General features: G+C 63.9%; 54 protein-coding genes and 1 pseudogene (2 of these 55 only partly in view). 30 read left to right on the top strand and 25 right to left on the bottom strand.

Annotation, left to right across the window (positions count from 1 at the left end; translation table 11 throughout):
• Both BXA07_RS24590 and BXA07_RS24585 read left to right on the top strand, forming a co-directional pair.
• Positions 1-336, top strand: the final stretch of a protein-coding gene (locus BXA07_RS24590; RefSeq protein ID WP_076571766.1) for a phytanoyl-CoA dioxygenase family protein. 624 nt of this gene lie to the left of the window's left edge; 336 of the gene's 960 nt are visible here — the last part of the coding sequence; its start codon lies off the left edge, out of view; it ends in the stop codon at positions 334-336.
• A 92-nt stretch (positions 337-428) separates the two neighbouring features.
• Positions 429-1574: an alpha-hydroxy acid oxidase gene (locus tag BXA07_RS24585; RefSeq protein ID WP_076571765.1), complete on the top strand. Its 1146-nt coding sequence runs from the start codon at positions 429-431 to the stop codon at positions 1572-1574.
• Here BXA07_RS24585 and BXA07_RS24580 read toward each other — a convergent pair.
• From BXA07_RS24580 to BXA07_RS24565, 4 genes are all read right to left on the bottom strand, one after another.
• A complete protein-coding gene (locus BXA07_RS24580; protein WP_076571763.1) occupies positions 1571-2077 on the bottom strand; it encodes a P-loop nucleotide/nucleoside kinase family protein in 507 nt (168 codons plus the stop codon). The genes BXA07_RS24585 and BXA07_RS24580 overlap by 4 nt on opposite strands.
• A 195-nt stretch (positions 2078-2272) precedes the next feature.
• A complete protein-coding gene (locus BXA07_RS29830; RefSeq protein WP_083708511.1) occupies positions 2273-3079 on the bottom strand; it encodes a DUF6624 domain-containing protein in 807 nt (268 codons plus the stop codon).
• Positions 3080-3089: 10 nt separating this feature from the next.
• Positions 3090-3755, bottom strand: a complete 666-nt coding sequence (locus BXA07_RS29825; RefSeq protein WP_139335739.1) for a hypothetical protein — start codon at positions 3753-3755, stop codon at positions 3090-3092.
• Between the two features lie 8 nt (positions 3756-3763).
• On the bottom strand, positions 3764-4531 hold the full coding sequence (locus tag BXA07_RS24565) for a CPBP family intramembrane glutamic endopeptidase (RefSeq protein ID WP_083708509.1): 768 nt from the start codon (positions 4529-4531) through the stop codon (positions 3764-3766).
• Positions 4532-4710: 179 nt separating this feature from the next.
• On the opposite strand from BXA07_RS24565, the gene BXA07_RS24560 reads away from it, so the two are divergent.
• The 7 genes from BXA07_RS24560 (at position 4711) to BXA07_RS24530 (ending at position 9626) form a co-directional block, all read left to right on the top strand.
• Complete coding sequence (locus tag BXA07_RS24560) at positions 4711-5274, top strand: GNAT family N-acetyltransferase (protein ID WP_076571760.1); 564 nt, start codon at positions 4711-4713, stop codon at positions 5272-5274.
• Positions 5271-5618, top strand: a complete 348-nt coding sequence (locus BXA07_RS24555; protein ID WP_076571758.1) for an SMI1/KNR4 family protein — start codon at positions 5271-5273, stop codon at positions 5616-5618. The genes BXA07_RS24560 and BXA07_RS24555 overlap by 4 nt, the downstream gene beginning before the upstream one ends.
• A gap of 18 nt (positions 5619-5636) precedes the next feature.
• Positions 5637-6176 (top strand): GNAT family N-acetyltransferase, encoded by a 540-nt coding sequence (locus BXA07_RS24550; protein ID WP_076571757.1) that lies wholly within the window; start codon positions 5637-5639, stop codon positions 6174-6176.
• A complete protein-coding gene (locus BXA07_RS24545; RefSeq protein ID WP_076571755.1) occupies positions 6173-6886 on the top strand; it encodes a response regulator transcription factor in 714 nt (237 codons plus the stop codon). The genes BXA07_RS24550 and BXA07_RS24545 overlap by 4 nt, the downstream gene beginning before the upstream one ends.
• On the top strand, positions 6879-8102 hold the full coding sequence (locus BXA07_RS24540) for a sensor histidine kinase (RefSeq protein ID WP_076571753.1): 1224 nt from the start codon (positions 6879-6881) through the stop codon (positions 8100-8102). Before BXA07_RS24545 ends, BXA07_RS24540 begins: the two co-directional genes overlap by 8 nt.
• A 75-nt stretch (positions 8103-8177) precedes the next feature.
• Positions 8178-9059 carry an extracellular catalytic domain type 1 short-chain-length polyhydroxyalkanoate depolymerase gene (locus tag BXA07_RS24535; RefSeq protein WP_076571752.1) on the top strand — a complete coding sequence of 294 codons (882 nt, stop codon included), beginning with the start codon at positions 8178-8180 and terminating at the stop codon, positions 9057-9059.
• Positions 9060-9119: 60 nt separating this feature from the next.
• Positions 9120-9626 (top strand): DUF1993 family protein, encoded by a 507-nt coding sequence (locus tag BXA07_RS24530; protein ID WP_244556395.1) that lies wholly within the window; start codon positions 9120-9122, stop codon positions 9624-9626.
• 48 nt (positions 9627-9674) lie between these two features.
• Here BXA07_RS24530 and BXA07_RS24525 read toward each other — a convergent pair whose 3' ends face one another.
• The 4 genes from BXA07_RS24525 to BXA07_RS24510 form a co-directional block, all read right to left on the bottom strand.
• Entirely contained in the window at positions 9675-10577 is a 903-nt protein-coding gene (locus BXA07_RS24525) for a hypothetical protein (protein ID WP_076571749.1), read from the bottom strand.
• Between the two features lie 108 nt (positions 10578-10685).
• On the bottom strand, positions 10686-11141 hold the full coding sequence (locus tag BXA07_RS24520; protein ID WP_076571747.1) for a hypothetical protein: 456 nt from the start codon (positions 11139-11141) through the stop codon (positions 10686-10688).
• On the bottom strand, positions 11138-12109 hold the full coding sequence (locus BXA07_RS24515; protein ID WP_076571746.1) for a D-2-hydroxyacid dehydrogenase: 972 nt from the start codon (positions 12107-12109) through the stop codon (positions 11138-11140). The genes BXA07_RS24520 and BXA07_RS24515 overlap by 4 nt, the downstream gene beginning before the upstream one ends.
• Positions 12106-13065, bottom strand: a complete 960-nt coding sequence (locus BXA07_RS24510) for a LysR family transcriptional regulator (protein ID WP_076571744.1) — start codon at positions 13063-13065, stop codon at positions 12106-12108. The genes BXA07_RS24515 and BXA07_RS24510 overlap by 4 nt, the downstream gene beginning before the upstream one ends.
• A 190-nt stretch (positions 13066-13255) precedes the next feature.
• Here BXA07_RS24510 and BXA07_RS30925 point away from each other — a divergent pair, with 190 nt between their 5' ends.
• The 7 genes and pseudogenes from BXA07_RS30925 (at position 13256) to BXA07_RS24480 (ending at position 21917) form a co-directional block, all read left to right on the top strand.
• The gene (locus BXA07_RS30925) at positions 13256-13426 is read left to right on the top strand and encodes a hypothetical protein (protein ID WP_157792285.1); all 171 of its coding nucleotides are present in this window, start codon (positions 13256-13258) and stop codon (positions 13424-13426) included.
• Positions 13423-14283 (top strand): alpha/beta hydrolase, encoded by an 861-nt coding sequence (locus BXA07_RS24500; protein WP_076571741.1) that lies wholly within the window; start codon positions 13423-13425, stop codon positions 14281-14283. The genes BXA07_RS30925 and BXA07_RS24500 overlap by 4 nt, the downstream gene beginning before the upstream one ends.
• 271 nt (positions 14284-14554) lie before the next feature.
• Positions 14555-15808 carry an efflux RND transporter periplasmic adaptor subunit gene (locus tag BXA07_RS24495; RefSeq protein WP_076571740.1) on the top strand — a complete coding sequence of 418 codons (1254 nt, stop codon included), beginning with the start codon at positions 14555-14557 and terminating at the stop codon, positions 15806-15808.
• 2 nt (positions 15809-15810) lie between these two features.
• The gene (locus tag BXA07_RS24490) at positions 15811-19011 is read left to right on the top strand and encodes an efflux RND transporter permease subunit (protein ID WP_076571738.1); all 3201 of its coding nucleotides are present in this window, start codon (positions 15811-15813) and stop codon (positions 19009-19011) included.
• A gap of 44 nt (positions 19012-19055) precedes the next feature.
• A complete protein-coding gene (locus tag BXA07_RS24485) occupies positions 19056-20498 on the top strand; it encodes an efflux transporter outer membrane subunit (RefSeq protein ID WP_076571806.1) in 1443 nt (480 codons plus the stop codon).
• Between the two features lie 281 nt (positions 20499-20779).
• A pseudogene (locus BXA07_RS31735) lies at positions 20780-20857 on the top strand (fasciclin domain-containing protein); the annotation flags it as partial.
• A gap of 91 nt (positions 20858-20948) precedes the next feature.
• Positions 20949-21917: an IS1595 family transposase gene (locus BXA07_RS24480; protein WP_076571736.1), complete on the top strand. Its 969-nt coding sequence runs from the start codon at positions 20949-20951 to the stop codon at positions 21915-21917.
• Positions 21918-21992: 75 nt separating this feature from the next.
• Here the strand turns inward: BXA07_RS24480 and BXA07_RS24475 are convergent, their stop codons facing one another.
• The 7 genes from BXA07_RS24475 to BXA07_RS24445 form a co-directional block, all read right to left on the bottom strand.
• On the bottom strand, positions 21993-22259 hold the full coding sequence (locus BXA07_RS24475; protein ID WP_076571733.1) for a hypothetical protein: 267 nt from the start codon (positions 22257-22259) through the stop codon (positions 21993-21995).
• Positions 22260-22313: 54 nt separating this feature from the next.
• Positions 22314-22655: a hypothetical protein gene (locus BXA07_RS24470; protein ID WP_076571731.1), complete on the bottom strand. Its 342-nt coding sequence runs from the start codon at positions 22653-22655 to the stop codon at positions 22314-22316.
• A gap of 377 nt (positions 22656-23032) precedes the next feature.
• Positions 23033-23371 (bottom strand): hypothetical protein, encoded by a 339-nt coding sequence (locus BXA07_RS24465; protein WP_076571728.1) that lies wholly within the window; start codon positions 23369-23371, stop codon positions 23033-23035.
• Between the two features lie 41 nt (positions 23372-23412).
• Positions 23413-23751, bottom strand: coding sequence for a hypothetical protein (locus BXA07_RS24460; RefSeq protein ID WP_076571724.1), 339 nt, complete (start codon positions 23749-23751; stop codon positions 23413-23415).
• A 224-nt stretch (positions 23752-23975) separates the two neighbouring features.
• On the bottom strand, positions 23976-24302 hold the full coding sequence (locus tag BXA07_RS24455; protein WP_076571726.1) for a hypothetical protein: 327 nt from the start codon (positions 24300-24302) through the stop codon (positions 23976-23978).
• Between the two features lie 41 nt (positions 24303-24343).
• Positions 24344-24682 carry a hypothetical protein gene (locus BXA07_RS24450; protein WP_076571724.1) on the bottom strand — a complete coding sequence of 113 codons (339 nt, stop codon included), beginning with the start codon at positions 24680-24682 and terminating at the stop codon, positions 24344-24346.
• Positions 24683-24907: 225 nt separating this feature from the next.
• On the bottom strand, positions 24908-25225 hold the full coding sequence (locus BXA07_RS24445; RefSeq protein ID WP_076571722.1) for a hypothetical protein: 318 nt from the start codon (positions 25223-25225) through the stop codon (positions 24908-24910).
• Between the two features lie 229 nt (positions 25226-25454).
• On the opposite strand from BXA07_RS24445, the gene ligD reads away from it, so the two are divergent.
• Positions 25455-27953: a DNA ligase D gene (gene ligD, locus BXA07_RS24440; protein WP_076571721.1), complete on the top strand. Its 2499-nt coding sequence runs from the start codon at positions 25455-25457 to the stop codon at positions 27951-27953.
• Here the strand turns inward: ligD and BXA07_RS24435 are convergent.
• The 3 genes from BXA07_RS24435 to BXA07_RS24425 all read right to left on the bottom strand — a co-directional run bounded on the left by BXA07_RS24435 (position 27937) and on the right by BXA07_RS24425 (position 32206).
• The gene (locus BXA07_RS24435; protein ID WP_076571719.1) at positions 27937-30249 is read right to left on the bottom strand and encodes a PAS domain S-box protein; all 2313 of its coding nucleotides are present in this window, start codon (positions 30247-30249) and stop codon (positions 27937-27939) included. The two genes, ligD and BXA07_RS24435, sit on opposite strands and share 17 nt — an antisense overlap.
• A gap of 115 nt (positions 30250-30364) precedes the next feature.
• Positions 30365-31222 (bottom strand): non-homologous end joining protein Ku, encoded by an 858-nt coding sequence (locus BXA07_RS24430; RefSeq protein ID WP_076571717.1) that lies wholly within the window; start codon positions 31220-31222, stop codon positions 30365-30367.
• A 3-nt stretch (positions 31223-31225) separates the two neighbouring features.
• Complete coding sequence (locus BXA07_RS24425; protein ID WP_076571803.1) at positions 31226-32206, bottom strand: SDR family oxidoreductase; 981 nt, start codon at positions 32204-32206, stop codon at positions 31226-31228.
• Between the two features lie 224 nt (positions 32207-32430).
• Between BXA07_RS24425 and sulP the strand changes: the two genes are divergently transcribed.
• Genes sulP through BXA07_RS30400 form a run of 5 tightly spaced genes read left to right on the top strand, consistent with a single transcriptional unit; the run spans position 32431 to position 35276 of the window.
• Entirely contained in the window at positions 32431-34071 is a 1641-nt protein-coding gene (gene sulP / locus BXA07_RS24420; RefSeq protein ID WP_076571715.1) for a SulP family inorganic anion transporter, read from the top strand.
• The gene (locus tag BXA07_RS24415) at positions 34068-34457 is read left to right on the top strand and encodes an Imm1 family immunity protein (RefSeq protein WP_083708507.1); all 390 of its coding nucleotides are present in this window, start codon (positions 34068-34070) and stop codon (positions 34455-34457) included. Before sulP ends, BXA07_RS24415 begins: the two co-directional genes overlap by 4 nt.
• 1 nt (position 34458) lies before the next feature.
• Positions 34459-34743: a hypothetical protein gene (locus tag BXA07_RS24410; RefSeq protein WP_076571711.1), complete on the top strand. Its 285-nt coding sequence runs from the start codon at positions 34459-34461 to the stop codon at positions 34741-34743.
• Positions 34733-35110: a DUF2750 domain-containing protein gene (locus BXA07_RS24405; RefSeq protein ID WP_212592363.1), complete on the top strand. Its 378-nt coding sequence runs from the start codon at positions 34733-34735 to the stop codon at positions 35108-35110. The genes BXA07_RS24410 and BXA07_RS24405 overlap by 11 nt, the downstream gene beginning before the upstream one ends.
• Entirely contained in the window at positions 35088-35276 is a 189-nt protein-coding gene (locus BXA07_RS30400; RefSeq protein WP_139335737.1) for a hypothetical protein, read from the top strand. The genes BXA07_RS24405 and BXA07_RS30400 overlap by 23 nt, the downstream gene beginning before the upstream one ends.
• A 4-nt stretch (positions 35277-35280) precedes the next feature.
• On the opposite strand, the gene BXA07_RS24400 is transcribed toward BXA07_RS30400, so the two are convergent.
• The 7 genes from BXA07_RS24400 to tssF all read right to left on the bottom strand — a co-directional run bounded on the left by BXA07_RS24400 (position 35281) and on the right by tssF (position 44491).
• Positions 35281-35760, bottom strand: a complete 480-nt coding sequence (locus tag BXA07_RS24400; RefSeq protein WP_076571709.1) for a GNAT family N-acetyltransferase — start codon at positions 35758-35760, stop codon at positions 35281-35283.
• A 71-nt stretch (positions 35761-35831) separates the two neighbouring features.
• Positions 35832-36947 (bottom strand): T6SS immunity protein Tli4 family protein, encoded by a 1116-nt coding sequence (locus BXA07_RS31445; RefSeq protein WP_244556394.1) that lies wholly within the window; start codon positions 36945-36947, stop codon positions 35832-35834.
• Positions 36948-36949: 2 nt separating this feature from the next.
• On the bottom strand, positions 36950-38809 hold the full coding sequence (locus BXA07_RS24390) for an esterase/lipase family protein (protein WP_244556393.1): 1860 nt from the start codon (positions 38807-38809) through the stop codon (positions 36950-36952).
• Positions 38806-41400, bottom strand: coding sequence for a type VI secretion system Vgr family protein (locus BXA07_RS24385; protein WP_076571706.1), 2595 nt, complete (start codon positions 41398-41400; stop codon positions 38806-38808). The genes BXA07_RS24390 and BXA07_RS24385 overlap by 4 nt, the downstream gene beginning before the upstream one ends.
• Before the next feature lie 12 nt (positions 41401-41412).
• Entirely contained in the window at positions 41413-41667 is a 255-nt protein-coding gene (locus tag BXA07_RS24380; RefSeq protein WP_070289305.1) for a PAAR domain-containing protein, read from the bottom strand.
• A gap of 29 nt (positions 41668-41696) precedes the next feature.
• Positions 41697-42677, bottom strand: coding sequence for a type VI secretion system baseplate subunit TssG (gene tssG / locus BXA07_RS24375; RefSeq protein WP_170909734.1), 981 nt, complete (start codon positions 42675-42677; stop codon positions 41697-41699).
• A gap of 8 nt (positions 42678-42685) precedes the next feature.
• A complete protein-coding gene (gene tssF / locus BXA07_RS24370) occupies positions 42686-44491 on the bottom strand; it encodes a type VI secretion system baseplate subunit TssF (RefSeq protein ID WP_076571702.1) in 1806 nt (601 codons plus the stop codon).
• Positions 44492-44666: 175 nt separating this feature from the next.
• On the opposite strand from tssF, the gene tssK reads away from it, so the two are divergent.
• The 8 genes from tssK to ureC form a co-directional block, all read left to right on the top strand.
• Complete coding sequence (gene tssK / locus BXA07_RS24365; RefSeq protein ID WP_076571797.1) at positions 44667-46013, top strand: type VI secretion system baseplate subunit TssK; 1347 nt, start codon at positions 44667-44669, stop codon at positions 46011-46013.
• A gap of 162 nt (positions 46014-46175) precedes the next feature.
• On the top strand, positions 46176-49250 hold the full coding sequence (locus tag BXA07_RS24360; protein ID WP_083708506.1) for a sensor histidine kinase: 3075 nt from the start codon (positions 46176-46178) through the stop codon (positions 49248-49250).
• Entirely contained in the window at positions 49247-51409 is a 2163-nt protein-coding gene (locus tag BXA07_RS24355) for a sensor histidine kinase (RefSeq protein WP_076571698.1), read from the top strand. Before BXA07_RS24360 ends, BXA07_RS24355 begins: the two co-directional genes overlap by 4 nt.
• A gap of 174 nt (positions 51410-51583) precedes the next feature.
• Complete coding sequence (locus BXA07_RS24350; RefSeq protein ID WP_076571696.1) at positions 51584-53803, top strand: EAL domain-containing response regulator; 2220 nt, start codon at positions 51584-51586, stop codon at positions 53801-53803.
• 168 nt (positions 53804-53971) lie between these two features.
• Positions 53972-54814, top strand: coding sequence for an urease accessory protein UreD (locus BXA07_RS24345; protein ID WP_244556392.1), 843 nt, complete (start codon positions 53972-53974; stop codon positions 54812-54814).
• Between the two features lie 25 nt (positions 54815-54839).
• The gene (locus BXA07_RS24340; protein WP_034751936.1) at positions 54840-55142 is read left to right on the top strand and encodes an urease subunit gamma; all 303 of its coding nucleotides are present in this window, start codon (positions 54840-54842) and stop codon (positions 55140-55142) included.
• A 30-nt stretch (positions 55143-55172) separates the two neighbouring features.
• The gene (locus BXA07_RS24335; RefSeq protein ID WP_076571695.1) at positions 55173-55502 is read left to right on the top strand and encodes an urease subunit beta; all 330 of its coding nucleotides are present in this window, start codon (positions 55173-55175) and stop codon (positions 55500-55502) included.
• 1 nt (position 55503) lies between these two features.
• Positions 55504-56489, top strand: the 5' portion of a protein-coding gene (ureC, locus tag BXA07_RS24330; RefSeq protein ID WP_076571693.1) for an urease subunit alpha. It continues 715 nt past the right edge of the window; the window shows 986 of its 1701 coding nt (coding positions 1-986); the start codon lies at positions 55504-55506; its stop codon lies off the right edge, out of view.

Below are 56489 nucleotides of genomic sequence, written 5' to 3'. Positions count from 1 at the left end.
AACCCCTGGCAGCCGGACCTGGCGACGGTGCCCTACCCGATGGAATTCATTGCCATGAAGAAGGGCGAGCTGTTGATCTTCAACAGCCTGCTGGCGCACGGCATCCGCCCGAACACGTCCACGGACCAGGTGCGCCTGGCGCAATACATTTCCTTTACGCCCGCCCAGCAAGACAACCAGGCCTTGCGCGACTGGCGCGTGCAAAGCTGGCGCGAGCGCAGCGCGCCGCAGGGCTACGCCTTTCCCGGCGACCCCGAGGACAAGGAAAAGCTGCGCTACCCGCAGGCGCGCCTGAGCGCGCTGGGCGAGCGGATCCTCGGCGCGCGCGACTGGTAAGCCACGCGCTGTCCGTCAGGCTTGCCTGCCAGATAGACAATTGCCCCCAAATGCACGATCATGGCCTGACTAGCCATCGACCGAGGAAACGCATGAGTATCATCACCTGCATCGAAGACTTGCGCGTGCTGGCCCAGAAACGGGTGCCGCGCATGTTTTACGACTACGCCGATTCCGGCTCCTGGACGGAATCGACGTACCGCGCCAACAACAGCGATTTTGCGAAAATCAAATTCCGCCAGCGCGTGGCCGTCAACCTGGAAAATCGCAGCCTGGCCTCGACCATGGTCGGACAGGCCGTTTCCATGCCGGTGGCCCTGTCGCCCACGGGCTTGACGGGCATGCAGCATGCGGATGGCGAAATCCTCGCGGCCCAGGCGGCCGAGCGCTTCGGCGTGCCGTTCACGCTGTCGACCATGAGCATCTGCTCGATCGAGGACGTGGCGGCGAACACGACAAAACCGTTCTGGTTCCAGCTGTATGTGATGAAGGACCGCGAATTCATCAACCGCCTGATCGACCGCGCCAAGGCGGCGAAATGCGGCGCGCTCGTGCTGACCTTGGACTTGCAGGTGCTGGGCCAGCGCCACAAGGACTTGCGCAACGGCCTGTCGGCGCCGCCCAAACTCACCATCCCGAACATCCTCAACATGGCCACCAAGCCGCGCTGGGTGGCGGGCATGCTGGGCACGAAACGCCGCGGTTTCGGCAACATCGTCGGCCACGCCACGTCCGTGTCCGACATGTCGTCGCTGTCGGCCTGGACGCAGCAGCAGTTCGACCTGAGCCTGTCGTGGGCGGACGTGGAATGGATCAAGCAGCGCTGGGGCGGCAAACTGATCATCAAGGGCATCATGGACCCGGAAGATGCGCGCCTGGCCGTGGAAAGCGGCGCCGACGCGCTGATCGTCTCGAACCACGGCGGGCGCCAGCTTGACGGCGCGCAATCGTCGATCGAAGCCTTGCCCGCCATCGTCGACGCCGTCGGCAGCGCCATCGAAGTGCACATGGACGGCGGCATCCGCTCGGGCCAGGACGTGATCAAGGCCGTGGCGCTTGGCGCAAGGGGCGTCTACATCGGCCGCCCGTTTTTATACGGCCTGGGCGCCATGGGCGGGCCGGGCGTGACCAAGTGCCTGGACATCATCCGCAACGAACTCGATTTGACGATGGCGTTTTGCGGCTTGCGCGACCTGCAGCAGGTAGATAAAAAAATCCTGCTGCCGGGGACGTTTTAAGCCGTCACGCGCACGACGTGAAAACCTTCCGCTGTGGCGGGCGGCACGAAGTGGCGCGTGATTTCATCAAATTGCGCGTCGCTGGTGGAAAACGGGTGCAAGCCGCTGGCATTGCGCTGGCGTAAGCGCGCCTTGCATTCCTCATCCGGCACGTCCAGGTAGTGCAGCACGTGCGGCACGCTTGCCTGCTGGAACAGTTCGCGCATCCAGGCCCGGCTGGCGGGTGTATTCGCGGGGAAATCGAGCACGACGGACACGCCCGCCCGCAGCATCTGCAGGGCCAGAGGCGCGACGGCCGCGCGCAGCCGCGCCGTACACGCCACGTAGTCGGCCAGGCTGGCGATCTGGCCCGGATACAGCTGCGCCAGCAGGCTGTCTTCGCTGATGCGCACGGTATGTGGCGCGCTGGCCAGACTGGCCGTCAGGGTGGACTTGCCCGAGGCAATCTTGCCGCAGACGAGGTGCAGGGTGGGGGTAAGCAGGGGGCTGGAAGTGGTGTGCATGGTCGCTCGCTGAAAGTGAAAAATAAAACCTGCGAGACGATTTGCTTGTTTGTTGCCGATCCAAGCCGCCTTGCAGGCGGCTTGGTCAATGTCATTCCTGTCCAGCCACCATGCTTGAAATGGCGGCAATAATGGAGGGCAGGGGCGGGAATGGCGATGGCATGGGGTAACGATGCCATGCGACGGGTGGCGTTGTCAATTGTCCTGTTCGAATAACTGCCGGTATTGCGCATACGGTTCGAGCCCCATGCTGGCGCGGCGCTGATCCAAGTGCAGTGGATCCGCGATGGGAAAGGCGACGCTCTTGCCGTCGCTGCCAGTCTGGAACTGGCTGCCGTACAGCTGCGGCAGCTTGTCATTGCTCAAGTCGCGGTCGATCGCCAGTGCCAGCTTCGAGGGCGTGATTTCCTCCCTTGCCGCTGCCGCGCGCATCAGCGGCAGGCTGCTCTTGAGGAAGGCATTGGACCCATGCTGGGCGATCAGCCAGGCGCTGCCTGCCGCCTTGTGGCCGACCATCGTTTGCGTGGGCCAGCCTTTGCTGGCGATGATGTGGCGCAGCCGCGCTTCGTTTTTGTCGTCCGTCTCGCGCATGCGCCGGCGTGCCTGCGCATCGGATCCCGTTGCCGGCCACGCCGTGCGCGCGGCCTGGTCTTCCTTTTCCATGGCCAGCAATTCCTGCGCCAGCGCCGGTTCCGGCACCGCCGCCGGATACAGCAGGATGTCCAGTGCGCCCGCCGTGGTGGCGTCGTGGATGATCTTCGCTTCCGCTTCCCATTGCGGCGCCCGCGCGACCAGCGCCAGCAAGGTGCCTTCCGGTACATCGATGCGGTAGCGGCCATGCTCGACCTGGCCGATGCTGTACGTCTGGCCAGGGCTGAGTTCCGCAACGATGCTGATGACAGGCGGCAGCGGCGTGCCATTGCTGCGGATAATGCCGCTCAGCTCAAAGGCGCCCGCATGGACGCTCCAGCACAGCAGGATGGCGCAGGTCAGGCGTGGCATGGGCGTCCGTTCATGCATGGTGGATGTCGAGTTTGCTCCACGCATCCTGGAACGCGGCCTCATCGAGCGGCCGCGCATGCGGGTCGTCGGGCTGGAACAGGCCGCCGATCAGCATGTCCTGGATGGCACCCGTGAAGCCGCCGTACGACGAGGCGCGGCCCCACTGGCGGCGCGTGTGGGCGAAGACGACGGCGTCTTGCTGCGCGGCCAGTTGCGCCAGCGCTTGCCGCAAGGTCGCGGCCGCTTCCGGGCCCATGTCCGTGGCGATGGCGCACACGAGGCGCTGGCCAAATTGCAGGGATTTGCCGGCCAGTCCCAGCAGCGATTCATTGGCCAGGGCGAGGAAAACGTCGGGCGCCAGGTCGTCCTTTTCGCAGACGGTCCAGGTGGGCGCCCACGCTTCCAGGCTCATGAAGCGCGCATCCGTCGTGGCCGCCGTGTGCGTCCACCTGGCGTGCGATTTGTCGTTCCAGCCCAGGCGGCCGAAGGGAATCGGCTTGCCCTTGGGATTGTATTGATGGCTGCGCACGCCGGCCTTGCCCCGCGCGCCAGCCTGCGCCATCAGGCCGTCGAGGCTGGCGGCAAACGGCGTCCATTGCGCCGCGTCCCACAGCGGCGGCGCATCGGGCGCGGCCAGCAGCAGGAATACTTCGTACTCGCGTGAAAAAAACGTCATGCGCATTCCTATAGTTGCAGTTGCGCCATGGCGGCCCGCTGGCTGGGGCGCAGCAGGTAGACCCCGTACAGGCACAGGGGCAGCACGGCCAGCAGGGCGACATACGGCAGGATGGAGGCGCCATCCTCGGCCGGGTGCGGCAAGGTGGCCGTCACGAGCGCGTAGTCCCACAGTCCATGCACGAGCACCATGGGCCAGATGGAGCGCGTGCGCAGGCGGATGGCCGCATAGCCGATGCCTTGCAGGGTGGCGGCCACGGCTTGCCACAGGGCGCCGCTGACGTCGCCCGAGGCCAGGCCGTTGGCCGTGTGGGCCAGGCCGAACAGCGCCGAGGACATCAGCACGGCGGGCCAGACGGCATAGCGGTCCAGCATGCCTTGCAGCAAGATGGCGCGGAACATCAGCTCTTCCGAGATGGCCACCAGCGCCGCGTTGCAGGCGACGATCAGCAGCACGCGCGGCTGCGGCCAGCCGCCGGCCCAGGCCAGCAACAGCATCAGCAGCGCATACAGCAGGGGCGGCGAGACGAGCCACGCTGTTTTCCATGGCTGCGGCGCGCACAGGCCTGCTTCGCGGGGCCGGCTGGAGGCCAGCAGCAGCGCCAGCGCGAACACGGCGGCCAGCGCCCACGACAGGCCGATACGGCCGGTGACGGCGGCGCCCGGCAAGGCGTAGCCGGCCGATTCCAGCCAGCGGCCACCCATGCTCAGGGCCAGCCAGACGGCCAGCGCACCCAGGGCAAGTGGCATGGTGAGGTGGATTTTAGGGATGGACATGGTCGGCTTCGGTGTTGGCTGCGTGTTTTACTGCGTGCATGAGCGGATCATGAAGTTGCATCAATGATATGGTCGAAATATTGCCATATTACATTAAAAGCACCGTCACAAAATTGCCACTTCGTTATAGTTGCATGGAATAATAAGCATTGCCCGTTTCAACCTTCGATTGGAGTTGCATGGCCTACACGAAAATCCTCACCACCGAACGCCTGATCCTGCGCAAGCCGCAGCCATCCGATGAGGCGGCACTGTTCGCCATGCACTCCGATCCCGAAGTGATGCGCTATTTCAGCGAGCCGCCATGGGAAGAGGCCGGCCGCGCCGCGCGCCAGATTGCCGAAGACAGCGCCGCTTTCGAGAAAGAGGAATTCTTCCGCTTTGCCGTCGAGTTGAAGGCGACGGGCGAGTACCTGGGCAGCTGCAGCCTGTTTTCCGAGCACCGCCAGAACCGCCGCGCCGAGATCGGCTACGCGCTGGGCCGCCCGTACTGGGGGCGTGGCTATATGCATGAAGCCTTGTCCGCGCTGCTCGAATTCGCCTTCATCGAGCGCGACCTGAACCGCCTGGAAGCCGACATCGACCCGCTCAACGCCGGTTCGGCCAGCGCCCTCGAGCGCCAGGGTTTTAACAGGGAAGGCTTTTTGCCCGAACGCTGGATCGTCGGTGGCCACGTCAGCGATTCGGCCCTGTACGGCTTGCTGCGGCGCGAGTGGGAAGCGCGGCGCAAGGGCGCCGCTTGAGCGGGCAAGACAGCGACGCCGTCCAGCGCTGGCTGGGCCATGCCTTGCCGGCGCATTACCTGCGCTTTATCAAGGACTGGCAGGAAGGCCTGCGCGGCGAACAGGTACTGCTGTACGGCCTGGAAAGCTTGCGCGAGCGCAACGAAACATATGACACGCAGCAATCCTGCCCCGGCTACCTCACCATCGGCGACGACAGCGGCGGACGCGCCGTCATGCTGGCCCTCGATGGCGTTGACCGCGCCGTGTACCTGGTGGGGCATGGCTCGATGCAGCGCGACGATTTCGAGCGGGTCGCCGATGATTTCGCCGCCTGGCTGGCCGCCGATTGCCCCGTCGATTGACTATTCCAGGAGCCAACGATGAAGCCGGCCGGCTTGCCCCGTTCCACCCATCCCCTCGTGACCCTGCGCCACCTGGAACGCAGCGACGCGCCCGCCTGGTATGCCTGCCTGGCCGACCCTGTCGTCATCGAGCACACGAGCTGGGACTTGCGCAGCATTGACGACCTGCAAGCCAATTTCGATGACTATGCATCGGCAGACGCGTCTTCGTCCATGCGCCTGGCCGTGGTGCTGCGCGACGGCGGCCAGCTGGTGGGCACCATCGGCTTGAATGCCATTTCCCCGCAGCACCGCACGGCCGAAATCGCCTACGACCTTGCTCCCGCCGTGTGGGGGCAGGGCGTGGCCACGTCCATCGTGGACGCCGTCGCGGACTGGGCCTTCCTGCGCCTGGGCTTGCTGCGTATCCAGGCGACCGTGCTGGAAAGCAACGAGCGTTCGCTGCGCGTGCTGCAGCGTTGCGCTTTCGAGCGGGAAGGCTACCTGCGCTGCTACCGGCAAATCCGTGGAAGATCGGGTAACTTCTGGCTGTATGCACGCCTTGCCGGCGTGCCATGAGCAAAGCGCCCCTGAGCATCCTGCTGGTGGAAGACCACCTGGCCATCGCGCGCCAGGTGCTCGATTTCCTCGACGGCCTGGGCTGGCAGACGGACCATGCGGGCACGGGCGCGCTGGCGGTGCAATTGGCCACGCGCAACGCCTATGAGGTGGTGCTGCTGGACCTGAACCTGCCCGACATCGATGGCTTGCAGGTGTGCCGCGCCATCAAGGCGGGGGCGCCCAGCAATGTGCCGGTCCTGATGCTGACGGCACGCGACTCTTACGAAGACAAGGCGCGCGGTTTTCGCGACGGTGCCGACGACTATCTGACCAAACCGTTTGACTTGCGCGAAGTGGCCTTGCGCTGCGAAGCGCTGGCGCGCCGGCGGCAGCTGCACGTGCACCAGGAAATGCGCGTGGGGCCATTCACCCTGCAGACGCGCGCGGGATGCGCCCTGTACCGTGACGCACCGCTGCCGCTGACGCAGACGGGCTTTAAAATTTTGCTGCTGCTGTGCCGTGAGCATCCGCACGCCGTGTCGCGCTCGGCCTTGCTGCAAGCCCTGTGGGGCAGCCAGCCGCCCCACAGCGACGCCCTCAAATCGCACATCTACGCGCTGCGCAAGCAGCTGGAACTGCTTGGCGGGTCTGGCGCGGCGGGCATGCTGGTGACCATACCGCAGCTGGGCTACCGCCTGGCCTTCGACGGGGCGGCCAGCGATGGCTGAGTCGATCCGCCGCCGGCTGTTCGCGGCCCTGGCCGGCTTCACCGTCGTGCTGTGCCTGTGCTACACGGGCCTGGCGCTCGTGATCGCCTACGTGACGGAAGACATGCTGGTGCAGCGCCTGCTCGAACGCGAAGCGGCGGTGGTCAGCCAGCGCTTGCGCCAGCACGGCGAGCTGACGCCGCCTGGCAGCGACCTCATCACGGTTTATGGCAGTTACATTGATTTGCCGCAAGCCGTGCGCGCGCAAGTGCCAGCATCTGCCCCGCGCGGCGAAGTGTTCACGACGACGGGCCAGCATTATCACGTGCTGGCGCTGGACCTCGTTGCCGCGGGCCAGCCGCGGCGCGCCTATCTGCTGGCCGACGTGGCGCCCGTGCTGGTGGTGTCGCGCCTGGTGCCGGAAGTGGGCGGTGTCGTGCTGGGCGTGGCGCTGGCGCTGATCGGCCTGGCGCTGCTGCTGGCGTACTGGCTGGCGCGGCGCCTCGTGCGGCCCTTGCAGCGATTGGCGCAGGAAGCGCGCCAGCTGGCGCCCGGCGGCACCGTGCATTTCAGCGACCGCGACCGCCCCGACGAGATCGGTTTCCTGGCGCGCCGCCTGGAAACCACGTTTACCGAACTGCAGGCAGTGTTGCAGCGCGAACAGGCATTCGCCCGCGACGTCAGCCACGAACTGCGCACGCCGCTCACCTTGATGCACAATAGCCTGGCGCTGGCTGGCGCGCTGCCCCTGGCGGCAGACGGGCAGGCGCAGCTGCGCCAGGGTGTCGACGACATGCGCGCCACCATCGACGTGCTGTTCGCGCTGGCACGCGCCGAGCAGTTGCCCGGCGACGTGGTGGAGATGCGCGGCAGCATCGAGCAATGCCTGCTGCGCCTGCTCAACGAACACGCCTGGGACGCCAGCCTGCTGGCGCTGGACTTGCCCGAGCGGCTGGAGGTCGTCGGCAACCCGCAGCTGACGATGTTGCTCATCAATAACTGCCTGGCGAATGCCCTGTTCCATGGCGGCCCCGCTTGCCGCATCAACATTGCGTTTGCGCAAGGCCGCCTGAGCATCGGCAATACGCTGCCGGCGGGGCAGCCGCGGCGCATCCACGGCTTTGCGCACGGACAAAGTTTGCTCGGGCGCGTGGCGCAAGCCATGCGCTGGGACATCGTTTTCCATCCGGGCGAGGAATACTACCGCGTCGACATTCTTCCGCTCCAGAAACGGTAAAAAGCACGGAGATTTCACCGCGATTTCACCGGCGCCTGCGTAAGCTGCAAGCTCTTGATGAATGGAGAAAACCGCATGAAATGTCTAATCAGCCTGCTGGTGCTGGCGTGCACCGGCATCCCCGCGTTGGCGCAAGTGAGCAGCCTCGTCCACAAGGAGGAAAAACGCCGCTACATCGTCTATACGCCGGCGGCTGATCAAAGCCAGCCCCAACAGACCTTTCCCGTCGTCTTCAATTTCCATGGCGGCGGCATGAGCATGGCGGAACAGATGCTGTACACGCAGATGAACAAGACGGCCGAGCGGCACCGGTTCATCGTTGTGTATCCGCAAGGTATCAAGCAGGACTGGAACGTGGGCTTCGGCATGGATTACCTGGCGGGCACGGACGATGTCGGTTTCACGCAGGCGATATTGAGCAAGCTCAAGCAGGATTACCGCATCGATGACAAGCGCGTGTACGCGACGGGCCTGTCGCGCGGCGGCTTCTTTGCCCTGCGCCTGGCGGCCGAGCTGCCCCAGCAGTTCGCGGCCGTCGCCTCGGTGGGCGCGCCCATGCCGGAACCCGTGCTCCAGCATCACCAGCAGAAGGACAAGGTCGGCATGCTGCTGATGCAAGGCACGGCCGACAAGGTGGTGCTATTCGAGGGCAAGGCCGCCAGCTACCTGTCGGCCGAAGACACGGTTGCCTACTGGCGCAGGCACAACGGCATCGACGGCGCCGTACCTGCGGCGCGCCTGCTACCCACCGCGCCAGGTGACGATACGCAAGTGACGCATGTGGAGCAGGGCAATGGTGCCGGCGGCGCCCGGGTGGCCTTGATCACCGTCAAGGATGGCGGTCACACCTGGCCCGGCGCCGACGCCTTCAATGTTGGCCTGCCCATCGGCAAGACCACGCGCGCCATCGATGCGAACGAGGTGATGTGGGAATTTTTCAGCAGGCACCGGCGATAACGCTGCGGGGGCGCGTATGCCTGTGGCACACTCTTGTCATCTTGAATCTTGCATGAGGAAATGATGAACAGCCACCCCGTCGCCATCTTTTGCCGTTCGCTGGGCCAGTTGTCGGCCATGCTGGACAAGCTCGACGCCCAGCCGCAGTTGCTGGCGGCGCGGCTGCATCCGGACATGCTGCCCTTCGCCCAGCAGGTGCGCGCGGCCGTGAGCTTTTCCCTGCGCGGCTGCTGCCCGCTGGCGGGACTGGAGGTGGCCGATTTCAGCGGCGCCGCCAGCCTGCAGGAACAGATTGCGCAGACCATGCGCTACCTGAAGGCCATTCCCGCAGAACGCTTCGACGGGCCGCTTGAGCGCATCTGCCGCGACCGCGCCGGCTTTGCCGACATCGCGCTGCCGGCCAGCGAGTACTTGAATCTGTACATCCTGCCGAATTTCTACTTTCACTTCAGCATGGCATATGCGATCGCCCGCAGCCAAGGTGCCGCCATCGGCAAGGGCGATTTCGACGGCTATCACGCGTATGCGCCGGGGTTTTCATTCGAGCGGCCGGAAACGGCGGGATAAGGTGGTGCTGAGTGGGCCGGCGGCGATGCGCCGGCACACACTGCAGGCCTAGCGATATTTTTCAGTAAATTCACGCGCCTCCTGCATCAACTTGTCCATTTCTGCCGTGGCCCATTCGGGGTGGGCGCGTTTGGTGGTTTCGTACCATGTGTTCATTTCCGCCAACTCTTTCTTGGATGCCCAGTGATGCCAGACGGGTAGTTGCATGGTCGTGTCACAGCGGTGCAGGGGAACGTTGCCACCGGCGTGCGGCAGGCCCAGCGCCTCAATGTCGTCGACCTCCTTGATGTATTCCGCGGCCATGGCCGCGTAGGGACTGGTGAATTGATGGCCCTTTGGTTTGAGTATCCGATAGCTTGCGATGCGGCCCTGGGCTTTGTCGAGTTTTCCTTCGAGAATCATCAGTTTGCGGCTGTACTGTTCCATTTCCTCGGAACGATACTTGTTCTTCGTTCTATGCCAGGCAAAGTAGGCATCGGCGTCGTTTGATTGTTGGTTGATTCCCACATACACATGCCCCTTGCGCACGGCAATGAATTCGACAGAGGCGGAGCGGGGGAAGGCCCGTACTTCCTTGAAAAAACTGCGCCCCCCATTGGTCGAGAAAATCAGCTGGTCAGCGTATCCGATATTACCCAGGATAACGTCGGGGTCGTCGCTGTCGAACGTGGCCCGTGGCGGAGAGTCTATGCCCACAAAGCTGCTGATGTTGCGCTGCTTGTCGACGAAATAGATGGGGCCCCGGCAGTCACTATTGAATTCTGCTTCGAAGGTACGTCCTTCGTCCCACGGCCATGCCAGCTGGCGCGGGGCGTGGGGGCCAGAGTTGGAATCGATCGGACCTGGTGCTTTGGCTATTTGCAATGTCGGCGCGGGAATGGCGGGCAAGCTAGTGCATGCACTGTTCAGGGTGACGGCGGCGAACAGGACGAGAGGGTAGAGTATTTTCATGGCGCCTCCAGAGTGGTTGAAACAAGCATGGGCTCACTGTATGGCGAATGTGCACAGCGATACTTGTTCCAGCGCAATCTAGAGTGCCGCCTGGCGTGGCGACCGGTTTTACAGCCCCACATCTTTCCAGGCAGACAACCCCAGCCGCTTCAGCAGCCGGCCCGACAGTCCGCAGCTCCAGCAACTGATCTGGATCTGCCGCTGCCGCTGCTGATCCACATGCCAGGCTTGCTCGGCATGATCGAGCAGCGCGTCGCTGAGAGTAGACGTGTCGGCGACGGACGGCAACCTGGGCATCAGTTCGAACACCCCGTGCGTCGTTTCCTTGATCTGCAGCAAACCGGCCAGCAGGGCGCGCAGCGCGGCGCCGTCGATGTTGCCGCTCGCTTGCGTGAACCGTTGCTGCCAGCACAGGCTGCGCTGCGGCCACAGGGCCAGCAGCGCGGGCACGTCGGCCATCCGCAGCTGTCCGATCAGCTCGTCCGCTTCGAGAAACAGGTCGAGGCGGTCGTATTCCTCGTCGTCCCCGCACAGCAGTTCATCGAGCTCGTGCAAGACGCTCATGCCACCACGTTCACGGGAGCGCCGCGTTCGAACGCTTCGATATTGCCGATCAATATGTCGGCCAGTTTTTGCATGGCTTCACCGCTGGCCCAGGCCGTGTGCGGGGTGAGGATGAAGTTGGGCAGTCGTAAATTGAGCAGCGGATTGTCGGGCGGCGGCGGTTCCTGCGACAGCACGTCGAAGCCGGCGCCGGCGATCACGCCGTTCGTCAATGCCTGGGCCAGGGCCGCCTCGTCGACGAGGCCGCCCCGCGCCGTGTTGATCAGCAGCGACGTGGGCTGCATGCGCGCCAGTTCTTGCTCTCCGATGATGTGGCGCGTCTTGTCCGTCAGGGGCAGATGCAGGCTCAGTACGTCGGAGGTGGCCAGCAGTTCGTCAAAACCCACTTCCTGCACGCCATCGTCGGCGATGGGTGAGCGGTTATGCACGATGACGTGCATGCCGAAGGCGCGCCCCAGCTGGGCCACGGACTTGCCCAGCGCGCCGTAGCCGAGCAAGCCCAGGCGGCTGCCGGCCAGGTCGCGGATCGGGTGGCCGAACAGGCAGAAGCGGTCCGACGCCTGCCACAGGCCCGCTTCCACGTCCGCGCGGTAGGCGACGAGCTGGCGGCGCAGGGCCAGCATCAGGGCCAGGGTATGCTCGGGCACGGTGGCGCGCGCATAGTCGCGGATATTGGCGACGATAATGCCCCGCGCGCGGCAGGCGGCCAGGTCGAGGATGTCCGTGCCCGTGGCGGCCACGGCGATCATCTGGAGCTTGGGCAGCTGCGCCAGCTCGGCTGCGCGCAGCGGCACCTTGTTCGTGATGGCAATGGTGGCGCCTTGCAATCGGGCTACCGTCTGCTCGCTGCCCCTGGTGTGCGGATACTCTGCCCAGCCGTGGGCGAAGGCGGGCGGGCGCACGGTGGCGATCAGGCTGTCGCGGTCGAGAAAGACGATGCGGTGGGGCGATGTGCTTGCTGCGGTCATGGTTGGGCCTCGGTCAGGGCGGCACGCGCGGGCAGGGCGCTCTTGCCCTTCAGCTGCGTGGCCGGGTGGTTGGTAAACATGTCGGCGACCCATTCGACGAACACGCGCACCTTGGCGGACAGGTGGCGGTTGGGCGGATAGATCACGTGGATGGGCAGCGGGTCGGATTCCCAATCGCCCAGCAATTCCACCATTTTGCCCTGTTCCAGCAGCGGCGCAAGCATGAAATGCGTCATTTGCACGATGCCCAGGCCCGCCAGGCCGGCGGCCGCGTAGGCGTTCGAGTCGTTCAGGGCGATATGGCTGGGCATGGACATCTGGATGCGTTCGCCCGCGCGCGTGAAATCCCACTCGAACGTCTTGCCCGTCTTGGCGGAGAAGAAATTCACGCCCCGGTGCTGCGCCAGGTCGTTCGGGTGCTGCGGCGTGCCGTACCGCGCCAGGTAGCCGGGCGCGGCGCAGGTAATGAAATGCAGCACGCCGACGCGGCGCGCGATCAGGTTCAAATCGCCCAATTCGCCGCCGCGCACGGCGCAGTCGACGCCTTCCTCGATCAGGTCGACGGGGCGGTCGCTGCAACCGAGTTCCAGCGAGATATCGGGGTAGCGGGCAAAGAAGTCGGGCAGGGCGGGGATGATCAGTTCGCTGGCCAGGGCCGTGGGCGCATCCACGCGCAGCCGTCCGCTGGGACTCAGGCGCGTGCGCGACAGCGATTCCTCGGCCTCGCGCACGTCGGACAGGATGCGCACGCAGCGTTCGTAATACGCGGCGCCGTCCGAGGTGATGCTGACGTGGCGCGTGGTGCGGTTGAGCAACTTGACCGACAGGCTGCTTTCCAGCGACTGGATCAAGGTCGACACGGTGGCTTTCGGCAACTGCATGTTCTCGGCCGCGCGCGTAAAGCCGCCCGCATCGACGACTTGGATGAAGACTTCCATGGCTTGCAGCTTGTTCACTTGATTTCCTATCACTTTCTGCACGATTATTCAGAATCCTGAACAATCAATTCGGCATTGCACTCTTTATCAGATTGTAGATCAAGTCTATAGTTGTTGTACTGCAGCATAAATGTGATTGCCGCAGGAAGTTCACAGGAGAAATATCATGGGTCATCGGAATGGAATCTTTGCAGTGCTTGCTCTCGCTATGAGCTCGCTTGCTCTGGCCGCGATGGTATCGACGGATGCCTACTCGCTGGCGGCGCAAAGCGAAGCCAGCGCTTACAGCGCCCTGACCCATGAAGTGGGCGGCGTCGCCCTGTTGTGCCTGAACGACGCGGTGCGCGATGCTGCAGTGCAGCCGGTGGTGGCGCAATGACGTTGGCCGACGCCGCAGCCGAACTGGCCCCTGGCCAGGCGCTGAAGATACGCGACATCGAGGTGCAGGGCGCGCAGGATGCGCTCGCCGCCCGCGTCTATACGGCCGGCGTGCCGGGCGCCAAGCAGCCGAACCTGATGGTCTTCTTCCATGGCGGCGGCTTTGTGGCCGGCGACCTGGACGATGCGGACGACTTCCTGCGCTGCCTCGTGCTGAGCAACCCCGACCACGTGGTGCTGGCCGCGAACTACACGCTGGCGAAGGTGCGTCCCTTCCCCGCCGCCGTGGAAGACGCGCATGCCGTGCTGCTGTGGGCAAAGAAGAACAAGTCCAAGCTGGGCTGGACGGGCAAGCAGATGGTGGTGTCGGGCATCGAAGCGGGCGCCAACCTGGCTGCCGTGTGCGCCATGATGTCGCGCGACCGGGGCGGACCGCCCCTCGCGGGCCAGGTGCTGATCATGCCCATGCTCGACCCCGGCCTGTCGACGTGCTCGATGCGCTCCTTGCCAAGCTGCCCCGACCTGGCGGAAGTGGCCGACCAGTGCGCCGCCGCCTATCGCGGCTACCTGCCGAATGCCGCTGACCGTACCCATCCCTACGCGTCGCCATTGCAGTCGAGCCGCCTGAAGAACCTGCCGCCCGCCTTGATCTTGTCCAGCGAAGACGACCCATTGCGCGACGAGGCTGAACAATACGGCAGCAAATTGATCGCCTGCGGCATCAAGACCACCGTGCGGCGCATGGCCGCCGCGCCGCTGCAAGACGCGACCGCCCGGAATGAATGCGCCTGCAAGGTGCAGGTATTGAGCGAAATTAGCAGTTTCGTCGCCGGACTGGGGCAAGAGCCCGAGTCATAAGGCCGCCATCCGCGGCACCGCAAAAAAACTTACACTAATCAGTTTACTTTTTGAGTTTCGGTTGCTACACTACGCAGTGTAGTTCCCTTCCTGTCTGCGTTGTGCGTTCGCACAGCCAGCTTCGTCGTCCCCGTCCGCTTTCAAGCAGCTGGCGGCCTGTTTACCTTTGATCGAGCGCCGTCGGGCGCCATGGCACCACCATACACTTTTTCAGTTGGGTTGCTTCCTGCCGCCCATACCATTAGAAATTTTCATAAAACAGGGAAAGAAAATGAAAAACGTTCAACAATTTTCCACCTTAGGTACACTCATCAAGCCTCTCGCTGCCTCGCTCGCGCTGGCAGGCCTCGTGGCCGTGAGCCTGGCCGGCTGCGATTCGGCCAACAGCAAGGTGCCCGACGCGCCCGCCGCCGGCGGCCCGCCCATCTCGGCCGCCGCCGTCGTGGAAAAACAGATCACGGAAACGCAGGAATTCTCGGGCCGCCTGGAAGCGATCGAGCGCGTGGAAATCCGCTCGCGGGTGGGCGGCTTCATCACGGCCGTCAACTTCAAGCCGGGCAGCGAAGTCAAGAAGGGCGATGTGCTGTTCGTCATCGATCCGCGTCCGTTCCAGGCCGAAGTGTCGCGCGCCGAAGGCACGGCCGCTTCGGCCCGCGCCAAGGCGGAACTGGCCAAGCTGGAACTGTCGCGCGCTGAAAAGCTGCTGGCCGAAAAAGCCATCGCCCAGCGCGAATTCGATGAAAAGGCCTCGGGCCTGAAAGAGCTGGACGCGAATGTCCGCTCGGCGCAAGCCGCGTATGAAGCGGCCAGGCTGAACCTGTCGTACACGCAGGTGCAGGCGCCGATCAGCGGCCGCGTCAGCAAGGCGGAAATCACCGTCGGCAACCTGATCGACGCGTCCGCCATTCTGACTTCCGTGGTGTCGACGGACCGCATCTACGCCAGCTTCGACGGCGATGAAGATACGTATCTGCGCGTGGCCGGCACGGCGCAAAAGGGCACGCCCGTCACCGTCAAGGTGGGCCTGGCCAATGAAACGGGCTTCCCGCACGAAGGCAAGCTGGAATTCGTCGACAACCAGCTCGACCCGGCCACGGGCAGCGTGCGCATGCGCGCCACCTTCGCCAACGCCGAGCGCCAGCTGGTGCCCGGCCTGTTCGCGCGCGTCCAGCTTGACGGCGGCAACGGCCCCCACGCGCAAAGCACGGCGCTGCTGATCTCCGACCGCGCCGTCGGCACGGACCAGAGCCGCAAATACGTCTACGTGGTGGGTGCCGACAACAAGGCCGAATATCGCGCCGTCAAGCTGGGCCCGGCCTCGGACGGCTTGCGCGTGGTGCGCGAAGGCTTGAAGGCGGGCGAAAAGATCGTCGTCAACGGCTTGCAGCGCGTGCGCCCCGGCGCACCGGTGACGCCGCAGATCGTGGCCATGGATTTCGACCCGACCGCGCCCGTCGCTCCCGCAAAACCTGAAGCAAAAGACGCCAAGATCGCCGCGAAAGCAGCATCGACTTCCAAGGAATAAACATGAATTTTTCCCGCTTTTTCATCGACAAGCCGATTTTCGCGGCGGTGCTGTCGATCGTCATATTCGTGGCCGGGCTGCTGTCGATATTCGGCCTGCCCATCTCCGAATATCCCGACGTCGTGCCGCCATCGGTGGTGGTGCGCGCGCAATACCCGGGCGCCAACCCGAAAGTGATCGCCGAAACCGTCGCCGCGCCGCTCGAAGAGCAGATCAACGGCGTCGAGAACATGCTCTACATGTCCTCGCAAAACACGTCCGATGGCGCGATGATGCTGACGGTGACCTTCAAGATCGGCACCAACGTCGAGCAGGCCGAGACGCAGGTGCAGAACCGCGTGCAGCGCGCCTTGCCGCGCCTGCCCGAGGAAGTGCGCCAGATCGGCGTGACGACGGTGAAATCGTCGCCGAATCTGACCATGGTGGTGCACCTGGTCTCGCCGAACAAGCGCTATGACGACATGTACCTGCGTAACTACGCGGTGCTGAACGTCAAGGATCAATTGGCCCGTCTGCCCGGCATGGGCGACATCCAGATCTTCGGCGCCGGCGACTACGCCATGCGCATCTGGCTCGACCCGCAAAAGGTGGCGGCGCGCGGCATGACGGCCAATGACGTCGTCGATGCGATCCGCGAGCAGAACGTGCAGGTGGCCGCAGGTGTCATCGGCGCGTCGCCAGCGAAGAACTCGGACTTCCAGCTGACCGTCAACACCCAGGGCCGCTTGCAGACGCCCGAGGAATTCGGCGCCATCATCGTGCGCACGAATGCCGACGGCGCCGTCACGCACCTCAAGGACGTGGCGCGCGTGGAAATGGGCGCCAACAGCTACTCGCTGCGCTCGTTGCTGAACAATAATCCTGCCGTCGGCATGGGTATCTTCGAAGCGCCGAACGCCAACGCGCTGCAATTGTCGTCCGACGTGCGCGCCAAGATGGACGAACTGAAAAAGGACTTCCCGCAAGGCGTGGAATACCGCATCGAGTATGACCCGACGCAATTCGTGCGTTCGTCCATCGAAGCCGTGATCCATACCCTGCTGGAGGCGATCGCCCTGGTGGTGCTGGTGGTGATCATCTTCCTGCAAACCTGGCGCGCATCGATCATTCCGCTCTTGGCCGTTCCCGTGTCGATTGTCGGTACCTTTGCCGTGATGCTGGGCTTTGGCTTCTCGATCAACACCTTGTCGCTGTTCGGCCTTGTGCTGGCCATCGGTATCGTCGTCGATGACGCCATCGTGGTGGTGGAAAACGTCGAGCGCAACATCGAGGATGGCTTGTCGCCGCGCGACGCCACCATCCAGGCCATGAAAGAGGTCAGCGGTCCCATCGTCGCCATCGCCCTGGTGCTGTGCGCCGTGTTCGTGCCGATCGCCTTCGTGCCCGGCCTGTCGGGCGAGTTCTACCGCCAGTTCGCGCTGACGATCGCCATTTCGACCGTGATCTCCGCTTTCAGCTCGCTGACCCTGGCGCCGGCCCTGTCGGCCGCGCTGCTGAAACCGCACGATGCGCCGAAAGACGCGCTGACGCGCGGCATGGACAAGGTCTTCGGCCGCTTCTTCGCCTGGTTCAACCGCTTCTTCGGCCGCGCCTCGCACCGCTATGAAGCGGGCGTGAAGGGCGTGTTGGGCCGCAAGAGCGCCTCGCTGGGCGTGTATGCGCTGCTCGTCGTCGCCGCCATCTTCACCTTCAAGTCCGTGCCGGCCGGCTTCGTGCCGGCGCAGGACAAGCAATACCTGGTGGGCTTTGCGCAATTGCCCGACGCCGCCTCGCTGGACCGCACGGAAGATGTCGTGCGCCGCATGTCGGACGTGATCAAGTCGGTGCCCGGCGTCGAATCGACCATCGCCTTCCCCGGCCTGTCGATCAACGACTTCACGAATGCGCCGAACGCCGGCATCGTCTTCGCCACCCTGAAACCGTTCGACGAACGCAGCAGCAAGGAATTGTCGGGCGGCGCCATCGCGGCCGAGATCAACAAGCGCCTGGGCGGCATCCAGGACGCCTTCATCATGGTCTTCCCGCCACCGCCCGTCAACGGCCTCGGTACCATCGGCGGCTTCAAGATGATGATCGAAGACCGCGGCAACCTCGGCTACGACGCGCTGTACAACGCCACGCAGGCACTGGCCGCCAAGGCCTACCAGACGCCGGAACTGGCGGGCGTGTTCTCGGGTTACCAGATCAACGTGCCGCAGCTGTTCGCCGACGTCGACCGCGTGAAGGCCAAGCAGATGGGCGTGCAGCTGCAAACGATTTACCAGACCTTGCAGATCAACCTCGGTTCGCTGTACGTGAATGACTTCAACCAGTTTGGCCGCACCTACCAGGTGCGCGTGCAGGCCGACGCGGCCTTCCGTTCGCATGCCCAGGATATCGCGCAGCTCAAAGTCCGCAATGACAAGGGCGAAATGATCCCGCTGTCGTCGTTGATGCGCGTCAAGGATAGTTATGGTCCTGACCGCGTGCAGCGCTACAACGCGTATGCAGCAGCCGATTTCAACGGCGGCGCGGCACCTGGCGTGTCGAGCGGCCAGGCGCAAGCGGCGCTGGAACGCATCGCCAAGGAAGTGCTGCCGCAGGGGATTTCGTACGAATGGACGGAGCTGACCTACCAGGACATCTTGTCCGGCAATACGATGATCTATGTCTTCCCGCTGTGCGTGCTGCTGGTGTTCCTGGTGCTCGCTGCCCAGTACGAAAGCTGGACCCTGCCGCTGGCCGTGATCCTGATCGTGCCGATGTCCATCCTGTGCGCCTTGTTGGGCGTCAAACTGACCGGCGGCGACAACAATGTGTTCACCCAGATCGCCCTGTTCGTGCTGGTGGGGCTGGCGTCAAAAAATGCCATCCTGATCGTGGAGTTTGCCCGCGAACTGGAAGAGCATGGCCGCACCGTCGTGCAAGCGGCGCTGGAAGCGTGCCGTCTGCGCCTGCGTCCGATCCTGATGACGTCGATCGCCTTCATCATGGGCGTGGTGCCCCTGGTGTTCTCGCACGGCGCCGGTTCGGAAATGCGCCATGCCATGGGCGTGGCGGTGTTCGCCGGCATGCTGGGCGTGACCTTCTTCGGCTTGTTCCTGACGCCCGTGTTCTACGTCCTGCTGCGCACCCTGGCGCAGCGTTTTGAGAAAAAACCAGCCGCCGCTGCCGCCAAGCCAACTGCTGCGCCAGCGCTGGACCTGGAAGGAGATATATATTGAAAACCAATGCAATCATCCGGCGCGCGGCGCCCGTCTTGAGCGCCATGGCCGCCGCAGTCCTGCTGGCCGCCTGCGCGGCGCCCGAGTTCAAGCAGCCGCAGATCGACACGCCCACGGCGTTCAAGGAAGCGCCAGCGCCGGCCGTGCAGACGGCGGCCGACGGCACGCGCTGGAAGCAGGGCGTGCCCGCCGAGCGCCAGGCGCGCGGCGAATGGTGGCTGGCCTTCAATGATCCGGCCCTCACAAGCCTGATCAGCGAGGCCACGCAGGCGAACGCCAACCTGGCCGTCGCCGCCGCCCGCGTCAAGCAGGCGAGGGCGATTGCCGGCATCGCCGAAGCGGACCGCATCCCGCAAGTGGGCGTGAACGTGGGCGGCCAGCGCAACCGCGCTTCCGCCGTGTCGCTCGGCTTGCCGAACGGCGCGCCGGTGGCGGCGACCAACGTCTACCAGGCCAACCTGACGGCCAGCTACGAAGTCGATCTGTTCGGCAGGGTGGCGGCCAACGTCAGCGCCTCGCGCAGCGATGCGCTGGCGGTGGAAGCGACTTACCGTTCGGTGCTGCTGTCCTTGCAGGCCGACGTGGCGCAAACCTACTTCCAGCTGCGCGCCACGGACGCCGAGCTGGCAACACTGGAACAGACGGTGCGCCTGCGCGAGGAAAGCGTGCATGTAAACCAGCGCCGCTACGACCTGGGCGACATCGGCGAATTCGACCTGTCCCGTGCCCGCACGGAGCTGTCCACCGTGCGCGCCGAAGCCATCGGCCTGCAGCGCCAGCGCGCCACCAGCGAGCATGCGCTGGCCGTCCTGCTGGGCAAACCGGCCGCCAGCTTCACGGCGGGCGTCAACCCGCTGCAGGACAGCGGCTTCCTGCCCGTGATCCCGGCCGGCATGCCGTCGTCCTTGCTGGAGCGCCGTCCCGACATCGCCTCGGCGCAGCGCACCATGGAAGCGTCGAACGCGCGCATCGGCGTGGCCAAATCGGCCATGTTCCCGGCCTTGACCCTGAACGCTTCCGGCGGCGGCGCGTCTGACACCTTCTCGGACATCTTCAAGTGGAGCAGCCGCTCCTGGCTGCTGGGCGCCCTGATGTCGATGCCCATCATCGACGGCGGCCGCAACAAGGCTGCCGTGAGCCGCAGCGAAGCGCAGCTGGAAGAGTCGGTGGCGACGTATCGCCAGAGCGTGCTGGTGGCCTTCGCCGAGGTGGAAGACAACCTGGCTGGCCTGCGCATCCTGTCGGGCCAGACGCAGCAGATCGACGAAGCCGTCGTCTCGGCGCGCCGTTCGGCCGACCTGGCGCAAAAGCTGTACGACGCAGGCCGTTCCAGCTATCTGGACCTGCTCGACGCGCAGCGCAACCTGGCGTCCATCGAGCGCAATGCCGTGCAGCTGCGTGGCAACCGCGCCGTCACCACGGTGGCGCTGATCCGCGCCCTGGGCGGCGGCTGGGGCGAGACGGAGCCGCAGGTGGCGGCCAACTGATTTCCGGCACCGCGGGCTGGCATTCCCGGCCCGCGGCAAGGAAAACATCGCGAAACGGCGTCGTGCACAGCACGGCGCCGTTTTTTTGTCTTCAGTCAGTCGAATCCGTTTGCGGACAGGTCGCGTAAATGACTGTGCAAACATGCGCCGCAGGTCATAAGCGATCAGCAGATCATCATGCGCACCTTCGTTCGCGCAGCACTGTTCATCGTTTCCATGCTGGCCGCCGGCGCCCCCTTTGCCGCCGCCATGGGCCCATGGCGGGTGCCTGGAACTGTGGCGCCAACATCAGTATCTATGATGTGTATCAATCGTCTGGCGTGATCAATGTCATTGACATGGTGCTGATGCCGAAATAAATGGCTCTGTCTCCGTTAAATAGGGGAACGCCAGGAATCTTGCTCTGCCCCGGCTGTCTGACTGTCCATATCAGACAAACAGGAGCCCTCCATGCAGCATGCCAAATGGATCCGTTTTATCGCGCAATTTGCCCAGCTGAGCCGCCGCCAGCGGCAGGCAGGCATCGCCCGGCTGCGTGGCAACACGCCACAGGACGCCACCGTCGCATTGCTTGAAAGCGTTGCACAGCCGCATTTGGCTTGTCCCGCCTGCCACAGCAGCCATGCGCACCGGCACGGCCATGCGCACGGACTGCAGCGCTACCGCTGCGTGCCGTGCGGGCGCACCTTCAATGCGCTCACCGGCACGCCCCTGGCCCGCCTGCGCCATAAATCGCTGTGGCTAGCCTACGCCGATTGCCTGCTGGCATCGGCTTCCGTGCGCCAGGCAGCGCGACAACTGAACGTGCACCGCAACACCACCTTCCGCTGGCGCCACCGATTTTTGACGCTCGCCAGGACGGACCGGCCGCTGTGCCTGCACGGCATCGCCGAGGCCGACGAGCTGTATCTGCTGGAATCGGAAAAAGGATCCAGGCATCTGACGCGTCCGGCACGCCGCCGGGGCGGCCACGCCCGCCAGCGCGGCATTTCCAGTGAACAGGTCTGCATCGTGGTGGCGCGCGACCGCACGGGACAAACCCTCGATTTCGTCACGGGAAAAGGGGCGCTGACCAAGGTGCAGCTGCATGCCTGCCTGCCATCCGTGATCGACAAGGACGTCTTGCTGGTCACTGGCGGCCATGCCGCCTACCGGGCCTTCGCTGCGGAAGCGGGCATCAGCCACCAGGCCGTCAACTTGCACGCAGGCATCCGCGTGCAGGGCGCCGCCCACGTGCAGAACGTCAACGCGTATCACAGCCGCTTGCGGGAATGGTTGCGCATCTTCCATGGCGTAGCCAGCCGTTATCTGCCGAATTACCTGGGATGGCGCTGGATCCTCGACGCCAGGCGCATCCGCTCGCCAGAAGCGTTATTGAAAGCAACGGTGGGAGCATTCCCACACCTGACGGTGACATAGCCAAATAAATACACGAAACAGCGGGCGAAAAAAAAGACAGGGCGTACCCTGTCTTTTTGGCTTGCGCGACCTTGATTACTTGGCTGGCGCAGCTGCCGGTGCGGAAGCTGCTGGTGCGGCTGGCGTTGCCGGTGTTGCTGGCGTTGCCGGTGCTGCCTTCTTCGCCTTGTGATGCTTGGCTTTCTTGTGCGTCGCTGGCTTGACGGCGGCCGGTGCTTCAGCCTTGGCTGCCGGCGCAACGGTGGCTGCAGGTGCTGCCGGTGCTGCAGGAGCGGCTGGCATCTGGGCGAAAGCTGCGGTGGCGAACAGGGTGGCGATCACGGTGGCGATGACTTTTTTCATGATGAAATCCTATCAGGTAATGTGGCGAATGAAATCGGGTGCTGGGGTACTGGATTACTTGGCTGGGGCCGAAACTGGTGCGGCGGCGGTGGCCGATGCCAGCTTTGCGTCAGCCTTGGCCTTGGTCTGTTTGGCTTTATGGTGCGCCTTGGCCTTGGTGGCGGCCGCTTCCGTCTTGGCGCTGGCGACTTCCGTTTTCGCGGCGACGACTGCTTTCGCTTCTTTTGCATCGGCCTTGACGACGGTTTGCGCTTCCTTCGCGTCCGCTTTCACGACGGCCTTGGTGTGGGCCGCTTCTACTTTGGCGGGAACCGAGGCTGCGGGCGCTGCTGGCGTCTGGGCAAAGGCAGCGGTGGCGAACAGGCCGGCGATCAGGGTAGCAATGACGTTTTTCATGGTGCAGTCCTCAGTGGTGGTTTGTCTGGTATGTCTGTTGGTGCCGGGATGATTCCCGTGTCACTGAGCATAAAACGCGCCCCCGGATGCTGGCGTTGACGGTCATTACAAACGCTTACAACTACCGCATATCCGCCTTCCGGATGGCTTGCAGGATGCCTTGCGAACGGCGCTGCCCGTAGCTTTCCTGGCGATGGACGCATTGCCGGAGTCTCTCGTGCGCGCCGTTTATCGCGGCTCCATGAAGCGGCGGCGCAGGACGCGCCAGCTGGCGTTGCGCCATGCAAAAGGACAGCCGAAGCTGTCCTTGATCTTGCGGGCGAAGCGGCCGCGCAAGCGCAGACCCGGCGGATGCGCTCGCGTGGCCACTGCCGCGATTACTTCGCTGGTGCGGGTGCCGCCGGTACGGCTGCTGCCGCTTTCGCTTCATCCGCTTTGACCTTGGCCTTGGCCGCCTTGTGATGGGCCTTGGCCTTGGTGGCTTTCGCGTCCGCCTTGGCGCTGGCGACATCGGCTTTCGCGTCGGCGGCGACAACAGCTTCTTTCGCATCGGCTTTCACGACGGCCTTGGTTTCCTTGGCGTCAGCCTTGGCCACGGCTTTCGTGTGGGCCGCTTCCGCCTTGGCGGGAGCGGAGGCTGCAGGAGCGGCTGGGGTTTGTGCGAACGCTGCGGTGGCGAACAGGGTGGCGACGACGGTGGCGATGACTTTTTTCATTTGATGTTCCTGGCGAGTGATGGGTGATGGTGTGTCGATGATTACTTGGCTGCTGCAGGTGCGGCTTCCGCCGTGGCCGATGCCAGCTTTGCGTCAGCCTTGGCTTTCGTGTGCTTGGCCTTGTGATGGGCCTTGGCCTTGGTGGCGGCCGCTTCCGTCTTGGCGCTGGCGACGTCCGTTTTCGCGGCAACGACGGCTTTCGCTTCTTTTGCATCGGCCTTGACGACGGCTTGCGCTTCCTTGGCATCCGCTTTCACGACGGCCTTGGTGTGGGCCGCTTCCACTTTCGCCGGAACGGAGGCGGCGGGTGTTGCGGGCGTCTGGGCGAAGGCTGCGGTGGCGAACAGGCCGGCGATCAGGGTAACAATTGCTTTTTTCATGGTGCAGTCCTCGGTGGTGGTTTGTCTGGTGTCTCTGTCGGTGCCGGGATGATTCCCGTGTCACTGAGCAGAAAACGCGCCCCGCAAGCTTGCCGTTGACCTTGTTTACACTTTCTTACAATCAAGCGTTTTATCCGCCGTTGCAGGATGATGTGGGCATGAAAATGCAAAAAGACAGCCGTAGCTGTCTTTTTGCGTAGCGCAAGGAACGCGCTGAGGGGGAATTACTTGGCTGCTGCTGCGGCCGCTTCAGTCTTCGCTTCGTCAGCCTTGGCCTTGGCTTTTTTCGCTTTGTGATGGGCCTTGGCCTTGGTGGCTTTTGCGTCCGCCTTGGCGCTGGCGACATCGGCTTTCGCGTCGGCGGCGATAACAGCTTCTTTCGCATCGGCTTTCACGACGGCCTTGGTTTCCTTGGCGTCAGCCTTGGCCACGGCTTTCGTGTGGGCCGCTTCCGCCTTGGCGGGAACGGAGGCTGCAGGAGCGGCTGGGGTTTGTGCGAACGCTGCGGTGGCGAACAGGGTGGCGACGACGGTGGCGATGACTTTTTTCATTTGATGTTCCTGGCGAGTGATGGGTGATGGTGTGTCGATGATTACTTGGCTGCTGCAGGTGCGGCTTCCGCCGTGGCCGATGCCAGCTTTGCGTCAGCCTTGGCTTTCGTGTGCTTGGCCTTGTGATGGGCCTTGGCCTTGGTGGCGGCCGCTTCCGTCTTGGCGCTGGCGACGTCCGTTTTCGCGGCAACGACGGCTTTCGCTTCTTTTGCATCGGCCTTGACGACGGCTTGCGCTTCCTTGGCATCGGCTTTCACGACGGCCTTGGTGTGGGCCGCTTCCACTTTCGCCGGAACGGAGGCGGCGGGTGTTGCGGGCGTCTGGGCGAAGGCTGCGGTGGCGAACAGGCCGGCGATCAGGGTAACAATTGCTTTTTTCATGGTGCAGTCCTCGGTGGTGGTTTGTCTGGTGTCTCTGTCGGTGCCGGGATGATTCCCGTGTCACTGAGCAGAAAACGCGCTCCGCAAGCTTGCCGTTGACCTTGTTTACACTTTCTTACAATCAAGCGTTTTATCCGCCGTTGCAGGATGATGCTGGCATGAAAATGCAAAAAGACAGCCGTAGCTGTCTTTTTGCGTAGCGCAAGGAACGCGCTGAGGGGGGAATTACTTGGCTGCTGCTGCGGCCGCTTCAGTCTTCGCTTCGTCAGCCTTGGCCTTGGCTTTTTTGGCTTTGTGATGGGCCTTGGCCTTGGTGGCTTTCGCGTCCGCCTTGGCGCTGGCGACATCGGCTTTCGCGTCGGCGGCAACGGCCGCTTCTTTCGCATCGGCTTTCACGACGGCCTTGGTTTCTTTTGCTTCTGCTTTAGCCACTTCCTTGGTGTGCTTGGCTTCGGCCTTGGCAGGCACTGCTGGCGCTGGGGTTTGAGCAAAGGCTGCGGTAGCGAACAAGCCGGCGATCAGAGTAGCGATTACTTTTTTCATGGTGCAGTTCCTCGAGAAGTGGGTTGTAGTTCAGGAGATGCATTTCCCCTGTCACTGAGCCAAAAACGCGCCGTGCGGCAATTGCGTTGACAGCCAATTACAAATACTTACACTTGGTGTGTCCACGCCGTACGGCACCGTGGACGCCATCGGCGCTCTGTTAGCTGGCGTACCGCGCGCCGCGCGCCGCCGGCCTAGACTCGTACCATTCTCACTGCATGGGTTCGCCATGAAAGCCGCCTTGAAGACCTATCAGGCCAAGCGCAATTTCGCCGTCACGCCCGAGCCCGCGGAGGGCGGCGAGGCGGCGGGCGACGGGCTCGCCTTCGTCATCCAGAAGCACTGGGCCAGCCGCCTGCACTACGATGTGCGCCTGGAGCTGGACGGCACGATGAAAAGCTGGGCCGTGCCGAAAGGCCCCAGCTACGACCCGCGCGACAGGCGCATGGCGGTGCAGGTGGAAGACCATCCGCTTGCCTACGCCAGCTTTGAAGGCACGATCCCCGAAAAACAGTATGGCGCGGGCAAGGTCATCATCTGGGACAAGGGCACGTGGCAGCCGCAGCCGGCCACGCCGGACGCGCGCAAGGCGCTCGCGGCTGGCAACTTGAAATTCACTGTGCACGGCCACAAGATGCACGGCAACTGGGTGCTGGTGCGCATGAAGGGCAGGGGCGACAAGCGCAGCGAAAAACAGCCGGCCTGGCTGCTGATCAAGGAAAAGGACGCGTTTGCCCGGCCGGCCGTCGAATTTTCCGTCGTCGACGAATTGCCCGACAGCGTCGCGGACAAGCCCATGCCCAGGCGCCGGAAGGGCGTGGAGCAGGCGGCGGCGCCGGCCGCCAGGCTGCCGGCCACGTTGTCGCCGCAGCTGGCCACCCTGGCTGACGCTGCGCCGGCCGATGCGCAGGACTGGATCTTCGAACTGAAATTCGACGGCTACCGCATCCTGGCCCGCTGCGACGGCCGGCACATTGCCCTGATCACGCGCAATGGCAACGACTGGACGCATAGACTGCCGAAGCTGCGGCAGGCGCTCGACAAGCTGGGACTGCCGCCGGGCTGGTATGACGGCGAGATCGTCGTCCAGGGCGCCGCCGGCCAGTCCGACTTCGGCGCCCTGCAGCGCGCCTTCGATGCGGCAACGACCAGCGACATCGTGTATTACCTGTTCGACGTGCCGTATTTCGACGGCCACGATTTGCGCGGCCAGCCCGTCGAGGCGCGCCGGGCGCTGCTGGAACAGCTGCTGCAGCGCTTGCCGGCCTCGCCGCTGGTGCGCTTCAGCGCGGCGCTCGATGCTGCGCCGCAGCAGCTGCTGGCCCACGCCTGTCGGCTGGGCTTGGAAGGCGTGATCGGCAAGCGCCGCGGTTCACCGTACGTCACGCGGCGATCCGGCGACTGGATCAAGCTCAAATGCGGGCTGCGCCAGGAATTCGTCATCGGCGGCTACACGGCGCCGCAGGGCGCGCGCGTCGGCATAGGCTCGCTGCTGCTGGGCGTGTACGATGATGAGGGGCGGCTGCGCTACGCGGGCAACGTGGGCAGCGGCTTTGACGATGCGGCCCTGCGCGACTTGCGCCGCCGCCTCGATGCGCTGGCCGCCGAGGCGAGCCCGTTCGCGGGCAAGGCGGGCGGCGTGCGCCGGCCCGTCTGGGTCCGGCCGCAGCTGGTGGCCGAAGTGAGCTTTGCGCAATGGACCAGCGGCGGCGCCGTGCGCCACGCCGTGTTTCACGGCTTGCGCCAGGACAAACAGCCGGCCGCCATCGTGCGCGAGCGGGCGCAGCAGATCGACAGGGAGAAGGACATGCACAGCAAAACCACGCGGGACAGCATCCTGCCGTCCCGTTTCAAGGTCAGCCATGCGGACCGCGTGATCGACCAGGACAGCGGCGCCACGAAGATCGACCTCGTGCGCTATTACGCGCTGGTGGGCAAGCTCATGCTCGTGCACCTGCGCGGCCGGCCCGTGTCGCTGGTGCGCGCGCCGGCCGGCGTAGGCGGAGAATTGTTTTTCCAGAAGCATGCGGATACCTCGGCCATGCCAGGCGTGCGACAGCTCGATCCCCGCCTCGACCCGGACCATGCGCCCATGCTGGAAGTTGCTACCATGCAAGGCTTGTTGTCGGCGGCGCAGTGGAACGTGGTGGAGTTCCACACGCAGAACGCGCTGGCCCGCGCCTACGACACGCCGAACCGCCTCGTGTTCGACCTGGACCCGGGCAAGGGCGTGGCCTGGCCCGCCATCCGCGAGGCGGCCGTGCTGCTGCGCGCCTTTTTGACGGAACTGGGCTTGCCCGCCTGGCTGAAGACGAGCGGCGGCAAGGGCTTGCACGTGGTCGTGCCGATCCGCCCGCAATATGGCTGGGATACGGTCAAGGCGTTTGCGCAAGCCATCGTGGCGCACATGGCGCAGCTGATACCGCAGCGTTTCGTGCTGAAGAGCGGACCGGCCAACCGGGTCGGCAAGATTTTCATCGATTACCTGCGCAACGGACGGGGCGCCACCACCGTGTGCGCGTGGTCGGCCCGCACGCGTTCGGGGCTGGGCATTTCCGTGCCGCTGGCCTGGGAGGAGCTCGACAAGCTGAAGGCGGGCGACCAGTGGACGGTGAGCAACGTCCATAGCCGCCTCGACGTGGGCAATGCGCCGTGGGACGGCTATGCGCGCAGCGCCAGAGGCTTGGACGGGGCCATGAAAAAGCTCGGCTTCAATCCGCCGGCTTGAACGGCAGCACCGTGCGCGCCATCTGCAGCGCCTCGTCGATGGCCGCGTTGAGCAGGGAAATCTCGACGGGCTTGGTCAGATAGCGGAAAAAGCCCGCAGCCAGGCCGTGGCGGATGTCGCCTTTCATGGCGTTGGCCGTCAGCGCGATGACGGGAATGTGCGCCGTGCGGGGATCGTTGCGCAGGATGCGCTGCGCCTGGTTGCCGTTCATGCCGGGCAGGTTGATATCCATCAAGATGACGTCGGGCCGGCGTTCCAGCGCCAGCGCGATGCCGTGGCGCGCATCGGTGGCCGAGATCATGCGCAGGTGGGGCAGGAAGCTGACGATGTCTTCCACCAGCCGCAGGCTGGCCGGATTGTCTTCCACGTACAGCAGCAGGGCCTGGCCGCCCGCATCGTCGCCGGCGTCGTCGCCCGACTCGGACAGCGTGTCCGTTTCCGCCAGCAGGCTGGCCGGCAGCGGGGCCATGGTGTCGAGTTCGATCCAGAACACGCTGCCTACGCCGACGCAGCTGTGCACACCCATGCCGCCGCCCATCAGTTCGACGAGGCGCTTGGTGACGACCAGGCCGATGCCCGTGCCTTCCTCGCTGCCCGCTTCCTGGCCCAGGCGGTTAAACGGCTGGAACAGTTCGGCCATCTGCGCGTCATCCAGGCCCTTGCCCGTGTCGCGGATGGCGATGCGCACGCGCTGCGGGTCCGGCTGCGAGATTTCCAGCTCCACCTTGCCGGCCGGGCGGTTGTACTTGATGGCGTTCGACAGCAGGTTCAGCAGCACTTGCTTGAGGCGCGTATGGTCGGCCCGCACCGTCAGCTGCTCGCACGTCGAAAAGACCATGTCGATCTTGCGCTGCTGCGCCTGCTCTTCCACCATCACGCGCACTTCCTCGACCAGCGCGGGCAGCGCCACCGGCTCGATCGACAGGCTCAGGCTGCCCGATTCGATCTTCGCCAGGTCGAGGATTTCATTGATCAGCGTCAGAAGATGGCGGCCCGAAGTGACGATGTTCTGCACGAAGGCGCGCTTTTGCACGACAGTCGCGGGCAGCGATTCGTTGGCCAGCAGCTGGGCAAAGCCGAGGATGGCGTTGAGCGGGGTGCGCAATTCGTGCGACATGCTGGTGAGAAAGCGGTCCTTGGCCTGGCTGGCCCGCTCCAGTTCGATTTTCTGTTCGTTGAGCGTGCGTTCGATGCGCTTGCGCTCCGTGATGTCGCGGATGGCCGACGACACCAGCACGCCTTCCTCCGTTTCCAGCGGCGACAGGCTGATTTCGACGGGGAACTCGGTGCCGTCGCGGCGCAAGCCGTACAGTTCCAGGCCGGCGCCCATGGAGCGGGCGCGCGGGGCGGCCGAAAAGCTCTGGCGGTGATGCGGGTGGTCGGCCGCGTAGCGGGCGGGGATCAGCACTTCCACGTTCTTGCCCAGCAGTTCGGCGCGCGTATAGCCGAACAGGCGCTCCGTCTGCGAGTTGATCAGCACGATCTCGCCGTCGCCGTTGACGATGACGATGGCGTCCGGCGCCGATTCGAGCAGGCCGCGAAACTTCTGTTCGGCGCGGCGGCGGTCGCTGACGTCGCGGATGGCGCTGATGACAAAGGAGCCGATTTCCGTCTGGATGGGCGACAGGCTGATTTCCACGGGGAATTCGACGTCATCCTTGCGCAAACCCAGCAATTCCAGGTCCGCCCCCATGGTGCGCGTGCGCGGCTGGTCGAAATAGCGCGAGCGGTGGCCCACATGCGCATGGCGGAAGCGCTGCGGCAGCAGGGCGTCGATCTGCTTGCCGCTCAATTCGCCTTCCGCGTAGCCGAACAGGCGCTCCGCCTGCAGGTTGGCCAGCACGATGGCGCCCGTGGCGTTGACCATGATGACGCTGTCGGGCGTCGATTCGAACAGCACGCGGTAGCGCGCATCGACGAACTGGGCGTCGCGCAGGGCCTTGAGCAAGGTCGTGTCCTTCATGGTGGAAATCAGGTAGCCGGGGCCATCCTGGCCCATGCTCACGCGCTTGCACGTGACGTCTACATAAATGAACTCGCCATCCTTGCGCCGCCGCAGCGATTCGTGGTCGCAACTGCCTTGCAGGGCCAGCCGGTTTTCAATGGCCTGGTCCGCCGCGGCTTGTCCCGGCAGTGAAATCAATTCCCACAGGTTGCGGCCGATGGCTTCGTCGTCCGTATAGCCGAAGATGCGCTGCGCGCCCATGGTCCAGCGCACGACGGCATGGTCCTCAGTCGTGACGACGACGCCGCCGGGGGCTTCGCTGAGGATAAGCTGATCTAACTCAATATCCATGTTTCCCGCATGCTGGACAGGGCTTGCCGGGTGGCTGGCCGTGTGCATAACGTAGCGAGAACCTTGACTAAAGTCAATGCATTTATGAAGGGATTGTGCTGCTAACAGGAGCGTCTCAGGCGAGCTTGCGCCTGCCCGTGCCGGGCTTGCGCGGTGCGGCCCTGGCGGCGCCCTTGCCGGCCTTGCCCAGGCTTTGCTGCAGCAGGGCAACGAGGTCGATCACATTGCTGCCGTGCTCTTCTGCCGGCTCGGGCGCGGGCGCCGTGATGGTCCTGGTCTGTTTTGCCTTGATCTTCTTCTTCACCAGCGCCAGCACGTCTTCGCGGTAGCTGTCGTGGTATTGCTCCGGTTCCCACGCTTCGCTCATGCCTTCCACGAGGGACAGGGCCATCTTGAGTTCCTTGTCGGAAATACCGGCCCCTTTCATGGTGCTTGCGGGCAAGTCCAGGTCATCCGTGGTGCGGATTTCATCGGCATAGCGCAGGGTGTTGAGCACGATGGCGTCGCCGACGCAGACGAGCGCGCACAAATGCTGCTTGGTGCGCATGACTACGGTGGCGATACCCACCTTGTCCGCCCGGCGCAGGGTTTCGCGCAGCAGCGCATAGACTTTCTCGCCGCCCTTGGCGGGCAGCACATAATACGGGTGTTCATAAAAGGTCAGCGGCACCTCCGCCGCATCGACAAAGGTCAATATGGCGATGGTTTGCGTGGCCTTCACGTTCGCCTGGCGCAAGTCTTCATCGGACAGCACCACGTATTCATCCGTCTTGTATTCATAGCCCTTGATGATGTCGTCCCACCCGACTTCCTTGCCCGTCTGCTTGTTGTAGCGCTTGTAGCCGATGGGCGCGAAGTCGCGCCGGTCCAGCATGGACAAATCCAGCTCATGGTCGAGGCTGGCCGAAATCAGCTCGACGGGGATGTGCACGAGGCCGAAGCTGATGGCGCCTTTCCACAGTGCGCGCGGCATCGCTTACGCTCCCACGCTGCCGGTAACGGGCAGGACGATGCCCGTGATGTAGCTGGAACAGGCGGGCGCGGCCAGGAAGACATAGGCGGGCGACAGTTCCTCGGGCTGGGCCGGGCGGCGCATGTCCGTGTCGGCGCCGAACTGCGCGATTTCCTCGGGCGTCTTGTCGGCCGGATTGAGCGGCGTCCAGACGGGCCCGGGCGCGATGGCGTTCACGCGGATGCCCTTGTCGAGCAGGTTGCCGGCCAGCGCCATGGTGAACGCGTGGATGGCGCCCTTCGTGGTGGAATAGTCGAGCAAGTGCTTCGAACCGTGCAAACCCGTCACGGAACCCGTGTTGATGATGGCCGCGCCCCGCTGCAAGTGGGGCAGCACGGCCTTGGCCATGTGGAAGTAGCCGTAGACATTGGTCTTCATGGTCAGGTCGAAGCGTTCCTCGCTCAGGTCCAGCAGCGACGCGGCGTGTTCCTGGAAGGCGGCGTTGTTGACCAGCACGTCGATATGGCTGAACCTGTCCATCACCTGGCTGACGGCCTGCTGGCAAAAGCCCGGTTCGCGCACGTCGCCGGGGATCAGCAGGCAGCTCTGGCCTTCCGCTTCCACGTAGCGGCGGGTTTCGTTGGCGTCCGCGTGTTCGTTCAGGTAAATGATGGCGACATCGGCCCCTTCGCGCGCATACAGCACGGCCACGGCGCGGCCGATGCCCGAATCGCCGCCCGTGATGACGGCCACCATGCCGGCCAGCTTGCCGCTGCCGCAATAGTCGGGCGCCAGGAAGCGCGGTTTCAGCTGCATCTGGGCTTCGCTGCCGGGTTTGTCCAGGTGCTGGGCGGGCAGGGGCGTGCCCGGCTGGCTGCGGCCAGCCGTCTGCACGGGCTGTTTGCTCTCCCGCCTGGCGGTGCCCGCGGCGTCGCGGCCATCCTGTTCCTGCTGGACGGCGCGCTGCAAGTTGCCGGTGGTTTGATCCTTGTTTTCGTTGCTCATGCTGGCCTCCCTGATGCTGGCCTCCAGTATCGGCGGCGCGCGCACCCCTTACGGTGCGCTCGCTAACAGAGTGGCGCAAACATGGCGGACGTCATTGCGCGCCAAGAAGAATTGCCTGCGCGCGCCGGATTGGCATTGCTATTAAGGTAATTTGCGCCGCGTTCCCCCTGTTAGCCGGCCTCGTCGCATGATAGGCTTCGGTTTTCAGATTTTGGGATCGCATCATGCTGCTCTGGCTCAGGCAATACCGGCGTCCTCTGTTGGCCGGGGACATTACCGCCGGTATCGTTGTCGCCATGATGATGGTGCCGCAAGGCATGGCCTACGCCTTGGTGGCGGGCTTGCCGCCCGTGGTGGGCATCTACGCCAGCATCCTGCCGCCCGTGCTGTACGCCTTGTTCGGCAGCAGCATGACGCAATCGGTGGGACCCATGGCCATCGTCTCGCTGATGACGGCCGCCGCCCTGGCGCCGCTGGCCGACCCCGGCTCCTCGCTGTACATCGTGCTGGCCGCCCAGCTGGCCTTCATCAGCGGCCTCGTCCTGCTGCTGTGCGGCGTGCTGCGCCTCGGCTTCATGGCCAGCTTTTTGTCGCGTCCCGTGATCAGCGGTTTCAGCAACGGCGCCGCCATCCTGATCATCTGGGGACAGATTACACCGTTGCTGGGCGCAACGCTTCCCCACTGGCATGCGCCCAGCCTCGTGCTGGGCCTGTCGGGCCTGCTGTTCCTGTGGCTGGCCAAGCGCTATGCATCGCGCCTGCTGCAGCGCGGCGGCTTGAATAAAGTCGCCGCCGACGTGGGCGCGCGCCTGGCGCCGATGGCGCTGGTGCTGGCCGGCATCGCGCTTGTCGCCTATGGCGGCCTGGAAGCGATGGGCGTGCAGACGACGGGCCACGTGCCCAGCGGCTTGCCGGGGCTGAACCTGGCCACCTCCAGCGCCCATTGGCGCACCTTGCTGTCGCCGGCGCTCTTGATTGCCTTTATCATCTTTTTGATGAGCATGTCCGCCGCCCAGACCCTGGCGCAAAAACGCGGCGAAAAACTGCATACGAACCGCGAACTGCTGGGCCTGGGCGCGGCCAACGTGGCCAGCGCGCTGTCGGGCGGCTTTCCCGTCACGGGGTCCATTTCGCGCTCGGCCGTCAATTTCCAGGCCGGTGCGAATACGCCGCTGGCGAGCATCATCACGGCGGGACTGCTGGCGCTGGCGCTGGTGGCGCCCACGGGCTGGCTGGCCCTGCTGCCGCTGCCCGTGCTGGCGGCCACCATCATCTTTGCCGTGTCCAGCCTGCTGGACTGGGATACCTTGAAACTGTCGTGGCGCTACGACCGCAGCGATGCGCTGGCCCTGCTGGCGACGACGGCCGGCGTGCTGGTGCTGGGCGTGGAAGCGGGCGTGGTAATCGGCGTGCTGCTGTCGATGGGGACGCTGATCTGGCGCGCCAGCCGCCCGCATATCGCCGTGCTGGGCCGTATCCCGAACAGCGAGCACTTCCGCAATGTGGAGCGCTATGAAGCGCAAACCTTGCCCGATGTCCTGCTGCTGCGCATCGATGCGGGCCTGTTCTTCGGCAACGTCGAAGCCGTCACGGAGCGCGTGGAAGACGAATTGCGCGCGCACCCGACGGCGCGCCACCTGGTGCTGGTCTTGTCGGCAGTCAACCAGATCGACAGCACGGCCCTGCTGGGCTTGATCGAACTCAACAGCACACTGGCCAAGCGCGGCATCAGCCTGAACCTGGCTGAAGTGAAGGGGCCCGTGATGGACCGCTTGCGCCAGAGCAGTTTATTGAAGGACCTGAGCGGCAAGCTCTACCTGAGCACGGCGCTGGCGATGAACGATTTGAGCGGGAGCACAACATGACGATGGCATTGAACTTGCATGGCGAGGCGCGTGCCGTCGACAGTATCCTTGCGCTGGAACAGGCGCTGCGCGACGCGCGCGCGCTGGCCCAGTGCGAGCTGTGGCTGACCCTGGCCACGGATGCGGAGCAGGGCCCGGCCCTGTGCATGCTGCGCAATGGCGGCAACGCCTGGCTGATGTATCTGTCGGGGCAGGACGACCTGAGTTTTCATTCGCTGGGCGACGAGGAGGCCGAGGGCGTTTGCAGCTACCTGCTGGCGAACGGCCAGGTGGATGAATATCCGGAAAGCTGGTGCGTGGACGTGGAACACTGCCAGCAGGCTGTCGTCGCGTTCTTCACTACAGGCGGCGCGCGGCCGCCCGCCATCGCCTGGGAGGTGGATTGACATGGCGCACACCATCATCGCCGACATCGACCGGGACTTGCTGGCCGCGCTGGACGCCAGGGCAGGTCTATTGACGCTGCGCGCCATCCTGCTGCGCTACCACGCCAGCGGCGTGACGGCCGCGCAAGTGACCGCCTTGCTGCAGGCATTGCGCGCGTCCGTGCGGGACGGCGCGCAGGATGAGGCGCGGGAAGACGCGATACTGGACGCCCTCGACCTGGTGACGGGCTGGTGCGCGCCGCAGCTGCGGGTATGGGACGAGGCAGGGGGAAACCGTGCATCCTGACAAGTTCAAGCAGGTGATGGGCTTGCCGTCCGCCGGACGCCATGGCTATTTTGTGCGCAAGGTGGCCGATACGCAAGCAGTGTGGGGCTTGCACCACGACGGCTGGGCCACGGCGCAAGCCCATGGCAAGGTGGCGATACCGTTCTGGCCGGAGGCGGCGTTTGCGCAGGCCTGCGCCAGCGGCGGGTGGGAACATTTCCAGCCCCGCGCCATCGCGCTCGACGATTTTTTGACCAGGTGGCTGCCCGGCATGGCGGGCAACGGCCAGCTGGCGTCCGTGTTTCCCGTGCCGCAAGGAGCGGGCGCCATCGCGGCGCCTGGCGATTTACTGAGGGATTTGCAGCATGAATCAGAACAATATGAGTGAACGCAAGGATCGCCTCGACGCGTGGTACGACGGTTCGGCCATCTGTCTGATCGCCGTCGGCGCGCAGGGCGACCCGCTGGATCTGGGCGACGACGAAGTGCGCGCCCTGATCGCGAAGCTGCAGCAATGCCTGGCCGAGTCCGAGGCAGGCGCGGTGCCTGACTGAAGGTTCAGGCGGGCGTCAACTCCTTTTCCATCGCCACGCTGGCCAGGCTGATGCCGCTTGGGTGCGCATACGCTTCCTCGCGCAAGGCGACAAAACCGGCGGCCCGGTAAAACGGCTCCGCATTGAGCGAGGCGGACAGGTGCAGGCGTTCAATGCCGCGCCCGCGCGCCAGCTGCTCCAGCGCCGCCAGCAGGCGCTTGCCGATACCGAGTCCCCCGCGGGCGGGATCGACGAACACGGCGTCTACTTCCTGCTTGTCCGCATCGAGCATCGCGTAGCCGGCAATGGCCCCGTCCTGCAGCGCGACGATGCCGTCCCCGGCGGCCAGCATGGCCGCATACGATGCCGGCACGGGCGTAGCCGTCCAGAGAGCAATTTGCTCCGGCGCATAGTGCGTGGCGCAGCTGACGCGCACGGCCACCGTGCGCAGCGCCCACAGGGCGTCGATGTCGGAGGGCAGGGCGGGGCGCAGGGCGATGGGCATGGCGGCTTTCCGGGCAAAAGGAGCATGCTAGCGCAACGGCTTGCACGGCGCCAGCATGAGTTTTTCAATTGTCACTGCGCCGGCTTGTCCGGATCAATATAGTAGGAACCGGGAGGCGCACCCGGCACTTTCACGCGGAACTTCAGGCCGGACAGCAGCTTGTCCCACAAGGCGATGGCCTCTTCGTCGGTCAGCGACGCGGTTTCGGCGGCGCCGACCATGTTGTGGGCGACTTTGGTGTACATATGCGCCTCCAGTACAGATGGATTCGCGACATCGCGCGGTTTGCCGACCAGGGCCCATTCAAAATCGTGCACGCCATCTGTTCGTCGTATCAGCGACTCTTCTCCTTGCCAGTGCTGGACGTTGCGTTTGCCCTCGCGTAGCAGGCTTCTCTTGGGATAGCGATTGCCTTGTCTTTTCTTGGCCATATCAATACGCCCCAAGAGGGATAGTTCAATGTGCATTTTTTCATACAATTCACTCGAATAATCCATATATGCATTTTTATTCGAGCTTACTGAAAATGTGACATCAGGAAAACTGGGGAAATACAGCCCCGCACTAACTATTTCCTGTTCCTCATAGCTATTTCCCTTAATGAAGCCGTAAGGAATGCAATTTCCCGGTTCGGACGGTATATCTGATTCTTCGCGTAATCGAAAATTATTTGCATGAACTATTTGTTTGGCAGCGACATCCATTCTTGTTTTTCCTTCAGAAGTGGTGTCTCCTATGGTAAATGTGATATTTCCTTTTGTAATGTACGTATTGAAATATACATTGCCTTCATTTTTGGTATATTTGTCAGGGAAATATTGAATCTGCCAAATGCCTTCGGCTGGGGATTTTTCATTGTAGATAATTTCCGAAGTGGGGTTGTTGAATTTTATTCGTTCAATATCTTCTAGAACTTGTTTGTCGCGTCCTGCCAATCCACCGGTTCTTATTTCAATCGTTGATGGTAGTGATGTTTCCCCAAAAATCAATTCTGTCTCTTGCGGTATACGCAGGGTGTAGCGCCCAAAACATGCCAATTTCGTTTTTAGAAAGAGCACTTCAAGACGTTTAGTAAGAGCGATATTTTCTGACACGGCATTCTCCTCGATCGCACTTCGCGCTTTGAAAGGTTGGAACAATCCAAACATTACAATAGTGGTGAAAAGAAATTTTTTTTGACTAAACATGATCAAGTCCACTTTGCTGTTTTTGCGATTTGTATAATGGAATATAGCATTGATGCGAGTACATTGGGATTCGAATAGCTATCTTGGTGCCCGTAGTCAGTTCCATCTTTTACCCCATGAATAAATAACCGTTCTTTTTTAAAGCACTTTTCTAAATTTTTTGAGGGTACTGTGTCATCGCCAGCGGCACTGGCTGGCATTAGCCGCAATCGTAGTTTTTGAGGGCCAGCTTGAACAATAAGCTCATTTTTGGCGTTGTCTCCGTGCAGAGACCATTTTTCAGGAGAGAGTGGCTTGGGTCTTTCTTTGGCATCTGGTAGCCCGCTGTTAAGCCCATCGATTACTTTGAATGCGACGTTGCCATAACTTAGACGCTTCGGTGATGCGCAGTAGCTTGCATAAGTAAGGGAGTGGAACGTATCTTTTATTGATTCTAAAAATTCAAACGCGTTTTTGAGTCTGCGATTAACGTTCATCAAACCACCACCATTTTTTTCTTCTATTTTTGCCGGATTTATCCATTCTGGATTTATTAGCCGCCACCACGCATTAGGTGGTTGCAAATAAATAGCATCCAATGCTGTAGCGCCCTCACGCGGCCAGCTCCACAGTTCTTTGTCTTGCTGATCTACTACCCTGAGCCATTTTTCACCGTACACGACGCCAGGCATCATCTCCAGCGGTGCCGGGGCGTTCGCCAGAATGGCGGTCGCATGGACACCATTGATGCCAAGTACCTCAGCTTCGTATTCACCGGCAGTAGTGTCTTTTTCCTGAAAGCCGAAGCGCATGCGCTTATACGCCCCGGCGGCGCCGATGGCTGGCATAACACTGTGATAAATGCCAAGTATTGTCAGGTCACTGTCGTTGACTATTTTTCCATAGTCAGGGTGTATCAAGGCGCGGGCCAGCAGACCCCCCATGCTGTGTGTGACCAGAATGACTTCATGACAATTGAATCCTCGCTCACGATAACCTTTGACCAGACCTCTTAGGCGTTTGGCAATGGTCACGGCAGTGACGCTATTGCTCTGCACAAAGTTGTAGCCCATCGCGTGAACTGGGTACCAGCATGCCGCGATTTTTTTCAAGTCTTCTTCCGTTACGGGATTGCCTGATATGCCACCAAACGTGGATGGGTCTTTCATTACCGACGCACCCAAGCCACTTGTCCCGCGCCAGACTGGATGCAGCTTCCCGCCTAACACCATATTGTTCATGTGCTTTTCAGTGTGCTGGAGCATGGAGCCATAAGCTCCATCAAATAACACTTCGCTCCAGCCGCGCCATCGCGCTATCTGCGCTGGAGTTGCGAACGCTTGCGGTTTCCCTTGTACAGGACGGCTGCCGGGGGTGACTCTGTTCGAGCCCATCAGGGGAGGGATGGCTGTCAGACTGTCAGGAACGTTCTGATGTCGTATATCGGAAGCCATTGTTTGTGGTCCCTCCGCGTCAAATCGTCCATTGTTTTCTGTGTAATGGTAGTATTCGACTTCTGTTTCGTTGGGGTCAAACACCAACTGACGTTGTTGAGGCGTAGCCTCTCTGAACCATCCTCCCAAACCAGTTCCGGCGGCAACATCTGCCATTCCTCCCACCCCCATCAAGTCGTCCGGTCGCCATGCTCGATTGTCGGGGCGCTCCAACCGTTTTTGCCGCGCCTTGGACATACGTAAGTTGCTGCCCATGACACCCGGCAGAAAAATGATCGGTATCACTTTGCCGGGTGGCTTGGCGACTTCATGGCGTGCTGTATCGCTGGTTCTGGTCATCTGTACTGCATACTCCGCCCATCCGCCCACACCTTGTGTAAATTGACTTGGATGATTACCTCGTTTGTTCAACTCATCGTTGTCACTCACGGCAGTTCTCCCTTATAGCGAATGATGTAGCTGTCCATGCCGGTGGATTTTTGTAGTTGCGTGGAACCGTCTTCCGCGCTTTTTCCGGCCATGTTGCCGTCATCGCGCAGGATTTCAAAAGCAAGGCCAACGGCCGGTGTATCGTCGGCATTCACCAGCAGGACCTCCTGGTCGTAACTGCTGTGTGGCCGGTCATTGAATTCCTGCGACACGCTCTTCGGCGCCAGGGTTTCCAGGTTGCCGTTGAAGAGCACGGGGGAGGAGGTGAAGAACTGCACCTTGTCGCTGATTTCCAGCATGTGCTTGGCGCCGTGCAGGCGCACGCCTTTCTTGCCCTTGATGTTGACCCAGTCTGCTTCGCTGATCAGCGACAGCACTTTCTTGGCGAGGATTTCGACCTCGTCGCTGTGGGCCTCGATGGACACCTTGCCGCTGGCGGCGATCAGCTTCATGCCGGCCTTGTGCACGAACAGGCTGAAGGTTTTGGCGATGCTGGCAAACATGCTGTCGCCGCTGGCAAGTGAAATATGCTTGCCGCTGGTGAGTGCCACATGCTCGCTGGCGGCCACGTGGATGGACTGGGCCGTGCTCAGTTCGATGCCGGCCGGGCTGGCCAGCACCAGATGTGGTTCGGACAGCTCCGGGAATTCGCCGCCGCCTCCCTTGATGGCGGCGTTTTGCCGCTGGATGGCGTCGGCCACGGCGCCCTGTTGTGCGGTACTGTCCTGCGCGCCCGCGTCCACGGCCATGCCGGCCAGTCCCTCGTGCAGTTGGCGTGCCTGCGCCAGGCGGGACTGCGTTTCGTCGAGCTGTTTGATCGGAGCGGCGCCTGCCGGTGTTTCTGTGGTGATCAGCATGCCTTTGGCGGCGCGCAGGGCGCCCCAGGCATTGCTGGCCAATTCAAAGCCCGCGCCGCGCGCTTCCTTGCGGCCCACGTTGTCGTCGATGCGGGTGATGTTGCCCAATGACAGCCGGCTGTCCTGGTGCTCGCTGCGCAGCTGTGCCTGGATGGCGCCCTTGGTGTCGTCGAGCACGAGGTGGTTGGCGCTGCGGGTGCCCAGTTCGCGGCTGCGCACGCCGGACAGCGCGCGTTGCTGCGGCAATTGCCATGGCGGCGGATTGGCGCTGTTGTAGACCACGCCGATGACGATGGGGTGGTCGATATTGCCGTCTTGGAATTGTACGACCACTTCCTGGCCCACGCGGGGCAAGGCGATCTGTCCCATTTGCGCTCCCGCCATCGGCATCATGACCCGTATCCATGGCGAGCTGCGCTCATCGAATGTGCCAAGGCGGTCCCAGTGAAATTGCAGGCGGATGCGTCCCAGGGCGTCGGTATGAATCTCTTCCCCGGCCGGTCCGACCACCAGTGCCGTCTGCACGCCGGCAACGATGCATGGGATGCTGTTGTAGCCGCGCCCGGGGCGCCAGCGTATGTCCCGCCGCACGCAGGTCATGGTGTTGACGTAGTGCGAAGGCGCGCTGGGGCCTGCCTGATAGTTATTGCTGGCGCTATGCTCGACCGAAAGGATCAGGTATTCGCGTTCGGCAATGCTGTCCGGGCGCTCCTGGCCAGGCTGACAGCGCTTTTCCTCGGCGCTGAAATGGCCGTCGAGCCGGAAACAAAGGCCAGGCTGTGCGCCACGGTGATTGCCTGCCGCCTCGAAATACTGGCGCAGATGGTCGCTTTCTTCCATGCGGCGCTGTGCCAACGCTTCTCCATCATCGACATTGCTGTAGCCATAGGCGCCCGTGTTTTCATACAGTTCGTGGGCAAAGACGTCGCCCTGGCGATTCAGCGAGTAGCCGCTGGCCAGGCGTGGCTGCGGATGCTTATAGTCGAAACTGGCCAAGGTCAGCTGTCCGGAACCGATCCGCCGCACGGCTTGCCATTGTTGCAAGCCGTCATCCTCCAGTGAACCCGATTCGGAGTGGAAACGCATGGCGCCGTCGCCGGATGCCGTGGCGACCATGTCCGCCAGGGTGCTGTTGTCCGCGAGCCACAAGGTGTGGCCATCGGCACGGTGCGCGTACCAGTAATGCCAGCCGAGGGCTTCCCAGCGCCGGTGCAGGTGGTTGTAATCGGTTTCATTATGCTGGTTGGCGCAGGTGATCTGCGGATCGTCGCCATGGATGCTGGTTTTCCAGTCGCGCTGCCCGTAGTGCGCAAACGTTGTTTCGGTCAGCTGCATCACGCTTTGGCCATGAAAGGAGACGTTGTCCTGGCGCAGCCGTGCAAAGGCCAGCCACGGTTGCAGCACCATGCGGTACCAGGCGAAGCCGCCGTCGGCGCGCAGCAGGCAAAATTCGCCCACATAGCCGTTAAAGTGGCGCAGCGTGCCATCGTCGCGCACCATGGAAATGGTCACCATGCGGCCCAGCATGGCCTTGAGCGCGATGTGCGCGTCGTCCGACAGCAGTTCGGCTTCGAAACGGAAGTCGCGCGATACTTCTTCCCTGGCAGTGAGCGAATTGACCAGCAGGATGGCGCCATCCGGTCCATCGTCATGGGGAAAGTGGATCTTCAGCAGGCGCCGCTCTTGCGCGGCGAGGTCGAAGGCCGATAACGCCGCCTGTATGCTTGCATGCATGGCCTGCCTCCGTTATAGCGATGTGATCAGGCGGGCGCCGCAGGCGGTGGCATCGCCGTCATAGGCGTACGGCTTGCCCATGTGCTTGGCGCCAGCGCCGTCCGGCGTGATGGGAAAGCTGCCCTTGCACTTGGGGCAGAAGGTCGTGTCGTCGGCCAGTGCCGCCGTCTTCCCCATCACGGTGCTGCCCGACGATGCGCTGGTGACCTTGCCGCCGTGATCGGTTGCGTCTCCGAGCCGGATGACGCCGCGTCCCGCATGTTTCATGCTTGCCTCGCTTTCCAGGGATAAACTGCTCAAGCCGGTTGCAGCAAATAACGCACCTGCGCGCCGCGTAACTTGCCTTGCGCCGTCTGCAGGAACGTCGTCCAGCCCAGGCGCCGTCTTTCCGATGGCTTGGAACTGAGGAGCAGGGGCCTGATGCATGGCGGGCTCAGTATCAGCCGCACTTCATATTGCAAATCCGGTACGCCAAACAGCGCCAGCATCGTTGCCAGTGCCGCCGCACCTGGGCTGCGCGGCAGGAAGCGCTGCAGGCCGGCGGGATCCAGCGGGCCGATATGCAGGCAGACGCGCATGTCCTGGCGCCAGAGCCGCAAGCCCAGGGTTGCGCCGCGCGCCAGGGTGAAGTTGGCACTGCCCAGCAGGCTGCGCCGGTTTTTTTCCAGATAGTCCCAGCCACCGACAAATTGTTGCAGGGCGATGGGTACGCCGCAGTATTCGGCCAGCACGGGGGCTATCGCCTGCGCCGACACGGGGCGGCAGCGCAGCAGGCCCGCGTACCAGGCCGCGACGTCCTGCGTCACGGCGCCAGCTTCGCCGCTGGACGGCAGCGCATCGCGCTGCACGCCGGCCAGTGCCGACAACAAAAGGAGTTGCTCGTCTTTTGCCTGGGTCTGGAGCATGGATTCCAGCCGATACTTTTCACACGCCTGGTAATACAGCGCGACCATGCGGTGCGAAAAGATATCGAGGAAGGCCGAGACGCCGGCATCCTTGCTCGACAGGCGGTAGGCGGCAATACGTTGCGAGTGATGCAAGGGCAAGGTGCCGCTGGCGCCCAGAAAACGCATGAATGCCGGCACCAGCGTCAGTTGTTCATGCTCGTCGCGCGCGAGCCGCTCGATTTCACTGGCTGGAAAACTCAAGGACAGGCTGTTCCTGAAGCGCAGCACCTGGCCGAAGGCTTGTGCATGGGACACGTTCTGCTGACGTAGCCAGCACAGCAGAATCCGCACCGCCTGCACGAACTGATAGCGGTATGGTTCGGCGAACAAGTGTTGGACTACACCAGATTCTGCAATCCGCTTCTTGGTTTGCATCGGATCAGCTCCTCTCCGCTTTGCAGTGACAGCACCACCAGTTCAATGAAACTGTTGATTTGCACGTACAGGCCAAGGAAGTGGTCGATCACCTGCACGAACAGGTGCATGCCGCTGCCGATGAAGGCTTCCTCGTCCAGCGTGATGCGCACTTCCACGCCATGCGCCAGCGAGGTACCGCGCTTGTGCCGCAGCCATGTCGTGGTGGGCCCGTGCGCCAGGGCCACGATGCCGCCGATCTGGCGCTGCGAACTTGCCGATTGGGACAGGTCGTAGAGCGTCAGCATTTCGCGCAGCGCCGGCAGGCCTTCCTGGACCAGCGCGTGATGATTCAGCGCCAGGTGAGAAATCAGGCGCCAGTGCAGGCCCGCGCCTGGGGAAAAGCGGCGCGGCTGGCTGGGGCGTCGCAGCATGTGCAGTGCGGGGCCGCCAGCGCATGGCTGCAAGTCTCCTTGCGGCTGGCCGTACTTGAGCGACAGCGGGAGATCGCGGTTACCGCATGTCAGCGACAGCGACAAGCTGGCCTTTTCATGGATCAGGGGATTGAAGTCGCTGTCGATCAGCGTGATGCGCTTTTCGTGACCAGGACTCTTGATGGCCAACGCCGTATCGTGGCGCATGATCCAGTAATGGCCTTGCTGCGCCGCCCCCTCGCCGTGGCGCAGGCTGTACAGGGGACGAAATTCGGTCAGCGTGCTTTCGCCGCCGCGCTGACGCAGCAAACGCACGGCGTCGACGGAGGCCACTTCATAACCATGGGCATGGGTAGCATGGGCCAGCACGGGATAGTCGGTCTTCTGCCGGGTGACGGAGATCGGCACGCCTTCCTGGCGGAAGAGATTGACCGCCGGACTGCAGCCCAGCTTTAAGTTTTCGCTGGAAATGCTGGACAACATGCGCGCCTTGGCCGAATCGGGCCGCAAGCCGGCCATGCACAGATGCAGGGTGAAGCGCCGGCAATCGGGCGGCAAGGCGGCACCCAGCGCCGCGCTATCGATGTCGAAGAAATTGAATTTTTCCGGATACGCAAAATACTCGCTCAGGATGCGGTATGCCGGCTGCGAACGGGCGCCAAAAGGCAGCAAGGCGTCCGTGTCGGCGAAGCCGACTGGCGTCAAGGGCACTTCGGATAATGCAAGCCATTGCCCCGCGTCGGCCGACACAAAGGCGCAGACCGTATGCATGAACAAGGCATCGCGCAATGCGGCGGAAAACGAAGCTTCGCCATCGATAAAGACGCGCAGCGATGCGGATGCCGCATCGACATGCCGGAGGCCGATGTTCAGCGAGGAACTGGCTGATGCCGGCAGGCGCAAGCCTGGCGGCGCCTTGATCATCGCATCGAAAGACGCGCTGTCCAGTACCGATGCGCCGGTCGTCATGTCGTAGACCGTCTTGAAGCGGCAGCGCACGCCGCGCACGGGCGCTGTATCCATTTCGCTGCCGGCAGGCAGGTGCGATACGCCGGTTCCCGCCGCTGGGGTGGGCTGGCGCACGATGCTGCAGGATGGAAAGGGGCGCAGATAGTGCGGGAACAGGGCTTCGAACAGGGCTTCGGTAAATTGCGGATAGTCATCATCGAGCCGTTTCGAGATGCGTGCCGCCAGCATGGCCACCGATTCGATCAAATGTTCCACGTGCGGATCTTCGCAAGACTCGCCGGACATATGTAATTTGCCGGCGATTCTCGGATAGCGCTCGGAGAATTCACGGCAATGTCGCCGCAGCATCACCAGCTCGCGTTCGAAATATGGCAGCAAGTCCTCCATCTCTCTTTTCCTATGTCTTTGCAGCGGAATGGCCAGTATCCGAGCGTTTGCTCCAAGGTAAATTGCGTTTGCGCAAATAATTGAACAGGGTTGCTGCGCAACATCAAGGACGTTCAAACTGATGACTGCAGACTGGCAAAGCAGCAAGATTTCAACGCTCAATATGGAGAACGCCATGACTCTGCCATCCAAATTACTCTGGTCCGAAGGCCTGGCCATCGGTCCCCAGCAATTCCAGCAACTGGACCGCTACCATGAAGCGCGCCTGCAACGTCTGGCCTCATTGATGAATCCCCATTTGTGGGGCGTGCAGGGCGTCAGCTGGAACCCCGATGCACTGGCCAACAACAGCCTGCGGGCGGATGCCATGTCGCTCGTCTTTCAGGATGGAGAACTGTTTGACGCGCCGCTGGGCGATGTATTGCCCAGCGCGGTTGACCTGTCCAGGCTGCCTGCCAGCGAACATGGTTTTACGTTTTATGCCGCGCTGCCCGCACTGCAGGAACATGGCGGCAATGTGAACTCCGCAGGGGCGCGCTATGTCCAGGCGGATGTCGAAACCCCGGACCTGTACAGCGAAGCGGTCAGCACGGACGTCGCTTACCTGAAGAAACGCGTGTACCTGCTGTCGCAACTGGACCCCCTGAATGACTACCTTGCCATCCCGGTGATCCGTTTGTACCGCGCTGGCAATGGCAGCTTTGAAATCGATACCTCTTTCATTCCGCCTGGGCTGACGGTGGGCGCGGATTCCTCATTGCAGAAACTGCTCGATTCGCTGATCGACCGCATGGGAGCGAAAATTGAATCGTTGTACAGCCGCCACCGTCAACCCGGTAACAACACGGTCGAATTTCATGGCGGTGACGTTGCCTCGTTCTGGATGCTCCATACCTTGAGCAGCGCCAGCGCCATGCTCAGTCATTGCGCCAGCTACCGGCGCTACCATCCCGTGTATTTGTTTGAAAAACTGATGGCGTTGGCCGGTGGCTTGATGACGTTTTCGAAAAAATATACGCTGAACGACCTGCCTTCTTATTGTCACGATGACGCGGCTCCCGGTTTCGGCAAGCTCGATGGCATCATTCGCGACCTGATCGATACCGTGCTCCTGTCGCGCTACTTCCCGATTCCCCTGTCCAACGACGCGCAACAGAACACCCACTATCATGGTTTGCTCGATGCCAGGCGGATTGACCGCCAGACCGAACTCTGTCTTGCGGTCAATGCCGACATGCCGGCGCTGGAACTGGTCGCCACGGTGCCCTTGCAGTTCAAGATTTCATCTCCGGACAATATCGACCTCCTGCTGGCACGGGCGCTGCCGGGGGCCGAGTTGCGCCATATGGCCCAGGTTCCCGCCGAAGTGCCGGTGCGGCCGAACACATATTATTTTTCCATCGATAGCAAGGGCAGCATTTATGACAGCATGATCAAGGCACAGGCGATTGCGATTTACGTGCCGGCTGGCATAAAGGGGCTGAAGCTGGAGTTGTTCGGCATCAGCGGCGCGGCTGCATGACGATGGCTGGCGCTGCGAGCGCATGTATCGTGAAAAGATTGCCCTAAGGAATAGACTTGCCCCCGCAGTTGACGTTATCATGTTTTTGTAAGTGTCGGTGGCTGAGTATTCAGTCCATGGGTAAAACATGGTGACAGGCGAGGGCGAGCATGGGCATGGCGAATGATGCGTGAGGTGCCGGGCGGCGGGCGGGGCAGGGCAGCGGTGCGCCGTTGCTGCTGCGCATTGCTGCTGGCGTCAGGCGTTGCCGCCGCTCCTGCCGCCGTGCCGGCCGCCGCGCCGCTGCACGGCCAGCGCGTGCTGTTCCTCAACGCTTACGATTACGGCCGTGCCGGCGTGGAATCGTACACGCGCACCTATGTGGCCGCCATGACGGCCGCCGGCGTGGCCAGCGAAGATGTCATGGTCGAGCACCTGAACCTGAACACCCAGGGCGACCCCGCGCAACGGGGCGAGATGCGTGATTTGTTGCTTTTGAGATACACCCACATGATGGGCCGCAAGGCCGACCTGATCATCGCCATGCAGCAGCCGGCGCTCGATTATCTGCTGTCGGACCTGGCGCCGCTGGCGCGCGGCGTGCCCGTGCTGGCGATCAACACCTCGGGCCGGGCCTTGCCCGCCGGCAGTCCCCCCGCCATCTGGCAGCAAAAGGCGAATGTCGATTTTCCCGGCACCCTGGCGCAGGCGATGTCGCTGTTTCCCGATACTAAGACCATCTTCATGGCCGTGGGCGCCAGCGAGGCCGACCAGGCCCTCAAGCGCAGCATGCAGCAGGCGGCGCAGGCTTGGCAGGGGAAGGTTTCTATGGAGTATCTTGACGGCCTGACCCTGGCGCAGATGCGCGAGACGGTGGCGCACCTGCCCGCCGACAGCGTGCTGGTGGCGGGCAATGTCAACCGCGACGTGGCCGGCGCCATTGCCACGCCCGTGCAGTTTGCCGGTGAACTGGCGCGGCTGGCGAACGTCCCCGCCTTCGGCATGTATAACGCAAACGTGGGCAAGGGCATCCTGGGCGGGTCCATCCTGCACATCGAGCGGGCCGCGCAGCAGGTGGCGCAGATGTCGCTGGAGTTGCTGTCCGGTAAGGCACCTGCCGCGCCGGGAGCCTTGCTGCCGCCCGCGCGTCCCGTGCCCATGTATGACTGGGAACAGGTGCGGCGCTGGGATGCCGACATCGGCCGGCTGCCGCCGCACACCCTGTTCGTCAACCGTCCGCCTGAACTGTGGCATGAGCACCGCGTGGCCGTGCTGTCGGCCGGCGCCGTGTTTCTCTCCATGGCGGGCTTGCTCAGCGCCCTGCTGCTGCAGCGCCGCCGTTTGCGCCGCGCCGAGAGCGAGGCACGCGAAAGCGAGCAGCGCTTCCGCATCCTCGTCGAGCATGCGCCCGAAGCCATCGTCGTGTACGACCTGGACCTGGACCGCTTTGTCGACGCCAACAGCAGCGCGCAGAGCATGCTGGGCCTGTCGCGCGAAGCGCTGCTGGCGCGCGGGCCGTTCGACCTGTACAGCGGCGAGCAGCCCGACGGCCTGCCGCTGGGGCTGATGATGGAAGAGCATTTGCGCCGTGCCATGCTGGGCGAGCCCATCCTCGTCGAACGCAATGTGCGGCGCGCCGACGGCAGCACCTTTCCCTGCGAAGTGCGCCTGGTCAGGCTGCCCATGGAGGGGCGGCGCCTGGTGCGCAGCGGCATCGTCGACATATCCGAGCGCAAGCACAGCGAGCGTGAGCTGCTCGGCTACCGCGACCACCTGGAAGAGCTGGTGCAGCAGCGCACGGCGGCCCTGTCCGTCGCCGTCACCGAGGCGGAATCGGCGAACCGCGCGAAAAGCGTTTTTCTCGCCAACATGAGTCATGAATTGCGCACGCCCTTGAATTCCGTGATCGGCTTTTCGCAGATGATGGCCGATTCGAGCAGCATGTTCGAGGAAGAAAAGCATAACCTGGCCATCATCAACCGCGCAGGCCACCATTTGCTGACATTGATCAACGACATCCTCGAACTGTCGAAGATCGAGGCGGGCCGCATGCAGCTGCAGACGGGACCCGTGGATTTGCGCGGCCTGCTCGACGAGGTGGTCGAGATGGTGCGCATGCGCTCGGGCGACAGGGGCATCGCCTTGCGGCTCGAGTGTTCCGGCGTGCCGCCGCTGGTGCGCCTGGACGGCGCCAAGCTGCGCCAGGTGCTGCTCAATCTGCTGTCGAATGCGCTCAAGTTCATCGAGCAGGGCAGCGTGACCCTGTCGCTGGCGTGCCAGGCGCAGGACGATGGCCAGGTGGCGCTGGCGTTCGCCGTGCGCGACACGGGCAGCGGCATCGCGCAAGAGGACCTGGAGCGCATCTTCGAGCCTTTCGTGCAGGCCGACAGCGCCGTGGCGCAGGCCGGCACGGGGCTGGGCCTGACCATTTCGCGCGAATTCGTGCGCCTGATGGACGGCGAACTGCGCGTCGAATCGACCTTGGGCGCCGGGTCCGTGTTCCGCTTCGACCTGCGCGCGCCATGCGTGCTGCGCCCCGTCGCCGCGCCGCAGGCGCCGGGCCGCGTGGCGCGCTTGCCGCCCGGCCAGCGCGGCCGCGCGGTGCTGCTGGTCGACGATGACGACAACTGCCGCAAGCTGCTGGCCGGCCTGCTGGCGCCGCTCGGCTTCCTGCTGCAGGAGGCGGCCGGCGGCGCGCAGGCGCAGGCGATGCTGGCGGCGCAGCGCTACGACATGGTGCTCAGCGACTGGCGCATGCCCGATATCGATGGCCTGGCGCTGACGCGCTGGCTGCGCGCACAGGATGGCCTGGCGCAGCCGCGCCTGGTGATCATGACGGCTTCCGCCTTCGAGGAAGAAAAACAGGAGGCGCTGGCGGCCGGCGCCGACGGCTTCCTGCGCAAGCCGATCGAACAGGAACACCTGTTCGCCATGCTGGAGCAGCAGCTGGGCTTGCGCTTCCAGCGCGCCGCCAGCGAACAGGCGCAGGATGGCGCGGCGGGCGGCGCCTTCGATCTTTCCTTTGACCTGGATCAGGCGCTGGACCATCTCGACGCCGCCGAACGGCAGGTGCTGCTCGACTCCGTGCGCGCGCTGGACCTGCGGCGCAGCGCCATCGTGCTCGCTGGCGTGGCCACCCGCTGGCCGCAGCTGGCCGCGCATCTGTGCGCCATGCTGGAGCAGCACCAGTACCAGCAGCTGTGCGCCGCGCTGGCGCTGCCCGTGGCATCGGCGCAGGCGCAGGGCGCCGACGCATGACGCAGCCTGGGTTCAAGCATGCGCGCCTGGGCGGCGTGTCCATCGTGCTGGCCGTCAGCGTGGCGCTGACCTTTGTCGTCACCGTGCTGCTGCTGGTGTTTGCCGTGCTGTTTTACCAATCCGAACGCGAACAGCGCTGGCAGCAGCTGCGCCACAGCCTGTCGGTCAGCGCCGACCAGCTGGCCGTCGCCATCGAGCTGCCGCTGTGGAACCTCGATGAAAAGCAGATGCTGGCCATCATGCGCAGCACCCTGGGCAAGCGCGAGCTGGTGGCCAGCGCCCTCACGCCCGGCGTCGGCAAGGAAGCGCTGGTCCTGCGTCGCAACGGCGACGGCGCGTTCGAGAGCGTCTCCGTGCTGCCCGGCGATCCCGGCCTGCTGGCGGCGCGGCGCTCGGTGACGATGGGCGGGCAAGTCATCGGCGCCGTCACCGTGTATGCCACGCCGGCCCTGCTGCATGCGCAGCTGCGCCAGCGCGCGCTGGCCATCGGCGCCATGATCGTGGCGCTCGACGTGATCCTGGTAGCCAGCATCTGGCTGCTGATGTGGTGCCTGATGATCAAACCCCTGCGCGCCATCGGCCAGTATGCGGCCGGCGTCAAGGCGGGGCAGAGCGAAGCGTTCGGCATCCCGCCGAAAGCCTGGTTCCTCGGCGAGCTGCGCGCCCTGTACCGCAGCATCCGCGACATGGTGGCGCTGCTCGACAGCCGCTACCGCGCCTTGCAGCGCAGCGAGGAGCGCGTGCAGATGGCCACGGGCGCGGCCAGCATCGGCATCTGGGACTGGAATGTCGCCAGCGATGAATTGCAGTGGGATGAACAGATGTATGCGCAGTTCAGGGCCGATGCGGGCGGCGCCACGCCGGCGGCGATCTGGCGCGCGGCGCTGGTGCCGCAGGACGTGCCGGCGGCCAAGCTGGCCTTGCGCACCGCGCTGGGCGCCGGCCACGCGTTCACGCACGAATACCGTATCCGGTGGCCCGATGGCGCCATCCGCTACATCAAGGCCGACGCCGTGATCTTCCGCGACGGGCAGGGCATGCCCATGCGCCTGGTGGGTTCGAACTACGACATCACGGCGCACCGCGAGGCGGAACTGGAACTGCTGCGCCACCGCCATCACCTGGAGGAACTGGTGGCCGAGCGCACGGGCGCGCTGTCGGTGGCCGTCAGCCAGGCGCAGGCGGCGAACCGCGCCAAGAGCACCTTCCTGGCCAACATGAGCCATGAACTGCGCACGCCCTTGAATTCCGTGATCGGTTTTTCGCGCCTGATGGCCGCTTCGCCCAATATGCAGGACGATGAAAAGCGCAACCTGGCCATCATCCACCGCTCCGGCAATCATTTATTGAGATTGATCAATGAAATCCTCGAGCTGTCCAAGGGCGAGGCGGGACGCCTGCTGGCGCAGATGGAGGTGGTGGCGCTGGCGCCGCTGCTGCAGGAAGTGATGGACATGCTGGGCATGCGCGCCGAGCAGCAGGGCATGGCGCTGCGCCTCGATTGCGTCGCCGTGCCGCCGGCCGTGCTGCTCGACGCCACGCGGCTGCGCCAGGTGCTGCTCAACCTGATGTCGAACGCCGTCAAGTTCGCGGGCGGCGGCACGGTCACCCTGACAGTGCGTGGCGAGCGGCGCGATGGCGATCAATGGCTGCTGTCGTTCGCCGTCAGCGACACGGGCATCGGCATCGCCCGGGAAGACCAGCAGCGCGTCTTTGAACCCTTCGTGCAGGCCGACAGCGCTGGACCGAAGGACGGCACGGGCCTGGGCCTGGCCATCTCGCGCGAGTTCGTGCAGCTGATGAAAGGCGAACTGACGCTGGAGTCGACGCCGGGGCAGGGCGCCACCTTCAGTTTCAGCATCCCCGCGCAGGCGGCCGAGGCGCCGTTGCCTGCGCTGGCGCCCGCTGCCGCGCCGCCGACGCCCGAGGCGCCGCCCGCCCTGCAGGCGCGGGACCTGGCGCTGCTGGCGCGCGATGAGCGCGCCGCCTTGCTGGTGGCGCTGCGCGAGTTGAACCTTGCCAGGGTGGCGTTGCTGCTGGCGGCCCTGCCGGCGGCGGCCGCACCGTTGCTGGCGCCGCTGCAGGCCATGCTGGACCAGCATCAGTACCGCCAGTTGTGCGACTTGCTGGAGAATGAGGACGCGCTGGCGCACGCGTAAAAGTGTGGGCTGACAACATCGGTTTCGCTGAAAAGACGGCCTAAGTGGCGCCGATGGATGGTGCTAGATTGCAATAAAGATTATGATGATAATACGTAGTTCATCGCAAAGAAATGTCTTGTCCAGCGCGGCAACGGACCGCCGCGCCTCATCCAAAGCTGAGAGAACTGCTACATGCACCGCGATTTTTCGGAAGTAAATTCGAAGGGCGAAGTACTGATCGTTGAAGATACGCCGGCGTCGCTGAAGCTGTTGAGCGATTTGCTCGGCGGCGCCGGCTATGCGGTGCGCCAGGCGCCGAATGGCGAACTGGCCCTGTGGACGGCCCAGGCGCGCCCGCCGGAGCTGATCCTGCTCGACGTGCGCATGCCGGGCCTGGACGGCTTTGAGGTGTGCCGGCGCCTGAAGGAAATTCCTGCGCTGCGCCAGGTGCCCGTGATCTTCCTGTCGGCCCAGTACGACACGGACGACAAGGTGCGCGGCTTCGCGCTGGGCGCCGTCGACTTCATCGCCAAGCCCTTCCAAGCCGAGGAAATCCTGGCCCGCACCGACGCGCACGTGCGCCTGGCGCGGGCGCAGCTGCAACTGGCGCAGGAGCGCGCCAACCTGGAGCGCCGCGTGGCCGAACGCACGGCGGAACTCGAACAGGTGGCCAGCACGCTGGCGCGCGAAGTGCAGATCCGCCGCGCCAACGAGGAATTGCTGCGCCTGTCCGGCCAGGTCTTCGAAGCCACGCAGGACGCCATCCTGATTACCGACCCGGCCGGCGTCATCGTCACCGCCAATCCCGCGTTTACCCGCATCACCGGCTACGCCGCGCAGGAAGTGGTGGGCACGGACATCATGCGCCTGCACGCCGAATACACGGGCGAAGCGGTGCTGCTGGCCCTGCGCCAGGGCTTGCGCAGCAGCGGCTGCTGGTCGGGCGAGGTGCAGACGCGGCGCAAGAGCGGCGACACCTATCCCTGTTTGCTCAGCGTCTCCACCGTGCATGGCCCCGATGGCGCCGTCGTCAATTACGTGGGCGTCTTCCTCGACATCAGCGAGCGCAAGGCCGAGCAGCACCTGATCGATTTCCTCTCCTACCACGACGCGCTGACGGGCTTGCCCAACCGCGTGCTGATGCGCGAGCGCTTCGAGCAGGCGCGCGTGAGCGCCGTGCGCGACCGCCAGCAAGTGGTGCTGATGTGCCTGGACCTCGACCGTTTCAAGAATATCAACGACTCGCATGGCCAGGCCGTGGGCGACAAGGCGCTGCAGGTGGTGGCGCGCTTCCTGTCCGGCTGCGTGCGCGAAGGCGACACGGTGGCGCGCCAGGGCGGCGACGAATTCCAGATTCTGCTGCTCGACGATCCCCTGCTGGGCCGCACGCTGGCGCTGGCGCAAACCATCCTGGCCGGCCTGCGCGAAGAGCTCAGTGTCGACGGCGAGCGCCTGGCGCTGACGACGAGCATCGGCATCGCCCTGTGCCCGGCCGACGGCAACAGCCTCGACGACGTGCTGCGCCATGCCGACACGGCCCTGGTGCGCGCCAAGGAAATGGGGCGCGACCACTATGCGTTTTTCACGGAGCGCATGGGCAGCGATATCCGCGCCCGCCTGGCCATGCAGCAGCAGCTGCGCGGCGCCATCGGCCGCGATGAATTCGAAGTGCACTACCAGCCGCAGATGTGCTTGCGCACGGGCGCCATGCTGGGCGCGGAAGCGTTATTGCGCTGGAACAACCCGGTGCTGGGCAAGGTGCCCCCCGGCCTGTTCATCGCGCTGGCCGAGGAATATGGTTCCATCACGGCCATCGGCGAATGGGTACTCGAAAGCGTGTGTGCGCAGATCCGCGTGTGGCACGACGCGGGCCTGGGCAGCATCAAGGTGGCCGTCAACCTGTCCGGCAAGCAGTTTGCGCAGGACCGCACGGTGCCCTTCGTCGAGGCGGCGCTGCGCAAATACGACATCGCCCCCGCCTGCCTCGGCATCGAGATCACGGAAAGCACGGTGATGGGCGACCCGGACAAGGCCGTGGCGGCCCTGACGCGCCTGAAGGACATCGGCGTGGGCATTTCGCTCGACGACTTCGGCACCGGCTATTCCAGCCTCGGCTACCTGAAACGCTTCCCCATCGACGTGCTGAAGATCGACAAATCCTTCGTCGACGACGTCACCACCAGCAGCAGCGACGCGGCCATCGCCCGCTCCGTCATCTCGCTGGCGCACAATCTCGACATGCGCGTCATCGCCGAAGGCGTGGAAACGCGCGAACAGGTGGCCTTCCTGACGGAACACGGCTGCGATGAAATGCAGGGCTATTATTTCAGCCGCCCCCTGGCGGCCGCCCCATTCACGGCCCTGCTGCGCGAGCGGCGCACGCTGGCCGTGGCCCAGGAGCCAGGCCTCTAAAGGGCTGGCTCTCCGCGCCGCGGTGCGGCCGATGCACCATGCCGGTGCGTCCGCTGCAGCGCGGTGCGCGATTCTCACGCTTCCTTCCCCTGGCGCTGGCATATATCCTGCTTAGGTAATCGCTTATTTACGCGATTGCCCCGCATGCCAGACAGCAGCCATCCAGTCATGCCTACACCAGCCGGCGCCCACAGCGCCTGGCAGGCGCAGTTGCGCCTGGGCTTTGCGCTGCACGACGGCGTCAGCCGCCTCGTCGAACGCGCGCACAGCGGCCCCCTGCGCGTGCAAAAGCCTTTGTATCCGGAAGGCGACGCCGTCTGCCATGCCATCATCATCCATCCGCCCGGCGGCGTGGTGGGCGGCGACCGGCTGGCCGTCGACGCCACGGCGGGCGACGGCGCGCACGCCTTGCTGACGTCGCCCGGCGCCGCCAAGTGGTACCGCGCCAACGGCCATGTCTCGGGCCAGCACGTCGTGCTGCGCGCGGGCGCGGGCGCCGCCATCGAGTGGCTGCCGCAGGAAAGCATCTTTTTCGACCAGGCTTGCGTGCGCCTGCACCATGAGGTGGAACTGGCGGCGGATGCCGGCTACATCGGCTGCGACGTCGTCTGCCTGGGGCGCAGCGCCTCGGGCGAGACATTCAACGAGGGCAGCATCAGCCAGCAGGTACGGATACGCCGCGGCGGCAGGCTGCTGTGGTGCGAGCAGGGCGTGCTGGCCGCCGGCGGCGCCCTGATGGCCAGCCCCCTGGGATTGGGAGGGCACACGGTATGCGCCACCCTGATCGCCGTCGGCACGCCCGTCTCTGCATCCGTGCTGGCCGCCTTGCGCGAGATCCAGGTGCCTGCCGGCGCCGCGTTTGGCGCCACGCACATGAAAGCGCTGGTGGTGGTGCGCCTGCTGTGCGGCGACAGCGAGGCGGCGCGCCGCGTCATGCTGGCCGCCTGGCAGCTGCTGCGCCCCGCCATGCTGGGACGCGCCGCCGTCGTGCCCCGCATCTGGAACACTTGAACATTAAAGAAGCGTAAGGAAAACCATGGACCTGACACCCCGCGAAAAAGACAAGCTGCTCATCTTTACGGCCGCGCTGCTGGCCGAACGGCGCCTGGCGCGTGGCTTGAAATTGAATTATCCGGAAGCGGTGGCCCTGATCAGCGCGGCCATCATGGAAGGGGCGCGCGACGGCAAGTCCGTGGCGCAGCTGATGTCGGACGGCACAAAAATTCTCTCTCGCGCCGACGTCATGGACGGCATCGCCGAGATGATCCCCGATATCCAGGTGGAAGCGACCTTCCCCGACGGCAGCAAGCTGGTGACCGTGCACCACCCGATACCGTAACCCTACAAGCGACATTGACAGGAGCCCCTCATGACCCCAGGCGAATACAAACTGGAAGAAGGCGAGATCAGCTTGAATGCCGGCCGCGCCACGGCCACCGTGGTGGTGGCCAACCGCGGCGACCGGCCCATCCAGGTCGGTTCGCACTTCCACTTCTTTGAAGTCAACCCTGCGCTGGCCTTCGAGCGCTGGCGCGCCTACGGCATGCGCCTGAACATCACGGCCGGCACGGCCGTGCGCTTCGAGCCGGGCCAGCAGCGCACGGTGGAACTGGTGGCGCTGGCGGGCGAGCGCAAGGTCTACGGCTTCAACGGCGAAGTGATGGGCGAACTGCAAGACACTCCACCGGGAAAGGATTGAGATGGCCAGCATTCCCCGCAGCGCCTATGCCGAGATGTTCGGCCCCACCAAGGGCGACCGCATCCGCCTGGCCGACACGGAACTGTTCATCGAGATCGAGCATGACTACGCCATCTACGGCGAAGAAGTGAAATTCGGCGGCGGTAAAGTCATCCGCGACGGCATGGGCCAGTCGCAGCGCTGCGCGGCCGAAGTGATGGACACCGTCATCACGAATGCCGTCATCCTCGACCACTGGGGCATCGTGAAGGCCGACATCGGCCTGAAAAACGGTCTGGTCTTCGGCATCGGCAAGGCGGGCAACCCGGACATCCAGCCCGGCGTCACGCTCGCCATCGGCGGCGCCACGGAAATCATCGCCGGCGAGGGCCTGATCGTCACGGCCGGCGGCGTCGACACGCACATCCACTTCATCTGCCCGCAGCAGATCGAGGAAGCCCTGATGAGCGGCGTGACGACCATGCTGGGCGGCGGCACGGGACCTGCCGTGGGCACTGCCGCCACCACGTGCACGCCGGGACCGTGGCACTTGCACGCCATGCTGGCGGCCGCCGACGCCTTCCCGATGAACCTGGGCTTCATGGGCAAAGGTAACGTCAGCCTGCCGCTGCCGCTGGAAGAGCAGGTGCGCGCGGGCGCCATCGGCCTGAAACTGCACGAGGACTGGGGCAGCACGCCGGCCGCCATCGACAACTGCCTGTCGGTGGCCGACCGCATGGATATCCAGGTGGCGCTGCACAGCGACACCCTCAACGAGGGAGGCTTCCTTGAGCACACCCTGGCCGCCTTCAAGGACCGCACCATCCACACCTTCCACACGGAAGGGGCGGGCGGCGGCCATGCGCCCGACATCATCGCCGCCGTGGGCCAGTCCAACGTGCTGCCCTCGTCGACCAACCCCACGCGCCCGTTCACCGTCAACACGCTCGACGAGCACCTGGACATGCTGATGGTATGCCACCACCTGGACCCGGCCATCGCGGAAGA

The organism is Janthinobacterium sp. TND4EL3 (assembly GCF_900156175.1).
Classification (GTDB): Bacteria; Pseudomonadota; Gammaproteobacteria; order Burkholderiales; family Burkholderiaceae_D; genus Janthinobacterium.
Note: the sequence above shows the minus strand (reverse complement) of the source record. Positions and strands in the feature narration are given on the sequence as shown.

Bases quoted from the DNA above. Each gene is read 5' to 3' on its own strand.
- BXA07_RS24355 (WP_076571698.1), top strand. From the start codon at position 49,247: ATGACGCAGCCTGGGTTCAAGCATGCGCGCCTGGGCGGCGTGTCCATC.
- BXA07_RS24455 (WP_076571726.1), bottom strand. From the start codon at position 24,302: ATGAAAAAAGTCATCGCCACCGTCGTCGCCACCCTGTTCGCCACCGCA.
- tssK (WP_076571797.1), top strand. From the start codon at position 44,667: ATGACTCTGCCATCCAAATTACTCTGGTCCGAAGGCCTGGCCATCGGT.
- BXA07_RS24475 (WP_076571733.1), bottom strand. From the start codon at position 22,259: ATGAAAAAAGTCATCGCCACCGTGATCGCCACCCTGTTCGCCACCGCA.
- BXA07_RS24530 (WP_244556395.1), top strand. From the start codon at position 9,120: ATGATGAACAGCCACCCCGTCGCCATCTTTTGCCGTTCGCTGGGCCAG.
- BXA07_RS24470 (WP_076571731.1), bottom strand. From the start codon at position 22,655: ATGAAAAACGTCATTGCTACCCTGATCGCCGGCCTGTTCGCCACCGCT.
- BXA07_RS24385 (WP_076571706.1), bottom strand. From the start codon at position 41,400: ATGCATGCAAGCATACAGGCGGCGTTATCGGCCTTCGACCTCGCCGCG.
- BXA07_RS24485 (WP_076571806.1), top strand. From the start codon at position 19,056: ATGGCCGCCGCAGTCCTGCTGGCCGCCTGCGCGGCGCCCGAGTTCAAG.
- BXA07_RS24580 (WP_076571763.1), bottom strand. From the start codon at position 2,077: ATGCACACCACTTCCAGCCCCCTGCTTACCCCCACCCTGCACCTCGTC.
- BXA07_RS24410 (WP_076571711.1), top strand. From the start codon at position 34,459: ATGGCGCACACCATCATCGCCGACATCGACCGGGACTTGCTGGCCGCG.
- BXA07_RS24490 (WP_076571738.1), top strand. From the start codon at position 15,811: ATGAATTTTTCCCGCTTTTTCATCGACAAGCCGATTTTCGCGGCGGTG.
- BXA07_RS24480 (WP_076571736.1), top strand. From the start codon at position 20,949: ATGCAGCATGCCAAATGGATCCGTTTTATCGCGCAATTTGCCCAGCTG.
- BXA07_RS24540 (WP_076571753.1), top strand. From the start codon at position 6,879: ATGGCTGAGTCGATCCGCCGCCGGCTGTTCGCGGCCCTGGCCGGCTTC.
- BXA07_RS24495 (WP_076571740.1), top strand. From the start codon at position 14,555: ATGAAAAACGTTCAACAATTTTCCACCTTAGGTACACTCATCAAGCCT.
- BXA07_RS31445 (WP_244556394.1), bottom strand. From the start codon at position 36,947: ATGTTTAGTCAAAAAAAATTTCTTTTCACCACTATTGTAATGTTTGGA.
- BXA07_RS24450 (WP_076571724.1), bottom strand. From the start codon at position 24,682: ATGAAAAAAGCAATTGTTACCCTGATCGCCGGCCTGTTCGCCACCGCA.
- BXA07_RS24415 (WP_083708507.1), top strand. From the start codon at position 34,068: ATGACGATGGCATTGAACTTGCATGGCGAGGCGCGTGCCGTCGACAGT.
- BXA07_RS24545 (WP_076571755.1), top strand. From the start codon at position 6,173: ATGAGCAAAGCGCCCCTGAGCATCCTGCTGGTGGAAGACCACCTGGCC.
- BXA07_RS24585 (WP_076571765.1), top strand. From the start codon at position 429: ATGAGTATCATCACCTGCATCGAAGACTTGCGCGTGCTGGCCCAGAAA.
- BXA07_RS24425 (WP_076571803.1), bottom strand. From the start codon at position 32,206: ATGAGCAACGAAAACAAGGATCAAACCACCGGCAACTTGCAGCGCGCC.
- BXA07_RS24460 (WP_076571724.1), bottom strand. From the start codon at position 23,751: ATGAAAAAAGCAATTGTTACCCTGATCGCCGGCCTGTTCGCCACCGCA.
- BXA07_RS24435 (WP_076571719.1), bottom strand. From the start codon at position 30,249: ATGGATATTGAGTTAGATCAGCTTATCCTCAGCGAAGCCCCCGGCGGC.
- BXA07_RS24565 (WP_083708509.1), bottom strand. From the start codon at position 4,531: ATGTCCATCCCTAAAATCCACCTCACCATGCCACTTGCCCTGGGTGCG.
- BXA07_RS24380 (WP_070289305.1), bottom strand. From the start codon at position 41,667: ATGAAACATGCGGGACGCGGCGTCATCCGGCTCGGAGACGCAACCGAT.
- ligD (WP_076571721.1), top strand. From the start codon at position 25,455: ATGAAAGCCGCCTTGAAGACCTATCAGGCCAAGCGCAATTTCGCCGTC.
- BXA07_RS30400 (WP_139335737.1), top strand. From the start codon at position 35,088: ATGAATCAGAACAATATGAGTGAACGCAAGGATCGCCTCGACGCGTGG.
- BXA07_RS24400 (WP_076571709.1), bottom strand. From the start codon at position 35,760: ATGCCCATCGCCCTGCGCCCCGCCCTGCCCTCCGACATCGACGCCCTG.
- BXA07_RS24345 (WP_244556392.1), top strand. From the start codon at position 53,972: ATGCCTACACCAGCCGGCGCCCACAGCGCCTGGCAGGCGCAGTTGCGC.
- BXA07_RS24430 (WP_076571717.1), bottom strand. From the start codon at position 31,222: ATGCCGCGCGCACTGTGGAAAGGCGCCATCAGCTTCGGCCTCGTGCAC.
- BXA07_RS24350 (WP_076571696.1), top strand. From the start codon at position 51,584: ATGCACCGCGATTTTTCGGAAGTAAATTCGAAGGGCGAAGTACTGATC.
- BXA07_RS24340 (WP_034751936.1), top strand. From the start codon at position 54,840: ATGGACCTGACACCCCGCGAAAAAGACAAGCTGCTCATCTTTACGGCC.
- BXA07_RS24525 (WP_076571749.1), bottom strand. From the start codon at position 10,577: ATGAAAATACTCTACCCTCTCGTCCTGTTCGCCGCCGTCACCCTGAAC.
- BXA07_RS30925 (WP_157792285.1), top strand. From the start codon at position 13,256: ATGAGCTCGCTTGCTCTGGCCGCGATGGTATCGACGGATGCCTACTCG.
- sulP (WP_076571715.1), top strand. From the start codon at position 32,431: ATGCTGCTCTGGCTCAGGCAATACCGGCGTCCTCTGTTGGCCGGGGAC.
- BXA07_RS24445 (WP_076571722.1), bottom strand. From the start codon at position 25,225: ATGAAAAAAGTAATCGCTACTCTGATCGCCGGCTTGTTCGCTACCGCA.
- BXA07_RS24515 (WP_076571746.1), bottom strand. From the start codon at position 12,109: ATGACCGCAGCAAGCACATCGCCCCACCGCATCGTCTTTCTCGACCGC.
- BXA07_RS24465 (WP_076571728.1), bottom strand. From the start codon at position 23,371: ATGAAAAAAGTCATCGCCACCGTCGTCGCCACCCTGTTCGCCACCGCA.
- tssF (WP_076571702.1), bottom strand. From the start codon at position 44,491: ATGGAGGACTTGCTGCCATATTTCGAACGCGAGCTGGTGATGCTGCGG.
- BXA07_RS24360 (WP_083708506.1), top strand. From the start codon at position 46,176: ATGATGCGTGAGGTGCCGGGCGGCGGGCGGGGCAGGGCAGCGGTGCGC.
- BXA07_RS24535 (WP_076571752.1), top strand. From the start codon at position 8,178: ATGAAATGTCTAATCAGCCTGCTGGTGCTGGCGTGCACCGGCATCCCC.
- BXA07_RS24550 (WP_076571757.1), top strand. From the start codon at position 5,637: ATGAAGCCGGCCGGCTTGCCCCGTTCCACCCATCCCCTCGTGACCCTG.
- BXA07_RS24335 (WP_076571695.1), top strand. From the start codon at position 55,173: ATGACCCCAGGCGAATACAAACTGGAAGAAGGCGAGATCAGCTTGAAT.
- BXA07_RS29825 (WP_139335739.1), bottom strand. From the start codon at position 3,755: ATGACGTTTTTTTCACGCGAGTACGAAGTATTCCTGCTGCTGGCCGCG.
- BXA07_RS24520 (WP_076571747.1), bottom strand. From the start codon at position 11,141: ATGAGCGTCTTGCACGAGCTCGATGAACTGCTGTGCGGGGACGACGAG.
- BXA07_RS29830 (WP_083708511.1), bottom strand. From the start codon at position 3,079: ATGCCACGCCTGACCTGCGCCATCCTGCTGTGCTGGAGCGTCCATGCG.
- BXA07_RS24500 (WP_076571741.1), top strand. From the start codon at position 13,423: ATGACGTTGGCCGACGCCGCAGCCGAACTGGCCCCTGGCCAGGCGCTG.
- BXA07_RS24560 (WP_076571760.1), top strand. From the start codon at position 4,711: ATGGCCTACACGAAAATCCTCACCACCGAACGCCTGATCCTGCGCAAG.